Below are 56,881 nucleotides of genomic sequence, written 5' to 3'. Positions count from 1 at the left end.
GGGTTCTGGATAAAGACGGCAACACTGTGCTGGGCGCAATTGCGCTAGGACCGGAAGAGGAGCTTTGGGAATTTACCCCGCGTGCAGCATGGACGGCTGCCCGATATACGCTTGCTATCGACGAACGGTTGGAGGATTTAGCGGGCAATCGGCCCGGGCGGCTTTTTGACAGGCCTTCAAACCAAGCGCCGTCGCCTTGGATGCAAAGCTTGGGCTTTACTCCGAAGGCTCAGGTGAAACCATGAAAATGTTCAATGCTTGATCGCTTCTTTCAAAATTGGGCCTACGCCGCCCCACCATTCGCCCTGCTCGTTTTAGGACTGTATCCCTTTATCGGCGCAACTATAGAACTGTCCGTTTTTCTGTCATTGCCGATCTATATGGTCCACCAGTTTGAAGAGCACGACAACAACCGGTTTGCCGTTTACCTGAATGAGATGATGGGCAAAGACAGGCGCGGGCTGGCGCCACGTGACATCTGGATCATCAACGTCGTATTCGTCTGGTTCTTTATCTTGACTGTGTTTTATCTGTCTGCTTCGAACCCGTCTTGGGGTGTCTTGGCTGCCTATTTGCTAGCCATAAACGGGTTTGTACACATTGTTTGGGCGATCAAGTTTCGCACCTGCAATCCGGGACTTTGGACGGCTGTTTTTCTTTTCGTTCCCTGTGCGATCTGGATTTTTCGAGAGGTGCCCGCACATGTTGCGATCCACGCCACTGCGGCCCTGGTTGTGATTGTGTTGCACGCCGCAATCATGGTCTTGGCCAGACGCGCTGCCTAGAGACAAGGCCAGAGGGGTGTCACGTCGCGAACACAAGCGCCTTGAGACAATTCAACATTGATTGAACCTTGTCAGTGCGGTGGACGTCAACGTGGGTTACGAGCCAGCTTTCAACTTGCCAGTCCGGTAAGGCAGGCACAATTTGTTCGAGATCCGGAAGAGTTCTTGCGTAAGACACCGGCATAAAGCCAATACCTTCTCCACTGCGCAACGCGTCTTCGAGAACTTTTGGATTTGCGGACACAAGCACCAACTGTTCAGGGTCTACATTCCTTGCAAGCCAGACCTCGAAAGGGGCTGCGCTGTGCGCGTCCGGATTGCCGACAAAGGCGTGACCGGTCCAGTCTTGCCCCTGCGGCCTGCCATGGCGGTCAATGTAAGTGCGGTGGGCAAACAGTGCGAAATCGAGCGTGCAGAATGGCTGAACGACGTAGTCTGCGTTGGTTGCTTTGGATCCGACGCGCAACGCGACATGCGCTTCGGCCAATTCCAAACGGGCAAGCTCATCTCCGGTTGTCACGCGCACCCGCGTCTTTGGATGATGGCGTCGAAACTCGAGGATAGCGGGCAAGATCAAGTCCGTCAGGGGAAAGAGCGTGGCAACGATAACCTCTCCCTCAACATCGGCGCTTTGCACGCGTATCCGTCCAAAGAAATCTTCGAGCATGTCAAAAGAGCGCTCGGCAATCTCCATGAACTCCCGTCCGGCATCGGTCAGTTCGTAGCCACGCCGGTGACGCAAAAACAGGCGTGTCCCGATTTCCTCTTCGAGCGCATCAATGTGTCGGTTCACAGTTGCGCGGTGCACACCAAGCTCTTGTGCCGCCTTGCTGACAGTGCCTGAGCGCGCCACACCATAAGCGGTGCGAATTTCGGTCCAGTGGTCCATCTTGGCCTCCTGAAGCGCATTTATGTGGCCTTATGTACATTGAAAGCCCTTTGGTGTCGCACCAGCGCGCATCTAGTGCGCTTTTGTTGGTGTTGAGGCAGTAATAGCAGACGATTACATCCACTGAAGCCGACACTGGAGCTACGATATGAAAACCCTCGCGTTTGCAGCGTCAAACCATAGCCAGTCTATTAATGGGGCGCTGGTGGGGTATGCCGCTGCACGGTTAATGAAGTTCTCGCCCAGCGTCGAAATCGAATTCATCGACATCAACGACTACGAAATGCCCATTTACTCGATGGATCGGGAAAAGTCTGATGGTGTGCATCCGCTTGCCCAAGCTTTCTTTAACAAGATTGGCGCAGCAGACGCGCTGATCGTCTCATTCGCGGAGTATAATGGCTACGTCACCGCAGCTTGGAAAAACATATATGACTGGATGAGCCGGATCGACCAGAAGGTGTGGCAGGACAAGCCTATCGTCTTGCTTGCAGCGACACCTGGACCGCGCGCGGGCGCCAATGTGCTTCAGACGCAAGAGTTTACCGCCCCTTTTTTTGGCATGAACATCAAAGGCAAGCACGGCGTTGGCCTGTGGCGTGACACCTGGGACGGGACCACATTGATCAAGAGTAACGACATCGCAGGCATTGATGCTGCGATCAAAGGGCTTCTCACCTGAAAGGCGCTTCGCCCGGCCACCGCTCACGGAACAAGGGAACGCAGTATGTCGAATAGAAAAGTAGCAGTGATCACTGGCTCTACCGGAGGTATCGGCGGCGCAATCGCAGAGCAGCTCGCAGCAGGCGGTTGGGATCTTGTGCTTGTCAACCGAAGCGGCGACAAATCATCAAAGCAAAAGACAGACCTGAATACCGCACATCCCCCGGCCAAAGTGGATCTGGTCCAGGCTGACCTCATGGACACGGATCAGATCAAGCGGGCGGCACGCGAGATATTGGCGATCCATTCCAGCATCGACGCCCTTTACAACAATTCCGGCGTTTTGACATCGCAGCGTGTTATGAGTGCCCAAGGCCACGAATCCAACTACGCAGTAAACACGCTGGCCCCATATGTAATGCTTGAGTGCCTGCGTCCTGCCCTGAAACGGACAGCAGGGAACCCCAAAACCATGGTCGTCAACACAACATCGGCGGCGCACACTGCCGCTAAGTCACTTAACGTTGACATGTTGTCGGACCCTGCGGACATCGGCGGGCTGACGGGCGTTTATGCAACCACGAAGCTGGCACTGACCACCATGGGTACGGCGATCGCGCCGGAGCTGGAACAGGACGGCATCATGTTGCGTTCGGTTTGTCCGGGCGCTGTGATCACGCCGATGACCAAAACCAGCGATGCAATGCCAGGCATCCTAAAGTTCTTTGTGCCGCTTCTGTTCAACAAACCTGAAAAGCAGGCGGGAAAGATGATCAATGCGGCGAAACCGGACAGCTTTGGTGGACGCACCGGCATCTATATCACCAATGGCAAGGAAAAAGCGGCGCCGAAACTCGCAGTTGATGCGAGCGTTCAGGCAAGTCTTATGAAGAAACTGTCTGTCGATGCAGCGCTCTAACCGTCCGCCCAAAGCGTGGTCATAGTTAATCAGTTTTGTGCAATCTCGTAGAACCAAGACGGAGATGTAAGCATGACACATGAAGCACTCAAAATCGTTCTTTAAACCGGTGTCAGTGCGCTTACCATTTTTTATGGTTTCGTGCCTGCGTTTGCAGACTTGAACGAGACTCACTTGTTCAATCCTTTATGGAGCGCACATGCCCGATTTCACGGTGCCTGGTTCCTTGCTTTTGCCGCAGGCGTAGCACTCGTCTCGCTTTATTTGATGTGGTGGCGCGATGAAGTGTTTGCTCCTGTTTTTCTTGGGTTGGTGTTTGCTATGGGATTCTGGATCGCCACAGTCTTTGGTCCGGCTTAGGGCGGTGCGCTCGTAGATCCTAACGGACATACACATACAATTGCCGGTATTGAGGCCAACATGTTCCTGTTTTCGGTTGTTACGGTGCTGTTGATTTCCGCTCTCGGTCTTGCCGCCCGGATTTGGCGCACCAAGAACTAAATCGAACGCATGATCAGATACCTAGGCGCGACATGAACAATCAGCGCGCACGGGATGCGCGGCAGCTGCGCTTTATCGAACGAACGGGAATATGTCAGGCTCGCCTTACACTCCAACCTGGCAAGAGGTTTCTCATGACCCGTTCGATCCTTCTCGCGGCGATCGTTTCTGTAAGTGCGCTTGGCACGGCTTTCGGGCAAGAAAACGCAGAAACCGATCCTTACACACCTTACCCGTTTGCACAAATCACCGATGATATCCGGTATCCGGCCGCACAACCGCCAGAGGGAACGGTCAGTCGGCACGGTGAAATTGAATACCTGGCCAACAATGTGTTTGGGACGCATTGGTACGTCGAAGCCAACGCCGCCGTCTGGCACTTCGTTACCGCCGGAGACCCCAAAGATGAAGTTATCCTGTTTGTGCACGGGCACCCCGACACGTGGTGGTCGTGGCACGAAGTGATGTCATATTTGGCCGACGACTTTTATGTCATAGCAGTTGACACACTAGGGTATGGTCAATCCGACAAACGCCTGGATCTTGATCTAACTTATGGCGGCGTGGCCACAGGGGTCGCGGCCTTTATGACCGAAATTGGTGTTGAGAACTTCAATCTCGTTTCTCACGATAGGGGGGCCGTAATCGGGGATCACATGGTCGCCCAAGAGGACGTTAATCCGCGCATCCTCGCTTACCTGCGGATGCAGCAATCAGCTGATAAGCCACACGGATTGCCGCGACCGAACCACGAGGCGATGACAGACATCGCATTTCACACTCAACCCAATTTCATGCGGGACCTCTTCGAGAGTGATTATTTTTCAGTTGAGATGGGCGAGGAACACTTGGCGCGTGCCGCTTGGGAGTATGGATTTGCGGGCACTGCTGCAGCTGCCGCGGTCCGTTATTCCGATGCAAGTTTTGACAAAGAACTGGAGTTCAGACTGGCCGAAGTGTTCCCACGCATGACAATGCCAGTTGTCTTTATGCAAGGGCAGCACGACCCCGGGCAGCGGCCAGAAGAATACTGGGAAACGGTTGATCTGGTGCCTGATGGCGAAGTTCTGATCGTCGACGCGAACCACTTCATCCAGGCCGAAAAGCCGGAACTCGTCGCGGACGCGGCACGAGACTTGTTCGACTGACTACAGACACGCACAGCTCGGAAAGCTTCCGGTCAATGTCGCCTAAGCGGCGCGCAGGCTTCCAGCCGTCCGACCTCAATCCGGCGAAATTCATAAACGAGGACATCATGACCCCCAAAGTACTCTCCATGTTTGCGATAATGTTTGCGTCCACGCTCAGCGCGACGGCACAGGACAATGACCCATTTGCCCCGCCCACACGATCACAGGATCAGGGTTTCATTTACCGCAACGCCATTCCTTTGGGCTTTGAAACACATATCATCGTCAACAATGATGCGGACCGTGCGCGCGCCGAGCGCATCATCGAGTTCTACGAGGTGCTCGCGACCCGACCCACCATCGAGAGTGTCGGTGAATACGTGTCTGACCGATACATTCAGCACAGCACCATGCTGCCCAACGGGCGACAGCCTTTGGCGATGTTGTTCAAAGGGTCTGTCGATGAATACCCGGTCGCAATTGATGTGCACAAAGTGATTGTCGTTGGCGATTCAGCAATGGCGCATGTCAATTTTCGGAACCTCGACAACGACAGTCCCGATGACATGGGGATGGCGGCAGTCGACATGTACCTCTTTGATGCTGAGGGAAAAATCACCGAACACTGGGACGTTCTCCAACTTGTGCCAAGCCATGCACCAAACCCGAATGGCATGTTCGTAACTCTGTTTGAGGGGGAGTAAACCGATGCAGCTTAAATCTATTTTGCAGACAACAACTTTTGCCGCCACGCTGATGATATCTTCGGTCGCAGTCGCGGAAGCACCCGCCGTACCTGAGGCAGATGCAGCGATGCCGTTCTACGACCGGCACAAGATCGACATCAGCAACCTAAGAGACTTTTACAATGCCCTACTCATTGCAGATGCCATGATCCACGCCGACGCGATGTTTGACGCTGAAACCAAATGGCGCCTCACATTGCGCCAGATGATCCTGTCGGGCAGCGGGCACCACACGGCGCGCAGTGCCTATCAACTCGCGCAGATGGGTGTTGCCGTAGACGAAATCCAGGCCATTTTTGCGCTCGACTATGTTGATACGCTCGATGACCCCCGCCTCAAAGCGGCGTTTACCTATATAGACGTTATGGGCAAGTACCCGATTGTGTCGTCGCCAGACATTCATGCCCTTTTGCGTACCAACTATACGGATCGCCAGATCGCTGAACTGATGCAACTGGCGTCGATCAACAACGCTTCGGCGACGCATGACGCAGTTGTGCCGATAGCCACCGATCAAGAAACGCTTGATTGGGCGACAGAAAACCTGACCAGTGTTGGGTGGGACGCTAGTCGAAATGTCAGCACAACCATGGAGGAACAGCGCGCCAACCCGTTTGTAGGAGACGCGCTAAACGAAGCGGTCGCCGAAATTGACGCGACATGGCAGCGCGATGATCTGGGTGCGGTCGAGCCGACCCTGACCTCGGACTGGGTGAACTTTATCACCGGCTACGATGTGCCCACGTTGACGTTTGACGGCGATCGCGACGGGATCGAAGAACCCTTTGATGCGCATCCCACCGCTGTCCTCGAGTGGGAAGGCGAGGGTGTCCGTGACCTGAACGTACCCGCATCCGATGTGCCGCCGTTTGACGTCGCCGCCTACGACTTTGCCTATTTCGAACCTGCAAAACCGGTAACTTCGAGCGTGCCTTATAGTGATCGCCAACGGCTCGACACCAACTGGCCACGGCAAGCGGCCATCGGCACGCTGGCGATGGACGCCTACATCCTGCAAACCGAGCGTACGATGGATTTTGACGAGATCTGGTCGATGTTCTTCGTGTACCAACTCGCGAGTGGATGCGTGCATTGCCAGGCTCACGGGGCATTCGGGATGTACGACTATTCCGAAGATGAGTATTTCAGAGATGAAATTCCAGCAGAAGAATTGTCAGACCTTATCGCCTACATTCAGTCTTTGCTGGATTTTGAGCGTTCCGAAGACGTGACACCTGCCATGAAAGCGGCGATGCGTGTGGCGCGCGACGCGGCGCGTCTTCCTTCGCGCGTGACCGCCGCACACATCGAAGAGCTTCGGCGACACTACACGGACCGGGAAATCCAAGAGATCTTTGCCGTGATCGTCGTGAATGCGTGGCTGTCGGGCAGTATGCAATCAGTCGCTGTGGTCACCGATCAGATCAGCATGTCCTTTGCGCAACGCACATTGGGGCCGAAAGGGTGGAAGCCGGGTGTGCATACCGGTCTTCCGATTGAGCAGCGCCCCTTTCACATGAGCCAGTTCTTTGATCGTCTCTTTGCCGACATGAACACCGGCAAAGTGCCTGATGGGGCCTCGCTTTGGACGGGTATCGACATCCCACTGGCGATCGACAGTGATGGTGACGGGGTCGAGGATGCATTCGACGGATTTCCCGCTGACGCAGACCGTTGGGCGGATACCGACCGTGACGGGATTGAGGATGATCTGGACAGCGACATTGATGGCGATGGGCTCGACAATATGGCTGAACTGGCTGCTGGCACGTTTCCGTATAAAGCGGATTCAGATGGCGATGGCACCACCGACATGACCGAAATCCGTGCGGGCACCGATCCTCTGAACCCAAACACCTACTAAAGAATTGCCCCAAGCCGATCGAAGGTTTGGGGCGTCTTGACTGTCAGACCACACCGCTTGCCCAGAGACCACTCGGTCGCGTCGTCATAAGCAAACGCGAAGCGGACGGTTCGGCGCAACCTCAAGAAAATCAGAAATCGAGGGATATTCGATGTCGCGAACTTGCTCTGCCGCAGTGCTTTCCTGCGCGTGTTTGATGGCTCATGCCGCCGCATCGGAAGAGTCCATAAGCCAGACCTATCCCAACGTGACCGGCAACATCATTACCAGACTTGGATACAACGGAGACTACCAAGCCGAGGCACCGCGCGTCGAAGCGGATGATGTCTTTTTGCAGGTGATCGCCAGTCCCATTTTTCACTTCTCAGATGGGTTTCGTTTCAATACTGAGCTGCGTGTGGAAACTGTCGCTCCGCCAAATGTCAGTCGCGCATTTGATGATGAGGGCCTCTTTGCGCGCATTCTTCAGCTGGAATACGATCTGTCGGATCAGTTTTCCGTCCATGTAGGCAAAATGACGCCCTCATTCGCATTGGCGTCATTTGTCACACCCGGCATGTTCGGAAACAGCTATAGCAAAGAGATCGAACTGATCGACCGGGTGGGATTTGGCGGATCCTACAGGTTTGGGGATGACACGCGCGGCCACCACACGCTGACCTTCAATACGTTTTTCAAGGACACAAGCGTACTTTCGGAGTCCTTTGGCAGCAACCGGGGGCGCACCTCGATTGAGGATGGAGGCGCCAGCAATACGGAAGGCTTCGACTCGTTCACGCTTTCGCTCGAGGGACAAGAAATGGACCGTTTTCCGGGGCTGACCTACAAGTTGGGGTTGATACATCAAGGCCGTGGTGTGGACGGGGTCGCGGACGAAACCGGCTTCTCGGCCTCATTGCTTCAGACATTTCAAACGGCCAAAGGCAACAGCTGGAGCTTAATCGGAGAATTCGCAGCGTTCGACAACTTCGAGGGCACCGCAGACAACATCGTGTATGCCAGTGCGGGTCTCGTCTATCATACAGGTCCATGGACTGCGATCTTGTCCGGCACCTGGCGACCGAGAAATCTGGCGGATGGCTCAGAATTTGATGACTATTCGGTGCAGACATCAATAGAGTATGACCTTGGCAAAGGATACTCGGTGGCTCTGGCGCATGAGTTCAACCGGGATGAAAACCTCGACAACAGGCGCTTGGGCTTTCGTTTTTCAAAGGTCATTGAACTGGGCGGCTAACACACCCCAAGTTGCGCGGACTGCGCACGCGACTCCATCTGCTTCGTTCGGGCATAGCTATGACATGTTGACTTGGTAGTGGCCTTGTGAACGCCATGTGGCGAACCAAGATTACCGCAAGTGTCCTCTCGCGCTGACCACCGTTTGAAACAAAATTGACGCTCCTGTGACGTTCAGAGAGCATTCTGGCCGGTGCAATCGGTCGCTGATGAAGCATATTACTTGGCAACTGCTGCAACACGCTATCCAGGGATCGCTGAGACTGATTGACACGTTGGGCTCTGTTGTTCAGCAAAACCGCATGCTGCTAATGATTGAGTAACAGCCAATGGACAAATGGTCAGAGCTGCGCACGGTGTACCATGTTGCGAAATTGGGTACGGTCAGCAAAGCAGCCGAAGCACTGGATATGCATCGCGCAACCGTCAATCGTCATATTGATATGATTGAAAGCGACATTGGTGGGCGGGTTTTTATTCGCCACGCCCGTGGATACACACTGACGGAGCTTGGGCAGGAGGTTCTTCAGGTCGCGGAAAGAACGACCGAAATGCTCGACAACCTCACTGGCCGAGTCAACGGTGCCAATGCGCTTATCGACGGGGAAGTCCTGCTGACGCTTGTTCCGCAAATGTCGGTGTTGGTCGTCGATGGGGTGGCACAGTTCCGTGCGCAAAATCCGAAGTGCCGCGTCACGATTCACGGGACATACGACCTTGTAAAGCTGGAATACGGCGAGGCACATGTTGCCTTGCGCGCAGGCCCAAAGCCGGACTACCCGGACTATGTTGTGCGGCATTTCAAGGATTTGCGGTTCAGTCTTTATGGTCATGACAGCTACCTTAGGAGACATGGAGCTGCTGCGGGCCCGGAGGATCTAGATCGTCACATGTTCATTCTTCCGCCCCGTGATCTGACGTATATCCCTTTCCAGGGATGGATCGACGACAATGTGAGGCAAGATCAGATCGCGGTCATTGCCAACAGCCCACCGTTCCATTTTCAAGCCGTTCAGAAAGGTATTGGCCTCGGATTTCTCCCCGATTTCGAAGTTGAAAATGACCCTGCGTTTAACGCGGTTCTGACAAACAAAGATGATTGGTTTATCCCGCTGTGGCTCGTCACTCACGTCGATGTGCACCGAACAGATAAAATTCAGTCCTTCTTGCAAGCTCTGACAGATCAAGACAACCATTGACACTGCCATTAGGATTGCAAAATTTGCCTCAAATTTCACAACAGGTCTGCTTGGCCGATTGTTTTTGCCAAACGAGCCGGCTCGTCGACGCACGCTTCTGTATCCGAACCCGTAGCTTGCGACTGACAGAGTTAAGTTTTGTATGTCACGAGCACGGTCAAAACACCCAGATTGCCAGCGCAGGCTGCAGCGCCGCGATGAAAGCGCTGCACTTGCGAAGTGATGCTGTTTGAGTGACGGTAAGCGTCCAATGATGACCTTGTCCCGCAACCTGTAACTTCGACACTTGATTCAGGCTGCGAGCCGCACCAAGGGCCATTTTTCTCGCTGCGCGACGGCATGATTGTTTTCGCTCATGCTGCATCTTTTGTGCTGCGCGCGGGCGCAGCGAGAAAAGGCAATGACCGCCTTGGGCTCTCTGCCGCCATCGGAGGCGTCGCAGCATTCCCAACCAATACACCAATTTGCCGATCATGGACGGCCCATTGCGGTCACTCGACTATGGGCCTTGATGCTGCGGTCGCAGCCCGCATTGCGGTCATTCGCTGCAAGGGCAAATTCGGGACCGGACCTAACTCACGGTCTGCGGACTCGAGCGACATATTCTTAGCTCTTGTCAATGCGCCATGTCGGCCTGCACAGCGTTCCTGGGATTTCATATTCTAGAACTTCATCTGAGCTGGAAGCCTTCAACACCTTGTGCCAAAACGATTATTGGAAGTTTTTTCGAGTAGGAACCGCTCCAATATGCGCGCTATTTTTTCATCATACGGCTCTTTGGGTGACATCCACCCCTTTCTAGCGATTGCCAAGAGCCTGCGCACGCACGGTGTGGAATGTGTGTTCATTACAAACATTAGCAACGCTGAGGCAGTCAAAAGGGCTGGATTTGAAGCGCATGGTATCGCTACGGATGTCTCTGTTTTATTTGAAAGGGCTGGGTTGCCTGGTGAAGCAGCCATCGAAGCCACACATGAAGATGTGAGAGTGTTCTGGCGATTGTGCATGCCTGAATTTTCAGGGTATCTGCAAGACGTCGACGACATTGTCGGCGACGCTTCGGTAATCATCAGTCCACCTTGGGCTTTCAACGTCCAATCTATTGCCGAAAAGAGAGGCATCCCGTTTGTCGGAACACATTTGTGGCCATTGGGGTTTCTGAGCGCATATGACCCTCCAGTGCTGCGCGATTTGCCGGGCCTCATAAAGCAACCGTCCTCAAAGGTAGCAGTTGCTTGGAACTCATTTGTCGTATTTTGTGCGAAGAAAGCAATGAAGCCTTTGTTTTCAAAGTACTTGAACCCACCGAGGCTGGCCTATGGGCTGGGCAAGGTGTCGCGACCACCAGTTCTCGATTTCCTCGTGGAGCCTGAGTTAGTTTTGGGCCTTTTTTCAGAGCATTTCGCGCCGCGGACACCAGATATGCCAGAGAAGTCAGACCTGACCGGTTTTCCGACGATGCAAAATTCTGCACCTAAATATGATGCGGAGTTGGACGCCTTTATGGACAAAGAACCGATTGTTTTCACGCTCGGCAGTATTCTGTCAAAAAATCCAGGGACTTTTTACACGACTTCCGTTGCAGCGGCGCAAAGCCTTGGTATCAACGCTTTGATATTGACAGATAACCCAAGCCTCATACCTCAAACGCCAGGTGTCTTGGTGCGCGGCTATGTCCCGCATTCTGAAGTCTTTCCCCGAGCACGTGTTATTGTTCATCACGGAGGTATTGGAACGACCGCCCAAGCGCTTCGGTCAGGTAAACCGCAGCTCGTGGTGCCTCATTTTGGAGACCAACCTGACAATGGAGCCCGGGTTGAAAAGCTTGGACTTGGGCGCGTCTTGCCGTCAACGGATTATTCCACAACGCGCGCAGTAGCTATTTTGTCCGAAATTGTGTCCTCTCAAAGCCAAAAGGACCGCGCGTTGTACTTTAAGTCAAAAATCGACAGCGAAAACGGTGCAGACCATGCGGCAGATATCATTTTCAAAATGATAACAACTGGTTGAGTAGTTCACGACCGTAGTCATGAATTCGACCAAAGAGCTTTTTGCTTTCAGTTTTGCAAAGTCCACGTTGCACCGTTGGTCAGAACTCTGCTGATACAACGAATGTTAGCAACATGGGCTGCAAACCAAGTGTTCTTTGAAACTAAGCAAGGACCGGCCCAGGCCATCTTCTATGGAGCAAAGGTCGGCTTTCTGACCTTCCTTGCCGTACGGGCGAAGTGCAGCATTTAGGAGGTGTGGGCTCTCTGCCGCCATCGGAGGCGTCGCAGCATTCCCAACCAATACACCAATTTGCCGATCATGGACGGCCCAATCCTGCCATTCAACCAATGGAGCGGTTTCTGCGGCTGCAGTCTGCAATGCCGACATTCAAAATTGAGGCGTCAGGTATCTTAACCCCGAAAAACTGTGCCATTGCTTGGCTGGCAAAGGAGGAATGATGGATGGTGCGGAAGCGGTATTCGGATGAAGGTGCTATACGCTGCCGTGTGCGGTATCCCATCAACATTCGGACTGCGCCTGCGGATGGTTCTTTCTATCGCAAGATTGGTCCTTTACAAGAAAACCGCACGGATATTGCGGAGAGCAATGAACTTACGAGATTTGGAATACGTCGCTGCAGTTGCGCAGTGCGGCAGCTTCAGCGTAGCTGCGGAGTATTGCAACGTCTCACAGCCCGCCCTGTCAAACCAGATCAAGAAGCTCGAAAAAGAGCTGGGCACCGATCTATTCCTTCGCCTCAGCGGCGAGGTAAGGCCAACGGCCTGCGGTCAACGTATCGTCAAGATTGCCGAAGAGATGCTGATCAGTGCGCAACGGATCAGAGACACGGCAACCGAGTTTCGGGACCCCGAAGCGGTGCCCTTTAACATCGGCCTAACGCCGACGCTGGCCCCATATCTGACGGACTACTTCTCAAACCTGTTTAGTGTCCTCTTTCCACGAATGCGGGTTACCATGATCGAAGACCTGCCGCAGAACATGTTGAAGATGGTCGAGGATCACAGCCTGGACGTCGCTTTGGTGGCGAAACTCAATCACAATCCAACGCTCGAGTTCACGTCGATCTGGGAAGAACCTTTGTATTTGGCGGTTAATGAGCACCACCCCCTTGCGCCCCTGCGATCCATCCGGCCTGAAGACGTGCCGGTACATGACTTTATTCGTGTCCCGCACTCGTTCGGATACGAACTTGAAGACCGGTTGCCAACGCCTAATCAGGCATCACGCGGTTCCAAAAGGTTTGACCTGACTGCGCTGCGTTTTGAAACCATCTGCCGGCATATCTGTCATTCAGATGATTGCACGATTGTCTCTGCCCTCGCCGCCGAGCAGTTCCGCGAGGACAATTGGCCTTTGTCTTTTATTCCATTCGAGGCCCCCGGGAACCTTCGCAATCTCGGCGTTGCGTCGCGATTGAACTGTCCCAGGAAGCCGCTATTGGCAAAGATCGGGACCTATATCCAAGAGAACCCTCCCAAAGGCGTCACACCAACATTTGTAGCGTGACGCGTCTTTTTCCTACTCGATAAAGGTGCGCGCCAACCGGTCGCTCAGCGGTTGGGTCAGGTAGCTGAGCGCCGTTCGTTCGCCCGTGTTCACGAACAGGTCGGCGGGCATACCCGGCACCAGATCCAGTGTGGCCACCTCTTGGGATTGGACGTCATCCAGTTTGACACGCGCGGTGTAGTAGTAGTCTCCGGTGCGCTCGTCTTCGAGGCTGTCGGCAGAGATGTCGACGATGCGGCCCTCTGCCTCGGGCACATCGGCCTGATCAAAGGCAGACAGACGCACGCGCGTGGACTGACCGACATAGAGCTTTTCGATGTCGGCGGTATTCACCCGCGCCTCGACAACCAGCGGTTGGTCAATCGGCACGATGTCCAGAATGGGTGCGCCCGGACGGACAACGCCGCCTGTGGTAAACACCGTCATCTCGACCACCCGACCGCTGACGGGCGCAGTGATCGCCACACGCTTCAGCCGTTCCGAGGCCCCGATAAACTGCGGCTTGAGCGTTGCAAGTGACGCGTCGATCTGCGCCAGTTCGGTCGAGGCTGCCTCGTCCCGCAAGGTGCGTGCGCCGATGCTGGCCAGTTGCAGTTCGCTGATCTGGTTGCGGGCCTGTGCCTCTTGGGTCAAGAGGGCCGCTTCCACACCGATCAGGCGCTCCACCTCGACCCGGCGCGCATTCACCCGGACCGCTGCAACAAGGCCCTTGTCCAGCAAGGTTTGCAGGTTGCCCAGCTCCTGGCGTGTGATGTCCAGCTGCCGGGTGTTGGAGGCGCGTTGCGATTGCAGGCCGCTCACTTGGTCCTCAAGATTGGCGATGCGTTGTGCTGTCAGCGCCTCTTCGGCATCGCGTGACCGGCGTTCTGCATCGAATAGCAGCTTCTGGGTGGTGAATGCCGTGGCCCATGTTGCGGGGTCCAGTTCGACACGCATCATCTGCGCAACGGACACTTGATCAAATGTATCGGCTTCCTGCAGCTGAGCCATCAGCCGCGCACGGCGCACTGATAGATCGCTGAGCTGGCTTTCGATCACGTCCAGATCGACGCCCAGATCTGTGCTGTCCAGCTCCAGTAGGGTCTGGCCCGCTTCGACCAGATCGCCGTTGCTGACAAGAATGTTGCTGACGATGCCGCCATCCAGATGCTCGACCGTCTTGCGGTTGCCTTCGACCACAAAACTCGCTTGGGCCACAACCGCGCCATCCAGCTTTGACGCCGTTGCCCAATAGGCGGCACCGCCAAGGAAACTGATGACGGCCAACAGCCCAAAGATCACAAACCCGGTGATGCCAGCGCCAGAGGCTTTGGGTTGAACGCGGTTGTAGTCTTCAAGGCGCAGAACGCCGGTTTTGTGGGCGGGTGTGAGTGCGGTTGTCATTGTGTTGCTCCTTTCACGGCAGGCTCTTGTGGGCGGCGGGCGGCCAGTTGTGCGGCAGCCGTCTGGGCGACGGGTGTTCCTTGCTGACGCGGACGCAGGATGTCTTCCTTATCGCCAAAGCCCGTTTGCGTTCCTTTGTTGAGTGTCAGAACCTTGTTGACGGCTTCCAACGTGCTGGGGCGATGAGTCATCACGAAGGTGATGGCCCCGCGTGCGCTGGCGCCACGAATGGCGTTGCGCAGTGCCGCCTCGCCCTGGGCGTCCAAATCGGAGTTCGGCTCATCCAGAACCAGAATGAACGGATCATGGTAGAGCGCACGCGCGAGTGCGATCCGTTGGCGCTGCCCACCTGACAGATGGAAGCCGTCGCCGATCTCTGTCGCATAGCCATCGGGCAGGCTGCTGATCAGACCATGCACATCGGCAGCGACGGCTGCGGCCAGCACCTTGCTGTCGTCGATCGACGTTGAAAACCGCGCAATGTTTTCGCGAATGGTCCCATCGAACAGATGCACATCCTGCGGCAAATAGCCCACCAACTGTCCCAGCTCTTCGGGATCCCATTTGGCCATGGGCGTGCCATCAAGGCGAATGGCGCCGCGTTGCGGGGTCCAGATCCCGGCCAGCATCTTTGCCAACGTCGACTTGCCGGACCCGCTGTGACCGATCACGGCCAAAACATCGCCAGCCGACAGGGCAAACTCGATCCCGCCGATGGTGGCGTTTTGCGCCAAGGGCGGGCCCGCCTGCGCGATGGCTGCGTTCAGCGAGATTTGCGGACGCGGCAGTGCTAGCCGCTTGGGCGGCTCGGGGTAGGTTTCGGACAGGGCGCGCAGCGTCTTGTACGAACCACGTGCAGCCAGGAAGGTGCGCCACTGACCGATCAGCTGATCGATAGGCGCAAGCGCACGGGCCAGCACGATGGTGGCGGCAATCATCACACCGGCAGTAGCCTGACCGCTGACGGCAAGGGCGGCGCCCAAACCTAACATGCCCGATTGCAGGGCCATGCGGGTCGTCTTGGACATCACCGAAAAACTGGCCAGCCGGTCAGACACGCGCGACTTCAGGTGATGCGCATTGTGTTGCAGAGCTGTCCAACGCCGGGCGAGATCACCAGTCATACCCATTGCGTGGACAAGCTCTGCGTTCTGTTCACTGGAGGTGAACAAACTGTCGGACCTGGCGCGCGCTTGGGCAGCGTCTTGCATCACATCGGCGGAGCGCGCGTTGTTGATCAGGGCCATGAGTGTCAGGAACAGCGCACCAGCAAGACCAAGCGCGCCAAGATAGGGGTGCAGGACATAGAGCACACCAAGATAAAGTGGGATCCACGGTGCATCGAAAAATGCGACCAGCGTCGGGCCCGAAATGAAGTCGCGCATACCGTTCACATCGGCTGCGGGGGTGTCGCCACTGGCCTTGCCTTGAACCCGGCGGCGGATCGAAGCCTGGAGGATCGGTGCGCCAATCTCCAGCTCAAACCGCGCGCCAAGGCGGTTGAGGATACGCATACGGATCAGGTCCAGAAGACCGGTGACCAGGAAAACACCGCCCAGCAGGATGCTGAGCGCAATGAGAGTGTCCATGTTCTGGCTGGTCAGCACGCGATCATAGACTTGCAACATGTAGAGGGGGCCGGCCAACATCAGCAGGTTCAGGATCATGCTGAAGAAGCTGATGGCGACAAAGCCACTGCGCAGCTTGCCCCAGGCGGATTTGACGGTGGATTTTTTCTGAAACATTTGGGTGATCTCTTTTCAGCGTGAAAAGGTGGCGACATGTGCCGCCACCTCGGTGTGTTTTGATCAGGCGATGAAGTCGTCGTCGGAGAAGTCGCCGCTGTTGACCCCTTCGAGGCGCACGGAGGCGTCCGAAGAGAAGGTCAGCAGGGCGTCGTCGCCGTCTTGCGACACAACGAGGCTCTCGGCGAAGTCCGGGCCGAAGTCGGAGAAGTCCAACCGGTCCACGCCAACTTCAAAGTCGCCGACCGTGTCGTTGCCGAACAACCCTTCGAAGGTGAAGGTGTCGGAGCCTTCGCCGCCGAGCAGCAGGTCGTCGCCTTGACCACCGTTCAGCAGGTCATCACCGTCTTCACCAGACAGGGTGTTGTCGGCATTGGACCCGATGATGACGTCGCCATCGTCCGACCCGATTACGTTCTCGATCGAGCTGAGGATGTCGATTTCGACCACTTCGTCGATGACATCCAGACCGGACACACCCGTGGCCGCATCTGCGTCAATGGTTGCACCAGCGTCCACCAGCGTGTCCTGCGCAATGGGACCGTTGATCCCGGCAGGCGCATTGTGCAGGTGGATGGCCGACACGACGCCCGGCACCGGGGTTTGCAGGTCTGCTTCGTTCAGGCCCGTCACGGTCAGTTCCGACGAATAGACAACCTGGCCGGTGGCTTCATCGACCGAGATGGTCAGTGTCGCCGTGCCTGTCGCTTCGCTGTCGGAGGTCGGTCCGGGTTCTTGGCTTGCGTCGAGTGTCGCCGCAAGTTCGATGACACGCGTATGCCCGTCACCTTCATCGCTGAGGACTTCGAACTGGCCACGGATTTCACCGCCGGGGAAGTCCGAAGTGTGGATGTTGTAGTACAGGTTCCCGGCAAGGGCTTCTGCTACAAATCCGGCCGCGTCGTTAATGTTTTGGGTGGGCTGCAAGGATGCAGCGACCGCAACATTTTCGACAGACACCGTGAACCCGGTTTCGCGGGTGGCGGTTCCGTTTCCGTTGGCCCCAAGGTTCACGGTCACAGCGACGTCCTGATCAGAGAAGTCCGCCGTGTCGATGCCTTCGCCGCCTTCGATGAAGTCGTTGCCAAGACCGCCGACAATCACGTTGTCGCCTTGTCCGGCAATCAGAACGTCATCGCCTGCGCCACCGTCGAGAACACCGTTGATTTGACCAAGGTCGACAACAATGTCTTCTCCGGCACCCAAGAGCACGTTGCCGTTCACCACACCGTCATCGTCGTTGACGAAGGTCACATCGCCCGCTTCGGTTGCGTCGATGGCGTTGACCGTACCGGTGATTTCACCTTCGTTCAGGATCGCACCCAGCAGGTTCAGGCCACCGTCGATGCGGATACCCGCTGCGGCGTCGCTGTCTTCGGACCCGGCGATGAGGCCTTCGTTCTGCACCAGACCGGCAAAGTTCGCGTCTTCCTGGTTGCTGAAAAGGCGCAGGCCGTCACCGACAATGTTGCCTTCGACCGCGTCGCCGCGACCTTGCAGGATACCTTCGTTAAAGATGGCGGCTGACACAACATCACCGTCCACGTCGCCGGTTTGCAGCGATACGGCGGAACCGTTGTTGTCCAGTCCGGCATCTACAACACCGGTGTTGGTGAAGGTGTAGTTGTCAGCCGTACCGTCGGCATAGACTGTGCCATTACGCTGATCGCCGGTGCCGAGGATCGTGCCAGAGTTCACAACTTCCAGACCTTCACCATCGATGTTGACCGCGCGGCTGTCAGACGACACCACACCAGAGTTCACAAAGGACCCGCCCGTGTGATCACCCGTGCCGAAGTAGACACCGTTTTGCACACCGGAGATCGTCCCCGAGTTGCTCAACTCACCTTTGAAGTCGATGCCATTCACGACACGCACACCAGCAACGGTACCGTTGGCACCTTCAGAGCTGACGACACCGGAGTTGTTGATGATGGCATCGGTTACGCCGACATTGCCAACGTTGCCGATCCGGATGCCGTCGCCCGCCAGCGGTGTGCCCGCAGCTGCGTTTCCACGGCCTTGGATCGTGCCGGAGTTGTCGAGCGTGAAGCTGTTCACTCCGTCTGCAGCACCACCAATCTCGGCACCGAACCCGGAGCCTTGGTTGCCAGCACCTGCATCGATGGAGCCGCTGTTGACGACAGAAAAGTCATCTGCAGTACCATCGGCATAGGCAGTACCGTTGCGCTGGTCACCTGTACCCAGGATCGAACCCGCGTTTTCAACGCTCAGGCCCGTGCCATCGATGTTCAGTGCACGGCTGTCCGAGGACACAACGCCGCCTGCTTCGTTCACGAATGAACCGCCAGTGTGGTCACCTGTCCCGAAGTAGACACCGTTTTGAACACCAGCGATCAAGCCTGAGTTGGACAGCTCACCCTGGAAGTTCACACCATTGACGACACGAACACCTGCGACCGTTCCGTTGGCACTTTCAGACAAGATCTCGCCCGAGTTGGTGATGGTGGCGTCGGTCGTGCCGGTGTTGCCAACATTGCCAATCCGCACGCCGTCGCCTGCCGGGTTGTTGCCCGCCGGCGCATTGCCACGGCCCTGAATGATCCCGTCATTGTCCAGTGTGAAGGTGTTGGCGCCATCCGCAGCACCACCAATCTCGGCTCCAAAGCCAGAGCCCTGGTTGCCGTCACCGGCATCGATTGTTCCGCTTGCGAGGTTGCGCACGCTGAAATCATCCGCCGTACCATCGGCGTAGACAGTGCCGTTGCGTTGGTCACCCGTCCCCAGAATGTCGCCCGCGTTAATCAGATCAACGCCGGTCCCATCGATGTTCACCGCACGGCTGCCCGATTGGATCGTCCCGAAGTTCAGAACGTCAAGGTCATGCTCGGCGTCGCCGATATACAGCCCATTACGCACCCCTTCGATCACACCTGTGGATGTGTTCAGGATACGTCCTTCGGCTGCGGCGCCATCAGCGATACGGATACCCGCCGCCGTGCCGTTGTTGCTTTCGGATGAGACCAGGCCCGAGTTCACGATGTCCGTTTCAGACACTGTGCCCTCTGCACCGTTGTTGATGCGGATGCCGTCGCCCGCGCCGCCGGTGTTCGAGGCCGCTTGGCCGCGTCCTTGAATGGTGGCACCAAAGCCGTTGAAGACGGAGTTCGACACCACGTCGCCTGCTTCGTCGCCGACCTGGAACGAAATGCCGGCGCCGTCATTGCCCTCACCTGCGTCGATGGTGCCGCCCGTGAAGTTCGAGATGCTGACATCTTCTGCTGTCGCGTTGGTGTAGATGGTACCGTTGCGCTGGTTGTCGGTGCCGACAATGTCGCCAAAGTTGCGAACGCTGATACCTTCGCCTTCGACCTCGACCGCGCGGCTGTCGGACGAAATAACACCGCCGCGGAAGTTGTCGAGCGTGCCCGAGCTGTTTGGACCGCTGAATTCAACCCCATTCAACTCGCCCGCAATACTGCCAAAATTGCGAATGTCGGCGCTGGAGCCGTCGGTCACTTCGATGCCTGTCGCGTCTGGGCCATTAGCCTCGATGCTGCCTGTGCGGAAGTTAAAGACCTGCACATCCTCGGCCTCGACCGAAACGGCGGACGGTGCGCCATTGGTTTCGACCTCGCCAAAGTTCAGAAACCGGGAAAGGTCGTTGTTCAGGACGAAAGCAGGGGTGTTATCGACAACGGTACTTTGGAAGAAGCCGTTGGTCAGTGTCTGTCCGTCGCGAACAGTTTCCTGGGCCAGAGACGAGGTCGTCAGCAATCTGGCGCGCAGGCTTGCAAGTATTTCGGAAAGCATGGGTGATCTCCGCTTGAGATTTGGTTGCTGCGGAGATCAGACCGAGACTGTGGCCTCTCCGCTGTTCAACCAAGTGCGGATGCGTGGGTGTATTGGAAATTCTTGGTCCGAATACGGTGTATAAGCTCGGGAAATAGTCACGAACTCTGTGAGGCCTGTGAAACTTTTTCCATTTGTACGCAACGCTTTACAACCATTTTCGGTCGAGCTTGCGTTATTCTCTGACGACTTTTCACGAAACTGTTCGCGGAGTTTATCGGAAAAGCCGGAGCCGGGCCTGTCAGAAAATGCAATTCGTGGCGGGCGGCTCGGAACCGACCGTTCATTCCGATTCTGTCAGGAACGCCTCAGAATTCCACTCGCCACCGTTCTCAGATTTTCCTCTACAAGCCGTTCGATTTCCAGTGAACAGTTGCCTTCGAAGAGACTGTTCCAGACGACGGCACAGACATGCGAACCAACCAGTGCCAATGAATCCATGTCGGCCACTTCCCGGCTCAAACTCCCCATTTTCCGCCCTCTTTCGGAGAATGGACTTACCTGTTCCAGTCCCTCCTGACCGACACAAGCGCGGAAAATCTCAATTGTTTGGCGGTGTGGGGTTGGTGCGAAAATTATCAGCTTGATCAGTTTTTCGCTTTTGGTGATGCCTGACACACCGCGATAACGCGAACATCCTGTTAGACAGTCTGCGCCTTGCGCGCAATTTGATGGAGGCTTGGCGCAACGACTTCAACCACAACCGCACACTTTAAGCCTCGCTGGCATGACGCCAACAGCAAATGCTAACCGCTCAAAGCAAGACCAATATCCGAACAGAGCCAACGTAAATTAGTGGACTCTCTGGGAAACAGGTCACGTCCAATGACCGCTTTACCCAATACCAAGTGGATTGTTTGCAATCGCAGCGAACTTCCGCTTTACGCCCGACGTGCGGAAATCCAATGTCTCCTTTGGGCTGCGCGCTGACACAAGAGCCGCGCGCGGCGGATGTCAGCAGCTGAGCCCTTACCTACCAAGATGCTGCGATGTGGCGAAAGGCAGCTAAGTCGAACTCAGGTGTCGGCCCGTTCTCTTGCCAACGCAATCAAAATCACGACTGTTGCAGCAAGCGCAAGATTAGTTCGAACCCAATTCCAAGACGCCCATCTTTCAATCTCCTCGGCAACCTGAGGCAATTCAATGGTCTTTTCAAAGAACCGTGTGTTGGCTTCGCCAAAATAGATAGGCAACAACGCCATAGTCCCAACGGTACAAGCTAGTGCCAAGAGCCACGCTATCTTCTGGGCTCGGTCTTTGCCTCGAATGAGGATCGATACAAATGCTACCAACGAAAAAAGAACAGCGAGACCTCCCAACGGGGCCATGACGAAGCCGAGTGTCAGTCCATAAACTGCGAACCAGTCAACTGCGGCCGCAGGGTTCATCTGCCCCCAACTATCCACGATGACGATGGACGTGACCAACAACCCTGCACTAAAGCCACTAGAAAACAAGAGTGCGAGAAGCTTAGAAATGCGGGTAATCATGGCGACTTCTCCGAATGAGATATGTGCATTGCAATCCGCAATTTATTGGCCAGCGAACATGGGCGTATGATCGGAGAACGGGGCACGCTGCTCCGCGGCATCCACCACTAAACGCGCAACTTCTCCCTTAGTGATTTTGGACCTTAAGCCGTAAGTGACCCCGGCCTTAGCTGTGCCGGTTGGGCCTCCTTCCTTCAGTGTCACCGGTCGGACAGCGAGCCAGTCGAGTCCGCTGTTAGCGTAGAGCTTTTCCATCTTTGCCAGGTCTCCGTGGGAAATGGCAATGTTGCTGCGATTGAAGAAAAGTCGGATCAACCAATTGGTTTGGGCGGCGCTGTCACCGACACCTCCTGAGCTGATGGAAATCACACGTTGAACACCACTCTCTGGCATTGCGCTGCACAATCGTCTGGCGGTCGAAGACATCAAATCAGGCGGAGAGCGGAGCGGCAGAAACGGGTTGCCAGATTTGCTGAGGGTCATTCCAAGGCAAGATATGACTGCCTGATGGCCGGGTAGAATGCGTTCGAGAAAGCCGTTTGCCATGACGTCTTCGCGGAACAATGAGACACCATCAGGTGCAACGTAGGACGAGCTAGGCCTAACGATTGCGGTGACTTGATGGCCTCGTTCCTTTGCGAGCCTGACGACCCATTGGCCGCACCCTCCCGACGCCCCAAGCACTAAGATTTTCAACGTCAGGCCTCCTGCGTGCTACGGTATCATTGTGGGCTTCACCATCTCGCACAGATTTACATAGCGGACTATTGTTGTAAATAGCAGGCTATGTAATAAGGGATCATAGCCTGCTATCAAAACGAAGTTAGAAAGAGAAATGGAGCGTTCCACAATGAAGAGTCTCATGCTGACAGCCGCAACCCTTTGCCTAATGACCACACCAGTCTTTGCTCTTGACCGGGAGTTGGAAGAGCTGAACCGCGTGGTGTTTCAATCCGTAGACCGGAACGGCGACGGCATGCTTTCGCGGCGCGAGGTCGATCTGTATCGCCAGGACGTCATGTTGTCGCAAGACTACGATGGAGATGGAAACATCACTCTCGAAGAGCATCTGCCGTGGGATCAGGGGTGGCAGGCACTCGCGGAGGAGCGCGGCCTCGCAGATGAATACTGGGAAGCTCGCAGGCGCGTCTTCGACGCCTGGGACGTCAATGGCGATGGTGTCTTGAACGAAGCAGAGCAGTCGCTCTCTCAATCCAAGGACTTCTACATCGCGTCGGACCGCAGCAGCATGGCGATAAACTTCGACACGTTCAAATCCGGATTGCGGATCATTGCAGAGATGAACGATGCTGTGAATTCAGAGACAGATGTAACGCTCATCAACGTTTTTGAAGTGCCCCAGGACGCTCTTGATGAAGCCATTGCCATGTGGGCGCGGGGTCGCGATTTTCTGCAAACGCAGCCCGGCTATGTCAGCACAGCGCTTCACAAGTCGATCGCACCTGATGCGAAATTTGCTCTGATCAATGTCGCTATTTGGGAAAGTGTCGAAGACTTTCAAGCGGCAAGTGCGGCCATGCGCTCGAACGACACGCTTCCGCAGATCGAAGGGGTCACATTTACCCCAAGCCTTTACACAATCGTCGCAACAGACTGAGGAGACGTGCCATGAAAAGCACCGCAACACGATACGGCACTGTCGCCGTTACAATACACTGGCTCAGCGCAATCTTCATTCTTGCGTTGATTGGATCGGGGTTTCGTGCCGGATCGCTGGTGGATAGCGCGGCCAAGGCATCTATCCTGACCTTACATGTCCCGCTCGGCATCATCATTTTGTTGCTCACATTGATACGCCTGGCCTGGTGGGTTTTTGCTGATAAGAAACCACCCCATGTCGAAGGTGATCCGGCGTGGCAAACGTTGAGCGCAAAGGCCGTGCATGTCCTCTTTTACATCGTGATCCTAGGCATGGCAGCGAGCGGGATTGGCATGATGGTCCTGTCTGGCGCTGGAAGTGTTTTGTTCGGCGGCGCAGATGTCCCACTCCCCGACTTTGGGGACTTCCTCCCGCGCGTACCGCACGGCATCGGGGCGCGTTTGATGATTGTGCTGCTTGTCCTTCATGTGGTTGCCGCTCTCTATCATCATTTCATCAAGAAAGATGGGTTGCTCTGGCGCATGTGGTACAGCAACAATCGAAATCCGGGATGACTAAAGGCAGGCCAGCGTTCGACCTGACCGTACGTCGAATACTGGCCTGCCCTCTGTTCATAAATACCGTGCTATGCAATTGTGCGCGGCACTATGAGTTTTGATCGAATGTCTTCGCACGGGTACTTGGTGCATCACATCGCGCGGATGTGTTTCGAGCGCCTACGGGTACGCATTGAGCCACTTGGGATCGTACCAGGACAGTTTCCAGCACTCCTCGCTTTGTGGCAACAAGACGGACAGACTCAGCGCGAACTCGTCGAAAAACTCGACGTCGAACAAGCGACGATGGCCAACACTCTCAATCGCATGGAGCGGGATGGGCTTGTTGAACGTCGCGAGCACCCGTCCGACGGCCGTGCTCGGGTCGTCTATCTGACGGAAAAAGCACGAGCGATCCGCGACGATGCCTATGCGGCTGCGATGGAGGTCAATGCGGACACACTTGAGGACTTCACCGAAGAAGAGCGGCTGCAGTATATCGAGTTCATGCAGCGCACGATCCGGACCCTGCGCAAGCCAAGTAATTGAGGATTATCTCAAGACCAGTCATTGGTGCTAGTGCAGCGAATGTCACAAAAGTCCCGCAGACCGTGAGTTAGGTCCGGTCCCGAATTTGCCCTTGCAGCGAATGACCGCAATGCGGGCTGCGACCGCAGCATCAAGGCCCATAGTCGAGTGACCGCAATGGGCCGAGGATTACTTCATGATCCTAAAAAATGTATCTCGAACGAATGTAGTGGCCGGACCTGTGCACACAGACTCGGCGTCAGGTTGAATGCCCAAGAAGGCCTGCCTCATAGCGCAATCGCAACCCTAAGGCACTTGTCATTCCTTCTTTTGCGACAGGATCATCGGGGTTAATCCGTAACGTTTCTGCATAAATCTTCTCCGCAAGATCTAGCTTATCAGTCAGGTCTGCCCCATCTTGCCCGGTTTCCGCCCTCAGCCTCACGTAGCTGAGCGTTATGCTTGCCAGGTTCACGGCAGCTTCGCGGCTGTAGGGCATCAGGTGCGCCGCCCATTCTGTCCAGTCCATCGCTCTTTCCAGCGTTTCGACAGAGGAAACCTGCCGATGGAGAAACAGGGCGCTGTTCAAGACCGTATTGGCGAAGAAAAGCCTCGCTTCGAGGGCCTGACTGGGCGTCAAATCGGTGCGGCCCACGTCCCCGACGCTGGCCCATGCCATGTTGTAAATTCTTTGCAACGGCTTCCACAATTCCTCGGATGCTTCGCGCGTGTGGCCTTGCATTTCCTTTCCAGCTATCTCGTTTTCGTCTTCGATAACCTCTTCCAGTCGCTTGCCGACGGCTGCCACGTCGTTCGGGCGCAGCAGATCCCGGACGGGACGCGGCTCAGCCCGCAGCGCCAACGCACCCACAAAAAGTGGCGCTGCAAAGCTTGATCCAATTGCGCCGGCCGGTTGCAACACAGAAAAGTCGAGGAAGGGACTTTGCGCGAAATTCGGTCCCGCCCAATACGCTTCTTCGTGCCCATCCTGGAAACGGCGATCTTCTGTTTGAAACCCAATGGACAACACGCTCGGCGTTCGCGCCGGACAGGAACCGATGTTTTTCGCGTTGCCACAGGCCGCAACGACAACGGTTTTCTTGCCTTGGCACATCGCCTCAACCTTGTCGCAAAAGCATGGCTCCAGCGGGCATGAACCGGCATGAGGTGGAGCAAGCTCTTCGGACATCATGTGTCCCGCCGCGTCGACGAAATCGAACGCGTTCAGGGCATCTTTTATCGTCGGGTTCAGAGCGCGGCTCATTTCGGTCTCGGAACCAAGGCTCATGCAGATGTAGTCAAAATCCATGTCGAGCGCCATTTTGAGGGCTCTTCGCACGTAGATCGCGTTGACCTCACCATTTTCCATGATTGAAAAATGGTGAAGCTCGCAGGCAGGAGCGACAGTTTTCAACAGCAGTGATACCAAGCTGCCGTGAACATCGGGAGTGTCGGACCCAATGACATGGGTTGTGATGTCCGAAAGCACCGGAATGGTCGTGTCGGGATGCGAGTCGATGACGGCAATCCGCGAACCTTGCCCGTTCAAGCCGTCCTTGTGCGCCCAAGCCACCGCTTTCCAGAACGGGCCCTCCAGCGGCACTTTCCATTTTTGGGAAGCCCGATCGTATTTCCTGAGGAAGGCCTCGTCGTCCTCGGACCCGAACAGCGACAGTCCCATGGCTATGGTTCCTCGCTTTCCAATTCTTCGAACAAATCTACGCGACCGAATCTCGGCTCACCGTCGGTTTCACGGTCATCGACACCGAGCCGTTCGATCCGGCCCAATTTGAACCAGCGGGTGCCATAGACCTCAAAGGCGACAGCTGCCATCCTCCCGTCCTCGCTGGGCTCGGGAACATGTGTGATACTGCCAGAGCCATTTGTCTGGGTCAGCGACACGCCCGCATGAGCAAGTCGCCCAAGGCTCAGCACCGTATCCGAGCCGCTCGCTTCAAGTTTCCATTCAGTGCTGTCAGAGACCAGAAGAACCCCGGATGTCGCGCGTTTAACCGTGAATATGACATCAAACTCTTTAGCACCTTTGAACCGTTTCAGTTCTTCAATCACCTTTTGCTTATGCTTGAAGACTTCGTTTTGAGTTCCATCCAATTGCAGCAGGCATCCGCCTTGTCGGTCGAACCCGAAACTGATTTTGCCCTCGGCAATTGGTCCAATATCGCCGTTCGCGCTAACACTGATACCGCTTTTGTAGAAGGATGCGAAGCCCGAGGCGGCTTCTGTCAATCCAAACTCAGTTTTGAAAATCTCGGGCCGTTCGCTCCACTCGCTCACATGCCCCCGCTTTTCAAACTTATTGTTCTTGAATATCCCATAGTCCCCCACCCTCAGCAGCGATGTGAAACGGGTCAGGGGGTAAGACCCGTCATAGTCGAAGTGCTTACGGTAACTGCGCAGAAATTCTCTCATCAAATCGCCCTAATTGACAACGTCGCGCGTGTAGGTTGAATGTATTAATGCTATATATCAAGCCTCTCTTCTCCCACAGTGACAGGCCAGTTTCCTAAAGGTCCGCTATCCAGACTGCTGGTGCAGAAATCAGATCATAAGGCCAATGACCGCTTTGGGTCGGAGATACCTTAAGGTTCTAGGTAATAGATTGAGCATTCTGGGTGCAGCGCCGCTTCAACCCTTGGTTCGCCACCGCAGCAGTCTAACCCGTCTTTTCCCACGAATGTTCCGGGTCGACACGCTGCTGGCAGTAGTTGATGCCACCGGAGACCGTTGCGATTAGGACCTCCGGTCTTTAACTTCGAGTAGGCGCAGCCGTAAATTCTTCTGGTTGACGCATCTGGTTGCGCAGCGTTGTAGTTGTCCTCGCCGACGCGTTGGCATTCTTGGTAGGCCGTCAAGTCTGCATTGTATTCTTCTTGCGCCTTGGAGATGGTAGCAGTGCATTGGGTATTATTTCGATCCGCAACGCAGTTGATTCGCTTGTCGTAACCCTGGCGAGACACCGCCCGATCAAGCGCGGAGCATTGCTCCGTCAGTCGTTGGGATATCCCGTCTTTCCCGCAGTACTGTTTGTAAAAGGCTGGTGTGAAATCTAGCTTTCCGGCTGGAGGGCCACCCCCTCGATACAAAACAGTCATGCAGGAATCCGGTTTGTGCCCAAAGCAAATTCTGCATTCTCTGCCACTAGTGCACTTTTGGGGATCACCTTTAGTTCCCGGCTTGTAAGCGTGTCTTGTTCCGTTGTCCCTTGGATTAAGTACCACATGAGCATCACAGTCCCCAGGACACGAGCGGCCATCATCGTAGATTGTTGGCGTCAGCTCATGCGCATGCGAGGCTTGGGCTGAAAAGAAAACAGCCATCGAAAGTGATAAGAAAAAACGTAGCAATTGTTTCAGCCTCCAGGGAGGTTTGCGCCAGAAGGATTCGATTTCCTAGCTTACTCTAATTACTTTTGGCAGAAGCGCTAAAAAAAATCCTCCGCGTTTGCCATCGAGGGTTGAGGACTTTGCCAGAAGTCAAATGGCAGCTTACACGGTCGGTCCCACAGTACTACTATGCTATGCCGAACGTTCACGTAGCATGAGTTGCCCGCAACTTCAGAACAGGGGGCAAGATCAGCTAGCTTGCCTATTTTTTGGGAAACGAAAGTCTGCTTTGCTGAATCCGGATCGCAGAGAATACTCATCAATGAAGGTCCGGAATGGGCCGTCATCATCGGAGCCAGCCAGACGGGCGATAAGTTTCAGCTTCCGGTCCGAGGTCGGCATTGAGCCCCAATTCTGCAAGTGCTGCAGCTTTCTCGAATGTTCGCAATCCGCCAATCAGCGGACATCCGTTTCAAGACAAAGCCTTGTTGCTTATAGAGTAGGCGGCGATTGAAACTGGTTTGCGAACTGTCTGGGTGGGCTGCCCACGACCCGTTTGAACGCAGCGTTGAAAGCATTCTCAGACTGATACCCGACGCGCTCGGCAACCTTTGAAATCGTATCGCGTGAAGTCATAAGCTGATCGCTCGCTTTCGCCATGCGCAAGTTTGTCAGATAGTCCATTGGGGTCTCTCCCAACACGTCATGAAAGCGCCGTGCAAATACGGACCGGGACATCCCGGCGTGTTCCGCTAGAGCTGTGAGCGTCCACTTGCGTCCGATGTCTGCGTGGATCGCGTCCAACGCTAGACAGAGCTGTGCATCCGCCAGTGCGGCCAGCCAGCCTAAGCAACCATCCTTTGCGATGTGTCGGTGCCGCAGCATCTGCACCAAAAGGGCATGGGACAGATGCTGCGCAATAAGCAACCCTCCGGCACGAGCCGCCGCCACTTCATCCAGAATGCGTTCGACCAAATATTGCAACTGCGCTGCGGCAGCCTCTTCGGCGGGGATCACGATGATCGGGGGCAGCATAAAGACAAAATGCGCCGGTTGGACCTGTGACACAGTAAAACGACAGCTTGCGATCGTTGCATGACCTCCACCATTCACGACAGCAGGTTGCTTGGAAAAAGGCACCGAAAGGAGGTGCTCTAGCGGTTCGGGCACACATGAAGGGTCTGTTGCAATCGAAAACCGTCGACCACTTGGAAGAACAAAGAAGTCGCCTTGCTCGACCAGAACCGGCGTGTCGCTTCCCTCAACGGCCACCCAACACTGCCCCGCTAGCATCGCATTGCACTTCAGCGCCCCGGCCTGATCCGGAAAGGCGACTGCGGATTGGTGGCCCAGGTCGATCAGGCCCGCGAGGTGGCTCTGCGGCTTCAGCATCGAAAGAATGTCAGACAGGGGGTCCATTTGATTTGCTCAGTGGTTCAGCTTTGATTGAGAATACCGAACCGATTATCGCAAAGCAACAAATTGGGACGATTGCGAAGATTTTAGCGATCATCACACATTCAGCGTATCACCAATGCTCGTATATCTGGTCTCACGAGTTTTGGGTTTGACGCCCAACCTAAGTGTAACAAAGGAGATAGCTATGCGTGTATTCGTAACCGGAGCAACAGGTTATGTCGGCTGTGCCGCCGTTCGCGAGTTGCTGGACAACAACCATTCGGCCATTGGGCTTGCACGGTCCGAAGCCTCTGCTGAAGCCCTTAAAAAGGCGGGGGCTGAACCACATCGGGGAAGCCTCGAAGATCTGGCCAGTCTGCGCGAAGGGGCCGCCAAGGCCGACGCCGTGATCCATCTTGGCTTCAATCACGATTTCTCGAAGTTCGCCGAAAACTGCGCCCATGACGCCGAGGTTGTGCGCGCGATTGGTGCGGAACTGGCTGGATCAGACCGGCTTTTTCTCGTGACATCGGGCACTGCAATCCTGTCACCTGGGGCATTCTCGACCGAGACTGACCTCGCTCCCACAGGTGAGATGGCAAACCCCCGCGTGGCGACAGAACATGCGGGCGCAGAAATGGCACGGAAAGGCGTCAAGATTGCCGCCGTACGACTCGCACCCTCTGTTCACGGCGCCGGAGACCACGGTTTTGTGCGCATGCTGGCAGACATCGCGGTACAGAATGGCGAGGCTGCCTATATCGATGAAGGGCAAAACCGCTGGTGTGCCGTGCACCAGCAGGATGCTGCGCGACTATACCGACTGGCACTGGAACGGGGCGAGGGCGGCGTCCACTACCATGCCGTGGCCGAAGAAGCCGTGCCGTTCAAGGACATCGCCGAGGCGCTCGGCCAAAGCCTCAATCTGCCGGTATCACGCAAGTCCGGCGAAGAGGCCCAGACCTACTTCGATTGGTTCCACTTCATGGCCGCCTCCGACACCCCGGCCTCTAGCGCATGGACACGGAAAATCTTGAACTGGAGCCCACCCGAACCGTCTCTGATCGCAGACATCGAAGCGGGTCTATACCGCCCAACTATGGTCTGAGAGGGAATGGCGTGAAACAGGAATACCTCGATTGACCAAATCGCGGACGTTTCGCCAGATGATAGAGCACCGTTGGTATAGGAAGACGCCCTACATGAATCTGTCATCCTGAAACGACCTCACCGCCCAGTCGATAAACACGCGCACACGCGCTGAAAGCTGGCGACTTCGCGGATAGAGAAGCGAGACTGGCACAGACGGAACGTCATGTTTTGCCAGAACCTGACTGAGCCGTCCAAGCCGGAGATCGTCGTCAATATGGAATAGCGGCATCTGCGCCAAGCCAAGACCGAACAAGGTGCACAATCGATAACTCTCTGGGCCGTTGACCGACACTTGGCTGGACGGTCTCAAACTCTTGATTTGGTCTTTCACAAGGAACTCGAGCGGAAGAACCGCGCCCGTAGACATAGGCCAGATACCGACCATTTTGTGGGTCTCCAGATCGCTTAGCTCGGTCGGTTCACCGAATTTCTCCAGATAGTCAGGTGAAGCACAAGTGATCCGTTTTGCCATACCCACTGTTCGCACGATCAGATCGCTGTCGGGCAGCTCGCCCCACCGCACAGCACAATCGACACCTTCCTCGACCAGATCGACCCACCGATCCCTTTCGCTGATGGAGACCTCAATTTCGGGGTATCGGGCCAGGAAATCTGGCAAGCCCGGCATCAGAAAGTGTCTGGCCAGCGTACCCTGGACCTCAATCCGCAGGGGGCCTTTCGGTGGGGCGCCGACGAAGGCACTGTCGGCTTCTTCAACGTCATTCAGTATCGAAAGGCATCGCTGATAGTAGGCTTGCCCGTCGAGGGTCGGGCGCACGACACGCGTCGTACGGTGGAGCAATTGCACCCCAAGTCTTTGCTCCATCTGCTGGATCACTTCGGTGACGGTGGATCGCGGTGTCCCGGTATCGTGGGCGGCGTCGGTGAAGCTGCGGCGTTCGACGATCCGCACAAAAAGCTGCATTGCGTCAAGCCGGTCCATTGCGTCCTCATTATTCGTTTAGAGCGAATAGTCATGTCAGAATACACCCCATTATCCCGCTCTATCAACGGCATATCTGTCGGTCATCGCCAGCATGGTGCTGGCAAATAGAAAGGAAGTCTCATGACCGATACAAAACCTAGAACTGCAATTGTGACGGGCGCTTCACGCGGAATTGGTGCGGCCGTTGCCGAATGTTTGGCATCGGATGGCTTCAACGTCATCGTGAATTATTCCGGCAGCGAAAACGCGGCGGCGGCCGTCGTCGACAAGATTGAGGCTGCGGGTGGGAAAGCCATTACTGCCAAAGCGGATGTGTCCGATGCGGGTGCCGTGCGACGCATGTTCGATGCAGCTGAAACCGCCTTTGGGGGTGTTGATGTGCTCGTGAACAACGCGGGCATCATGAAGCTGGCGAAGATCTCTGACAGCGACGATGCCCTGTTTGACGCGCATATCGCTGTCAACCTCAAAGGCACATTCAACACGCTTCGAGAGGCGGCGAATAGACTGCAAAGTGGTGGGACGATCGTCAACTTCTCCACCAGCGTCGTCGGCACCAAACTGGAAAACTACGGCGTCTACACAGCGACCAAGGCGGCCGTTGAGACGCTAACGGCAATCCTCTCCAAGGAGCTGCGTGGCCGCAACATCACCGTCAATGCCGTGGCACCCGGGCCAACTGCGACCGATCTATTCCTTGATGGCAAGTCGCCAGAGTTGATCGAGCGTTTCGCCAAAATGGTGCCGCTCGAAAGACTCGGGGAACCCCGCGACATTGCCAATGTCGTGTCGTTTCTGGCCGGGCAGGACGGCGCTTGGGTCAACGGACAGACATTGCGCGCAAACGGCGGGTTGGTCTGAACGGGCTAACCCTCCATTCGAAACAAAGGAGCAATCAAATGACAAAGGAAGCAGAAAAACAAATCATCGTCGTCACAGGCGCATCTAGCGGTTTTGGCGAGATGACCGCTTACGCTCTCGCTGATGCGGGCCATACCGTCTATGCATCCATGCGCGCACTGGTACATGACCGCCGCGCAACCTCGCAACAGGTTTGGAAAGCATCATATGGGCTGGTTCCATCTAAGGCACCAGAGTAGGATTCACCAAAAAGGAGCGGTTGCACATCCAAGCGCGTCTGTTAGGTCACCAAGTGACGCCTTGGCATTCCCTAGGTGGCTTATTCGAACACCAACCCACCATCCACGATGACGGTCTGCCCGGTCATGAACTCTGACCCGGACGAGGATAGGAATGTCGCCACACCGGCCATATCGTCCGGTTCAGAAGCGCGACCGAGGACGGCGATCCCGGCGAACTCATCGAAGGCCTGGTTTTCCTTTTCTGTCAAACCGCTATCCTTGAAACCTTCGTCAATCAATTTCCACATATCAGTTGCGACGACCCCTGGGCAGATGGCATTCACTCGTATTTTTTGGTCTCCAAAGGCGCGGGCCGCAGCTTGCGTTAGGGCAACAACGGCAAACTTGCTGGCCGAGTAGTGAGCGAGTGGCTCATACCCCTGTTTGCCCGCAATAGAGGCCGTGTTGACGATGCTGCCGCCGATGCCTTGTTCAATCATCTTCTGGGCGGCCTCTTGCATGCAGATCAGAACACCTTTTGCGTTGACGTCCATGACGTCCTGCCAGTCTTTTTCGGTTATGCTCAGGAACGGGCGCACCTGTGCAATGCCTGCATTGCTGAACATAGTGTCGAGTTTGCCAAAATGCGCACATGCGGTTTCAATCATGTCTTTGACATTTGCGCGGTCGCGCACGTCCACGGTGTAGGCCGTAGCCGTTCCTCCGCCCGATTTGATCTCGTCCGCCGCTTCTTTTGCCAGATCGCTATTTATGTCCGCGATCATCACTTGGGCGCCGTTCTTGGCCAGACCCTTTGCCATTGCCGCACCAATGCCGCGGCCTGCTCCGGTTACGATTACGCCTTGTCCTTCGAGAGTAGCTTCCATGGGGATTACCCTTCCATCTAGGTACTTGATGCGCCTGATTCTTGCGAAAGTTTGCCTTAGAGAGCGCATGTCAGCGTTTGAAGATTGAGTGCGTCGGGCAGAACGGCCCGACGTCAAGAATATTGTGATCAGCTGAGGTGATGCACGCCTTGCAGCCCATAGACCGGCGTCGGAATACCCTCCATCCGTGCCTTGATCTGCAGGGACAGGAATTGCGAGTAGTGCCGCGACTGGTGCAGGTTACCGCCGTGCATCCACAGGTTCGGCACGTTGGTCGGCTTCCACATGTTGCGCTGTTCGCCTTCCCACGGCCCCGGGTCTTTCGTCGTGTCAGAGCCAAGCCCCCAGCATTTGCCGAGCTGGTCGGCCATTTCTTGGCCCATCAGGTCAGCCACCCACCCGTTCATGGAGTTGTAACCCGTGGCGTAGACCACCAGATCGGCATCGAGATGGGTGCCGTCATCAAGGATCACCCCGGTCTCATCCAGCTCCACCACCTGGCCGCGCTTCAATTTGATCTCACCATCGATGATCAGCTGGCTGGCGCCCACATCAATGTAATATCCCGAACCGCGACGCAGGTACTTCATGAAAAGCCCGCTCTCATCATCGCCCCAGTCCAGCCAGAAGCCGGCCTTTTCCAACCCGTCATAGAACGCCTTGTCGCGTTCCTTCATCGCTTGATAGGCGGGGATCTGGAATTCATGCAGGATCTTGTAGGGCAGGGAGGCGAAGATCAGGTCGGCTTTCTCGGTGGTCATTCCCGCCTGCACCGCCTTCTCCGAATAGAGATCGCCAAGCGCGATATCCATCAACGTATCAGAGCGCACAATGTGGGTGGAGGAGCGCTGCACCATGGTCACATCGGCATCGCCTTCCCAAAGGGCTGCACAGATGTCATGGGCGGAGTTGTTGGACCCCACAACCACCACCTTCTTGCCCTTCCAAGCGTCGGGGCCCTCATGCTCAGACGAGTGCTGCTGCACGCCCTTGAACTTGTCCATGCCGGGGAAGTCTGGCATCCGCTTCTTCCCGGACATGCCGGTGGCCATGATTAGCTGGGTGGGTTCCAGCGTGACCGTCTGCCCATCGCGATCGACGACAATGGTCCATTTGCCGCTCGACTCGTCGAAACTGGCGGATTTGGCGATGGTTTTGGACCAGTAATTCAGCTCCATCACCTTGGTATACATCTCTAGCCAGTCGCCGATCTTGTCCTTCGGCGTAAAGACAGGCCAGTTGTCGGGAAACTTGATGTAGGGTAGATGGTCGTACCACACCGGGTCATGCAGGCAGAGCGACTTGTAGCGGTTGCGCCAGCTGTCGCCGGGGCGGTCGTTCTTCTCGATGATGATGGTGGGCACGCCCAACTGGCGCAACCGCGCGCCCATGGCGATACCGCCTTGCCCACCACCAATGATCACGCAGTAGGGCTGGGTCTTGTAGCCAAGTTCGGCCTCCTCCTGGGCGCGTTCCTCTGACCAGGTGGCCCGGTGTTTGCCGGCGCCATGTTTGGCGCCAAGGGCCCGATTAAAGCCTGCATGCTCTTCATGGCCTTTCAGCTCGACCATCGTTGTCAGCAGGGTCCAGATCTTGTCACCCTTCAGCCGCACCAGCCCGTAGCCGCGCGCGACTGCAGTCTCGAAAGTGATCCAGGCTGTCGTAACGCCGCCATCTTCCGTGGGCACTTCACCCTCAGCAACCTTCCAGTTGCCGGGCTTGGTCGTGTTCAGCTGGTGGGCGAGCATGTCGGCCACCTGGTCCTTGCCCTCGACGGTCTTGATGTTCCAGGTGAAGGTGACCAGGTCGCGCCAGTAGCAATCATCGTCAAACATCTCGGTCGCCGCGGCGACATCCCTGCTTTCAAGCGCCGCACCAAAGCGATCCAGAAACGCCTGGGTCTGGTCCGTTACTGTTGTGTCGAGCATAGTTCCTCCCTTTCGTTAATCGTCCTCCGCCAATGAACTAGGCAGTTCTCGCATCGTCAGGGCAAAGACAAATGCGGCGAATCCGAAACCAAGGCAGAAATGCGGCTGTTCTTGTTGCGCGCGCAACAGCGACGCAACAAACGAGTCTTGCTGTTTAAAGAGAGGCTACCAGCCCAGCTTTGCGCGCTCGGCGCAAGATCGTGGAGCGGTTGAGCCCAAGTCGTCTTGCCGCTTCGGACATGTTCCAATTACAGGCCGTCAGCAAAGCCTCAAGATCTGCTGTGTCCGCTGCATGCAACACCGATGGTTGCAGTGGTGGGGGCGGAAGGTCCGCGATATCGAGTGTCACGCCCTCGCAGAGGGTCACAGCGCATTCCAGCACATGCTCCAGTTCTCTGATGTTTCCCGCCCAGGCTCTCGATTTCAATTCCGCGCGCGCCAGAGGTGACAGGAGGATATCCTCGCTTGAACACCGTCGCAGAATTCGGTTGATCAGCCAATCAATATCCGCGCGGTTGCGTAGCGGAGGCAAGTCCAGCGTTGCTCCGACCAGCCGATGCACAAGGTCATCGCGCAAGACGTCGGCAAGAGCGGAAGGCGCGCATCGGCATGAGGCGATGATACGCAATTCAGGGCGGCTTTCTAGAAAGGAAAGCAGGCCAGCTTGCGCTTGAAAAGACAGGTCCTCGACACCACGCAAGTACAGCGTTCCAACATTCGTTTCAAAGACGTTGTCGATTGCACTTAGTCCGGTACAGCGTACTGACTGAAATCCGCCTGCCCGCGGGTCCGACAGATAGATCGCGCGGGCGAGCTTTTCCTTGCCGGTTCCCGTCTCACCAGAGATGAGCAAGGGCAAGTTGGTCGGGGCCAGCCGCGACGCCTTGAAAAGCAAAGACTGCAAGGCGGCATCAGGCCCAGCAAAACTGCCAAGCGGGCCAGGCAACTCTGGCTGGCGACGCCGGAACATGGATGTCGATTGAGGAGTTTGGGGGGCGATCGCGTGGCCAAAAAGCGCGCGACCGTCGGTCATGCGCAAGACCCGTTGTTCGGAGGGGCGCCCCCGCATGAAATCGGGTAGGTCATCGACGGACATTTCCAGCCAGTCTTCAAGCCGTGAGCCAATCACTTTACTTTTGCCCGTGGGATCGAGGGTCCGGTGTGCGCCGGATGTCATGCCGACAATGCGCCCTGATCCGTCCAGCGCGACGGCAGCCTCCGGGTCCACTTCGAGGAATTCCGGACTTCCCGAGAACCGCAAAACCCAGTCACGACGGGTCTCGGCCATAAGATTGGCCATCTCGACCCGGCGAGTTGAATTGGTCACAAGAGTCATGGCCAGGTTCTGTGAGGATTTCGGCGACGGCCCGCGCAGCAGCGACACATCAAGAACCGCAGCCAGCGACCCTTGCGTGTTAAAAATCGGCGCAGCGGTGCAGGACAAAGGCGTATGTGTCAGCGAAAAATGGTCACCCTGATGAATGGTGACCGGCTCGCCCGTCACCAAACAGGAGCCGACCCCGTTGGTGCCTGCCAGATCCTCGGTCCACTTGTAGCCCATGTACAAACCGGCCGCGCGCAGATCGTCCTCAAAATTCCGATCACCAAAAAAATCGACGCAGACGCCCTTGTCGTCAGCCAACAACACCACGTAATTCTGGCCGGCCACTTGGTGAAAAAGAGATTGAAGGCCCGACCGCGCTGTGGCGATCAGCCTTTCGGACTGTTCTCGATGTTCACGATACTCGGTCTGCGGAAGTATGTGCGCGGGCTCTCGTCGGGATGGGTCCATGCCATAGGACTCAATACAGCGCTGCCAGCTATCGGCGACAAGGCGGTCGCGCCCCGTGTCCACGCCATTCAAAACAAGATCAATTTCCTCAAGGTGGTCGCTATCTTGCATATCCCCTCCCCAAACGGCTTGAGCTTCAGGATACCACAATTGCCACATCGGCGTCGTTCGACTGCTTATGAGCTCGAATTGCCAGATGTTACATCTTGCGCCAATGCCCGCATCGAGGAAGCTGCGTCGCGGCGACAGGACACTGGCGGAAGGTCCGGAATGGGCAGTAAGAGACGGCATGGCCGCGTAGGCTGGATGACCGGCACGCGGGACAATCCCGCCAAACAGTTTTCGCGCTTCGCCGACGCAGCATCCGTTCGCGCGTGCGGCACGTCTTTTATTACAACCCGGCGCATGTCGTCATTGCGGTCGTTCGCGGGGGCGATTTCGACCGAACCGACACCCAGCTTTCGCCGCAACCTGATCTGACAACTCAGAGGCGGCCGGAGTGTGAATTCGGTGCGAAAGCGTCCGTGTTTGGGGCAAGTTTTGAACCGCGAGGCTTTCGACAGCGTGAGTGAGCTTTGAATCCTGATCTGAGATGCCTATAGTCTCCTAGACGCCTGCCTTTTTCAACGAAAGCTGCTTTTTCACAACGCTTGCAAGTTGCACGAGATCAATTGGTTTGCTCAGAAAGGCATCCGTCTGAGCCAAAGCCTGCTTACTGTATTCATCAGCAGAAGCGGCATATCCTGAAATCATTATGGTCGGTACGTTCGGGGCGTGCTCCTTGACATGTTGGACAATATTCCAGCCTTGAACTGGGCCAGGCATAACTGCGTCAGTCAAAACGAGATCGGGGAAGCCCCCTTTACACGCAATGGCTTCCAGCGCGTCCGACCCGTTTTCGTAAGTTGTTACGGTGTATCCTTCCCGTTCGAGCATAATGGCCATCGCGCGCAGCAACTGTCTATTGTCGTCAACCAGTGCAATGGAGTACCGCTGCGGGTCGCGAATAGAGTTAAGGTTTCCAGCCGTTTGCCGATCATCTTCTTGGGGGATCTGGCTCGTCGGCGGCAACAGAATACTAATAGCTGTCCCAACGCCGCTTTGACTGTCGACTTCGACGCTTCCTTGCGACTGTTCCGCAAACCCTTTGACCATTGAGAGACCAAGCCCTGATCCCTCACCATCGCGGCTCGTAGAGAAGAAAGGGTCAAAGATTTGATTTTTGTTGGAATCAGAAATACCCACGCCATCATCTGCTACGGTAAGTCGGACATGCTTTCTACCAGCTATTACATCCTGGGTTGCGGAAATTGAAATCTTTCCTCTACCAGTAATTGCTTGTGCCGAGTTGAGCGCGAGATTCAGCAGCGCGCTTTGCAGCGCTGAAGGATCGACGAATACGTTGTCCGTCTTTGGCTCAACGTCAAACTGAAGAGCTATGCGGGCTGGGAACAGTCGTCTCACGTATCTTTCGAGTTCCTCAAATGCCTTGGTCGGAGAAACCGCAATCGGTTGAAGTGGTGCTTTTTGACCAAAAGACAGAAGCTTCGATGTGAGGTCGGAACAACGCTCGGCGGCGTTCAATGCTTCGGCAGTTAAACTTTCGGCCTCCTGCCTGCTTGCCGCACCAGGCACTAATTGCAGGTTGCCCGAAATGACACTCAGAAGATTGTTGAAGTCGTGCGCAATCCCGCCAGTCAGTTTGCCCATAACGTCCAGTTTCTGTGACTGTTGCAGTTGCTCGAGCATCTCCAGCGATTGAGCTTCTTTTCTATAAGATTGCGACAGCATCACGACGAAGAATGCAGAGATAGCCAAACCGCAGATAGCGAACAGGGTTGCCTCAGCGGTCACCCCCTCCCTGAAGATGGAATGCATTGAGATGACAACAAAGACAGCTGCATCGGGCACCAAAAAGCACATCAGGATGCTGGGGAAAGCCGCCCGATTGAGCATCGAGTGCATGCTTGAAGCGGTGACAAGTGCCAGCGCGGCAAACTTTGCAACATCTGAACCCAGGAACCAAAGATACACTGGCATTGCGCAATACACAGAGGCCTCAACGAACAGTACACAAAGGACTAAAGAGTATTGAAGTTTTGTTGGAGAGCTTGGGACGAGGCGCACCACCGCCTTTTCAGAGAGTTGCATTGCAACGTAGGCGAAACCCCAAATCGCACAAACCCACCATCCGGCCAAAAAATAGCTACTTGCGCATACGCCCAAAATCAAACCAACTTGGAGAAGGAATTCCGTGTCCGTAGGCGGTTCCAACTTCCGAAGCAGACGAATCTGTTGCGAGAAGTCCGCCTCGTCTGCGCCCGCTTTGCATGGCACTCTATTAGTTTGAAACACTTCCGAACTACCCGGTGTGGCGGGTCAATATGAACTTCACCCTCTGATACGCGACCTCAATCTCGTTGGCCACGTCGTCAAATCCTTGCCTTTCGGCAGCCAGCTTCAAGTCGTAAAGCACGTCCAGCGACCAGGACATTTGTTGGTGCGGTTGTGGCGTACAATTGCGATGATGTCCCGTTCCATCAATCACTGTCAGGAACGACTTTCCTGAAGTGCTTCTAGTACCGGTAGTATTCATGCCTACACCTTCCTGAAATCACGCATCTGTGAGAAAACAATAGGGAATGGCGATGGATCAATGCAGGGGAGACAAAAAAAGCATGAAGAAAGTTGATGTGTTGGCGCTTGATGGACGTCTGCTGAAAACGTTCCTTGCGGTTTATGAAACCGGGTCCGTAACACGAGCGTCTGAGTTGCTTGGCGTGAGTCAATCCTCAGTCAGTCATAGCCTGAACAGGTTGCGGGACTGCTTGGATGACCCATTGTTTAGGAAAGTGGGACGCGGCATCGCGCCAACAAATGCCGCAGACCTTATTGCTCCAAAAGCAGCACAGATCGTCAGCGACATGGAGAGTTTGGAACTGCACAGCGAGTACGACCCGTCGGCGGACGAAGGCTTTTTCACAGTTGCGACAAATGTAACAGAACTTCTGCCCGCACTGTCTGCCCTGAAGCAAATGGTTGAGCAAAGTCCCAGCAATGCCAAATTGAAGTTTATCGAACTCGGAGACCGAAGGCGAGTGCTCGAAATCTTGGATAAGAACCGGGCTGACCTTGCAGTGACTGCATCCGTTGGATCCTATCCGTTGGAACTTTCGGTAAAGCGTCTGTATCAAGACCCTATAGTTTGCTTCTATGATAATTGTTGCCGACGAGCGCCAACCAGTTGCATCGAATACTGTGACGCGAGGCATGCCGTGTTGGACTTTGGCGGAGAGAACAAAAGCATTGTCGATAGAGCGTTAGAGACATCAGGCCTATCGAGAAAGATCCACTTGGCAGCGTCCAACTCTTATGCACTGGCCCGGCTTGCGATGGGAACCGACCTTATAGCAACTCTTCCCAGGGCGTTGGCCAATGATGCTTTTCGAGGATTCGAGTATTGTTCCGCGCCATTCTCGCTGCCGCCCGTGACCTACGACTTTGTCTGGCATCGGCGCTATGAAACCTCTGCCAGACACATGTGGCTCCGCAGCATCTTTTCTGAAGCAGTCGCGATGTCGCCGCATTTGGGCAAATAGCCAAGGGATCAAGTTCTTCGGATGCCAGAAATGTACTTTGCCCGCAGAGGCGACTATCGAACCGCAGCACTAGATCGTTGCAGCCATTCACAAATATGCTGTCAAACCGGACCAGTTCAGTCCCGTCATTCGATTTCCAGCCTTCGCTAACGCAGCATCCGCTCGCAAGTGCAGCACCGTTTCCACCGCACTATAGCAAACGTGGCCATAGCTGCCGTTCAGACGGTGCTCGATAGCCACTGGAAAAACACTCCAAATGTCTTCTGTGCCTAATGGTCGAGGACATTAAATGGGCAGAAGCTTTGGAAGCCTAGCCAGATCGCGTGGAAAGTTTGAGACCAAGTTTGAAACAATCTGCTAGGCGACCTTTCGCTTCATTCGTGACTTTGCATCCTTTGTCGCAAGATCCCGTAACACGTACCCCTGTCCCCAGACAGTTTCGATCGGGTTCACCCCGCCTGTCGCTTTTTGGAGTTTCTTGCGCAACTTGCAGATGAATACGTCAATGATTTTGATCTCCGGCTCGTCCATGCCGCCGTACAGGTGGTTCAAAAACATCTCTTTGGTCAATGTGGTACCTTTTCGCAGCGAAAGAAGTTCTAACATCTGATATTCTTTAGCTGTGAGTGGTACTGTCATCCCGTCAACACTCACAGTTTTTGCATCGAGGTTCACTGCAATTGAACCGATTTCAATTATAGACTGTGAGTATCCTCTTGACCTGCGAACGATGGCGTGGATGCGTGCAGTCAATTCTTCGCTCTCGAATGGCTTGGTCAAATAGTCGTCTGCGCCGACCCCAAAACTCTTCAACAGGTCTACGCTGTTGTCGGAACCTGTGAGAATGATGACTGGAGTATTTATGCTGCCAGCCCTGAGCTTCCTTAAGACATCATGACCATTCATATCCGGGAGGTTCAAATCAAGAAGTATGAGATCAAAATCGTAGAGTTTCGCAAGGTCGATGCCGTCCTCGCCTAGGTCGGTCGTGTAAACACTGATGCCGACGGTTGTCAGTATCAATTCGATGCTACGAGAAACGGTAGGATCATCTTCAATCAGCAGTACTCGCATCCGGAATTTTCCATATCACTGCGGCTGACGTAAAGTGGTCAGCTTTTCGAAGGTTATTGGTGAGCAATCATGTGGCCTAAGCGACAGCCCGTTGCAGTTGCTATACAAGAGCGCCAGTTTTGGCGTTGCCGCCTAGAGCGCACTGGAGATACTCATCCAAGGCCCCCAATAGGGCGTCCAACTCAAATTCTCCTCTCAAATGGACTCTAACGCCTAGGCTGGCGACCAAATTGTCGATCCAGCCGGGATTGAAAGTTGAGTAAGAAACAAGGAGCGGCCTTTGGTCCAGCTGGGCCTTTGACAAGGCGAGGAAATGTTCGGGTGATGTTTCATCCATCACATCAAATGGCAGTGCCACAACATCAAGGGAACCCAGGCGGATCAACTCAACAAGTTGCTCAAAGCTCGAATAAGGCACAACATCCCATCTGCAGCCCTCACGCTCTATCAAGGCACGTTTTCCGACTTCACTTGCGCATACCGCCACTGTCATGCGGTGCTTGTTAGAAAAAGACGACATGTCGCCCTCCAAGAGTCTTCATTGTTCGAGGCGCGGCTTCAAATAGCTGCGCGCCAGATGATTGGTATTCATCAACAGTCTCACTTTTGGTGCCCAGTCGAGGAGTTGATCCCAGGGTGGGCGAAGATAGGCCTTTAACGACCTACCCAAATCTATGTCTAGATGAGACAGCTTGTATCAATTTCTGAGGTTCATATACGCAGTTCGCGTATGGATTGCATTGAGCGGACGTGCCAGAAATTTGACGAGTCGTGCCAACGCATCGCGTGTGGTGTCACGCTCCGGACTGCTAACGTAGCAGGCGTTGCCTCAGTTTCTTCGGCGTTTCGCCGAAGTACTTTGTGACGGCGCGTGTAAAAGCGGACTGTTCAGAATAGCCCACATCACCTGCGATAACGGAAAGTGGGATACCTTTGGTGCGCAGTTTGGCTTCCACTAGCGCAAACCGGGTTTCCTCCACCAAGTTCTCATATGTTAGACCTACATCGGACAAGCGGCGCTGCAGAGTTCTCTTACTCATTCCTACAGCGGAAGCTGCTCGCTCAATGGTCAAGCCTCCTCTTGGCAACGCTTGGATGACATTCTCTCTCAGAACGTCGGAGAGCGACTTTTGATCAATTTTTCGGTCTAGTTCCGTCTGACACTCTCTGTTCATCAACTCAAAAAGAACAGGGTTCGAAGCCGAGTTATGCTCGTCTAGAAAAGTAGCGGACATGGTCATTCGGTTGACAGGAGCGTTGAAGTCAATCGGAGCCGCAAACGCATGCTGATGCAGTGACCTGTTCGGTGGTGCCTCACGCATAAGTTCAAAGCGCAGAAATCTTTGTCGCCCGCTCGTCAAAAAAGAAATAACCTTCAATACTTGGTTAACGGAAAAATCTGTGAACTGCTCGGGTGACCGCACGGCGGGTGAGTACTCCCACTCAATCGCACCGCATTGGCGATCTAAGGTCAGGTTGAACTGGCGGTGATCGACAACCGTGTCGATGTACTTGGCGAAGAACAACAGCATATGCCTTAGTGTTGGTGCTGCCAAAAGACCTTGAGCAAAAGCGCCTGTACCACCGGTTGAATAGTAGTTTGAATATCGCACTCCAAAATCATCATACCCCGTGATTCCTGCACCTGCCTCCATCAGTCGGCAGAAGACATCCAAATCAATCCGTGCATCCAAATCAGTGAACGTATCGACATTGAAGCCAAAAGGTTCAACGAGCGGATCAATGTCAACGGAGTGTTGTGCCAAAAAATCGGGTAAATCCCGCCCGACGGTTGCCAACACACTCGCTGATGGCAGTCCCAAGGTTTCACGCATGGATGGAACTGTCAAAAGAATGGCACTAAATGTCAAATACAAACCGATCGAGCCCGCTATTACATAATGTTTCAAACTCTTGCAGGCAAAGAACCAAGATGAGCGAAAATGCTGACCTTCTTCCAAAAGATGCACCCGAAGTGCACGTCCAACTTGTGGCCACCTGGTTGAGCCTCGACAGGGAGCGAAGTCCAGGCCGCGCCGAGTTTAGTGTTGGCAAATGGGCATCCGACCAGCACGAGTGCTTTTTGGTACATCAGCTCTCAACAGACGATGAACCTCTTAAGCTCCAGTTCGGTGACGCGACTGAGCTATCGTTCATCCCCAACGGGGCAGACGTATCTGGGAAATGCCTGTCGGATGTCTTGGACAGATTCCTGCTAGAGAAAGCCGAGAATGCATTTCGAAACTGCTTCCGCCGCAAGGAGCCGTACTACTCGGAGTACATCAGCTCCCAGTTCGGGAGAGGACACGCACACTTCAAACGCCTGTCTCTTCCTTTGGTCGATGAGAACGGAACGCTTCGTTCCGCATTTGGCAGTGTCGTGCGCATTCCAAACTGAACTAGTCGTAGCTGCATTCCGCTCAAAAGAAAGTCAGTATCCGGACACAGGGGACTAGATAACCATTCGCCAGGACGGTTCAGATTTCGACGCGCTCTACGGTGCCAAGGGCGTTTTCAAGTTCAAAATGAAACATTGGAAGGCTCAGTATACCACTCAAAGGTTAGCCAACTTTGCACGATTGGCTGATGCAGACAAAAACTGTCAGTTCTCATAGCCAATCAGCGGTAAGTACATCTCCACAGTTGTCCCGTTCGAGGAGGTTTCGATCCTCAGCGCGCCCTCAAAGCTCTCTGCAATTGATAGGACCATGGAGAGACCGAGCCCTGTGCCCTGACCAACTGCTTTGGTTGTAAAGAATGGCTCGGCGACGCGCTCTAGAACTTTGCTCGGGATTCCATGGCCGTTATCTTTGACCTCGTACACAACGAACGGACCTTTTGGCGGCGCCTTGTCACCAACAAAACCTGTTTCAGCAGCTACTTCTTTGATCTTTGCAAGAACGCTTACCTTGCCCTTGGCGCTGCAAGCATCAATTGCATTGGAAACCAAGTTCATCAGGGCGGTAGCAACGTGGTCTGTGTCCGCACTGATACTGGCCGGCTCTTCTAACATCAGCCAGTTCAACTGAACACTTGCAGGAACAGCGTTTTTGGTGAGCGATCTGGCGGACATCATCGGAACATTTGCGTCTGCTATCGTGTTGCTTAGCGGCGCTTTCCGCGCAAACAGCAGCATCTGGCGAACGGTGGAGGCAGCCTTCACGCTTGCCTGCTCGGCTTCGAGGATAACTTCTTGTTTTTCGTCCTCGTTTTCCAAGTGCCTATAAATCTCCAGATTGCCTTGGATCGCAGTCAAGATGTTGTTGAAATCATGCGCAACGCCGCCCGCCAACTGGCCCAGTGCGGCCATCTTTTGGGCCTGGAAAGCGGTCTGCTTTGCCGCTTCTTCCTCTAGAATTCTTCGGCGCGTCGATAATAGGGACTGCCAGAGATAGAACACAAGCGCCGTCCAACTCAGACCTATGCCGATGATTGCAGTAGTATCTCGTAGCCCAAGCAAATGGGGTAGAAGGAACGCCGTGGTTGTGCCGAAGAAAGCAAGAGTCAAAGCAGCGATGAGCTTCTTGTTGGTGTCACCGCGATGCACCAAGTGCACCAGTTGAGCACCGATCAAAGCGGCGCCAGCCAAGTTCAAATTCTGATCAGAACTCAATAGCATTTTACTTGGTAGCCAAAGGAAAACGACTGTAAGCAGAGCAATACCGAGATAGATGACATCAGTTTGAAATGCCGAGACATCTCCTTTCAAGGACCGCAAGTAAATCCGGTGAACCCAATACATGCAGACGTAAGCGATGGCCCAAACAAGTGAGATTGGGTCTCCCGTGTAACCAAGAAAGACTAGGGCACCGATCGGTATCCCAATCATCCGAACAGCAACATCGGCTTTATTGCGCTCTTCCAGCAAAATGAGACGCTTTATCTCTATGTCGTCACTCGATTTTTCGGGCATCTGGCTTCTTTTGTGCGGGCTACAAGCTGCAAGAAAGGCAACGTTTCTTTGAATTGCAACTGGACTCTACCAGCGCGGGAAGCATCAAAATGCCGTGCTCAAATTAGGTACACGGACTGTCAGCATCATTGCGGAACGTGTTGGACTCACATCCTTAAGAAACTGTCGACGGAAATAATTGACTAAGACAGTATCGTCAAAGGTTGGAGGGTCGGTATCGGTGACACTCGGTGCGGGGCAGCAGTAAGCCTGGTGCAACCGCAAAAGAATGCTGCATCAGCGAAGCCTCAAAAATTAAAGTTCAGTTTGTACGTGACTCGTGAATTGCCATTGAAGATTTCGCTACGCGATGAACGAATGGCAGCTATCTCCGCCCCTGCGCATCGTACTGGACCGAGCATCCGCAGCAATTTTCGTACTACGTGCACACGCAGCGAAGAAAGTCGATGGCCGGGTTGGGCTCGCTGCTGACCTTCGTTGCATCCAGCTCGAAGGTTCCCCCGCATCCCCAAGCGGACATGGATAAACTAGTCCCAGATGTCTGCTGTTGCGGGGAACCGGACTTTCGCTGCGGGTGAACAAACGTCGGCTCTAGGCATTTAGGCGTCAAAAGTAACCTCACCGCGACTTAGAGACAGCAGCTTAGGATACTCCAATCAAAATCTGTTTTTCTTGCTCGGCGCTTAGTCCGCAAATCAGAGCCTTGTCACGCCTTGTGCGATCCCAGCTCAAGAGTTTTTTGAGCGTTTCCCTCATGGGATGGACTTCAAGACCAGCATTTTTGGCACGGCTGGCATCCACTTCAAGAAAATGACGGAAAGCTGGCGCGTCGGGAGCCATAAGAGGCACATCTGTCCAAGGTTCAGCGCCTGCGTCCATGAAAACACTGGCAGGAACCCAGTGAATTTCACCTGCTGATGCAGTGGTTTCCTGGATCTCGTTGAGTAGATCCTGCATCGTCATGACATCGCCGTTCACATTCCAAATGCCGCCAAGGTTGTCTTCGGCACAGAACACTGCGAACCTTGCGGCGTCACGCACATCAAGGATTTGAACCGGGCGGTCGGTTGGCAGCGGTGCAACCACTGTTGGGCTCTTTGAGCGCCCGGCTTCATCAATTCTCCGAACCCACCAAGTAAGTCGGTCGGTATAGTCTCCTGCGCCGACGATTAAACCTATTCGCAGCGCAGTTGCTCTGTCTCCCAGTTTCTGTTCGGAAATGATTTCGCATGCGCGTTTCAGTGGGCCATACGAGCGTCCGTAAGCAACAGCAGAGCCACGGTCTTCAAGAGGCACGGCGTCCGCCCGTTCAAAATCATCTTGGGTAGCCTCTGGTACGTCAGCAGCTTCAGTCAGACCGGGCTTATCGTACCGACCATACGTCGAAAGTGATGAAGCCAGAACGTATCGCTCAGGCTCATTGTCCAGTGCACCCAACAAAGTTGATACCGCATCCGGCGTGAATGCACAGGTATCAAAGACCCATTCGAAATGTCGCCCCTTTAGCGCGCTCAAGCTTCTATGGCGATCAGCTTCAATGACTTCGACAGCTTCCGAAAGTGTTCGCGAGGTAACACCCCTCGAAAGCACAGCGACCCGATGTCCACGTTCAACGAGTGCGTCAACAATCGCACCGCCAAGGAATCCCGTTCCGCCAACCACAAGTTTTTGAGAGTCGCTTTGCACCACCAATCTCCCGAGAGTCTATTGATCGATCAATCGCAGCATATGAGACATTCGCTGCGCCGCCATCGCTGGGTGAGTATGGGCTCACTTGAGACCTTCGCCGCGTCTGGCGGCAAGATCGTCCTGCAGCCCAAGCCAGTCATTTATCCTGACAACCAGTCTGGCGCCGCCGCTTCTCCAAAGAAAACATTCTTCTTGTTGAAAGCCTGTCCAATCAATCATTGCTCTGTCGAATATGTCGGCAACACTCACTTCGTCCAGAGTCAAGAATAAACACGCACTTACACGTCGACGCAAACTCGGACGTCGATTGTCATTGGCAACGAACGGTGTCGTATCTCTCGGTGTCATGGATGTCTGTACCTTGATGATTGCAAACGCCAATGCTTGCGCCGAGCACAGCACAGTCTCTTGTTGCGTGATGCACAGCATTCACCCGGGCCAATACAACATCATGTTTAGCTGCAGTTAGGGCAGTGTCCAACTGACCGTCAAGGTGGGCCAGATTGTGCTTCTTGGCGTATCTTTTCAGATCCTCACACACCTCAATAATCCAGTCGTGTTTTTGCATTTCCGAATCCTTGGTTTGTCTACACCTCAACCAAAGGATGATTTGGTTAACTGTTGGTAAAGCCGAGAAAGGATGGTCCATCGTTTGGGTCCAACTGTGAGCGTACAGTTACAGTTGGATGTGACGTAGACAGGCTGCCGATCATCCGCTCGTCGCTGCATCTCGACGCGCGCAGCAAATCCAAAAGGGCCAAATAAGTTTGGCTAAATCCGGCACGACGCGCTTCTTCAGCGGCGATCATGACACGTGTTTCGAACCATTCATTTGTAGGCATTCGGTTTACCTCCATAAATGATGGGTAAATTTTTCCCAAGTTCGTTAACGACCTCTTAACGTGGTGGTAAAGTCGAGTAACACAGGCGAGAGTTCGCCTACCTGGCCTTGGACTCACATTGTGCCAAAGTTCCTGCCCAGCCCGAAGGCGCCGTTGGCCGGAAGGCCTTAATGCTGCACAGCGGGCCGCCATGACTGCCACTCGCCGCTAGTGGACGTTCCGAAGCCATGTGAAACCTCGCATTTTGTGAGATGGCAGGTGCGATTGATCTATGTCGCAAGCTCCTCCACGTCTGCTGAGTTACTCTTGGCATCAATGTAGGACGTAGTCCTCGGAATGGGATTGAACCTAGTGCTGTTGAGATCTTTGTAGCTTCCGACACTGTCGGAAGTACGCTCAATCCATTTCGGAGCTCGGTTGACATCGTCTGTGAATGCCAAAGCACTGTCTGCTACCAAGCTTAACCGCGACGTATCGTGTTTCGCGGTAACACTGAGGAAATCACCGGGCATGGCGGACATCGAATGGTGCGTCAGGAAAGCTGTTCTTCCCCAATGCCCTCCAGAATTGAAACCGTTAGACACACTTATGCCGTGCGAAAGATCCATTTCAAAGAATACGAGGACAGCGTGGACCGTGCCCTTTACGGAACAGTTAAGGGGCTTTGTCGTTTGCTGTGCAATCAAGTCTGGTTGCGTGAAATCAAATCGAAATAGGTTTTTTGCCGGACCCAGCGGTCTTAGAGGGCAAGCCAACAAGTCGTTTGGTGTGATCTGTGCCACATTGGCAAAGGGGTGAAACGCATCAAGTTTGAAGCCTTCTGCCTTTTGCGGTCGCCAAAGCTTCAAAAGCTTGCTGCTTTCGACCAATTGAGCCTTCAATGTGCCTTGTTCTGGAATTGCACGGGCAGTGGGTTTGGCGAGCTTGTTCATCGCGTGGGCGAGTGTTGCGAGAGCGCCTTCGCCCAGCAAAACGGTATCGACGATCTCGGAAATTACGACATCCGCGCGTTCGGGAAGATCCAAACCAACAACAAGGTTGTGCGACATCTTAGGAAGAACAGTGATGCGATCTGCGAGCCCATTCTGTTCGATGACCTGTACCGCAGCTTGAGCAATTAGAGGTTGTTGTTCGCAGGTATAAACATGTTTGGCACCTGCGCGCGCGGCAAGCATTGCAGTTAACCCAGCGCCGCAGCCGATGTCGAGAACAACGTCACCAGGTCTGACTTTCGCTGCGATTGCTTTTGCGTAGGCGCGGTTCCGAATTTCGTCTGCAAGCATTGGAAAGTGCCACCGCGGAACAAACGTCTGGTAAAGGCGCTCAAGTAGCACATGCGCTTCGTGATGATGAGGGTCTATAGCCAAAGCCTCCGATAGAAGCTCTGACGTTCGGAGGCCGCCGTCAGCTAGGGGTTCAGTTTTGGCAAGATTTACAAGGTGTTCGGCTTGTCGTGCTCTCTGACACTCAGCTTCTGGCAAGACTTGATACTCGCTTCGAAGGGTCATCGCCTGGGCTTTTACCATCAATTGTCCTCATTCTAAGGAATTGCGTTGAACTGGTTTACCCCTCGTTCACATAAGAAAGAGTGAATGAGCCGTTGTGTTGAGCAATGTGGGGCAGATCCACGACGGTCTTAGCAAAGAACGAACAGGGCATCGGAGGAGGCGGCTAGGCCCCTGCGACTGGGCCAGTCGGAGTTAAGGAAGTGTCGGTCGCAGCCCGAAGGAGACATTGGTTCGGGCTGATTAGATGACCAAAGCGCGGGACAAAGTGCGCCTTTGCTGCGGTTGCACCAATGTCGGCTATGCCCAAATTTTCGAACTGTTCTCTTGTCTGGTGCTCAATCTGAAGTAGCCGGAACTGATGCGTCTCAATTCAGTATCACCATCTGTTTTGCAGCGGCTGACATCCTCCAACGCTCCTTTTCGCTCCATTCGAGAATGTCGGTCATAACCCCGACTGTACCGTCGTCTCGGACATCAGCGAGAACCTGAATTGCATTACGGAGAGCATCGATGAAGTTCAAAAAATCGGTGCAATGGTTCGCAAGCATTTCATCTGCAGTCTTGGCGGCTGACAGTTGGGTTCCAGTGCACGAAACAAGTAGCTCATCCAACGAGGCAGGCGCTTTGACGTCCAGCACGCGCAACCGCTCTGCGACCGTATCCATGAACCCGTTCAGCGTCTGATATTGGGTCTCAAACATGGCGTGCAAACTGTGGAAATTCGGACCTTCCACGTTCCAATGATAACAGTGGGTTTGCACATAGCGGCGAAAGACCTTGCCGAGGACCGCCCGTATCGTGTCCTCCTTAACTGAGTTTGAAGCCATCTTTTGTCCTTTGTTTTCTGTCCAGTTGCGGGGACAGGGCCGTGACCATGCCCGCCACCGGAGAGGTCGGTGGCGGGCATGGCGTAACACTGTCTTGGGGCAGAGCGCCCTCAGGATGGGTTGATTTAGGTCGCCGCTGCGTTGATTTGTGCCACGGCCTCTTCCGTGCTCCAGACTGCGTTGGCGATGAAGCGGAAGTTAATAAGGGCGGCGAGGTATCCATCACCTTCGGGCAGTTGGGCGGCGGCAGTTGCATCCCGCACCACGGCCACTTCGAAACCGTTCTCGATCAATTCGCGCATGTGCGATTCCGTGCACAGGTTGGCGGACATACCTGCCAGAATGACTTGATCCACGCCTTGCTTGCGCAGTTGCAGCGTCAGGTCGTTGGTGTCGTTGCCGTACATCTTGTGGGGCGAGGTGACGATGGTCTTGCCGTCGTTGATGTAGGGTTTGTACCGCTCCAGCCAGTCCGCGCCCGAGCCTTCGAAACCGTCAACGTTCAGCTGGCCTTTGCGGTCAAACATGCCGATCTTGTGCATCAGCTTTTCCAACGCACCTTCGAACTTCCAACCGTGGTCCGTTGGAAAGTAGTAATGCGGCGATACGGCAGTCGTGATGTCGTGTTCTTTGGCCGTGCGGAACAGGGTCTCGATGTTTTCCACGGTGTTCAGTTCGGTGACGGAGGCACCAATCACGCCCCAGGTCACGCCATCGGGGCTGAGGAAATCGTTCTGAGGGTCGGTCACCACGAGGGCTGCGCGGCTCAGGTCGAGCTTCATGTCAGAGGGCGGCAATGCCGGCTCAGCCGGTTCAGCATAGGGATTGGAGGTATCCTGTGCCTGAGCGGTCCCGGCCAGAGCAGTGGCTGCGACCGCCGCAGTCCCTGCCAGCCCGGTGGTTAACGCCGCGCGACGTGACAGTTTTTTGCCGCCGTGATCATGATCATCGCAATTGCACATAAGGTCGTTCCTTCTTTGGATATAACGAGAAGCCTTAAGTGCGACAGTCGACGTGCCTTTTCGTCTTGATTTGGACCAACCGCAAAAAACTTTCGTGACCGCAAAGGTGTTTAGGGCCAAGGTCACAAGATGAGCTACGACCACATTTTCGATCAACTCGACATCCGTACGGAACCGTTTGCGATCTGTGAAATCCACGGGACCTGCCATGTTGCACTCAAGCCAGATGCGGCGGTGACCCTGCACTACATTCTGGGCGGTCAGGGCCAGATCACAACGCGCGGGCATGCCCCGATCAGGATATCCAAGGGCAGTTTGGTTTTGATCCCATCGCTGAACAGCCACGAAGTATTGAACGATGGCGCGATGATCGTGCCGGGACCATCGTGCAAACCTGCGGCGCTGAACTTGGCGCAGGTCCTAAAATCGGCGCCGGATGAAAGTGCGGGCAGCGCCCGCCGCCTGATAGCACTGTGCGCCCACGTCAAAATCGGGCTGATGGGGGCCACGGATGTGGTCAACCTGATCCGCGAACCGTTGGTGACACGCGCCGAACCCGGCAGCGACCTCATGGCATTGGTCGACACGTTGATGCACGAAGTGTGCGAGCCCAGCATGGGCAGCCGCGCCCTGATCCGGGTTCTGTTGATGCAAGCGTTGATCGTCATGATGCGCAAGCGAATGACAGAGCAGGGTGGGCCATTGGACTGGATGGCTGCGTTGCGCGACCCGATGCTCTGGAAAGCGTTGAACGCGATGTTGGACAACCCGGGCAAGCCGTTTTCTGTTGAGTCCCTCGCGGACATTGCAGGCATGAGCCGGGCCGCGTTTGCGAAGCGATTTGCCGAAGCCTATGGCGCAGGGCCGATGGAGTTGTTGCGCAATCTGCGGGTGCGCAAAGCGGGCGACCTGCTGCGCAACACAGATTTGCCTATGAAAAGAGTGGCTGAATCCGTTGGGTTTTCCAGCCGGAGTGCCTTTAGTCGCACTTTCGAAGCAACTTCCGGCCAAAGTCCCGGTGCGTTCCGCAAAGCAATTAGACAGTCGTGACCGTGGTTCCGGCTTTTTACCACTCTTGACGCCTCAGATGTGCGCCGCGCAGCACTGGGTACTTCGGGCTCGCTGCTGACATCCGCCGCGCGCGGCTCTTGTGTCAGCGCCCAGCCGAATGCGGACATTCATTTTGGGCGCTCCGGCGACCGCTGCGTGCGGACAAAAGTGTTGTTTCGCTGCGGGCGCGCAAAGGTCCGCTTTGAAGGATTCGGCTGTGCCAAAAACGATCATTTTCCTCAGTGTCACAGACGTATGAACTTTGACACATCACGCAAGTCTGACTGCCACGTTTTGATAAGGTGTCGCGTCCGACCAACATCCAACCCCGGCACTTGAATTGGTGCGGAAGGTCTCCTTAGGATTTAATACGTCTTCTGGACTGATCCAAGCCCATATGCGGTTTGAGAGCACTTGCGAAGTGATTGTTATTGGCGAAGAACACCGCGCCCGGCAATGTACATCTGATTGTAGGATGCCGTGAGCTTGTTTTGAGCCCGAGATTTTTGTCAGACTGTAGGTCGGAAGCTTTAGGAGCGAAAATGGACGACGTCGATAGACTCTTCGCGAAGTATAGGGAAGCGGCCAGACGCCGTCAGGAGGCCGCCGATGTGTTTCTTCGGCAGGCTCATACGTACCGGGCGGACGTACAGAGCGACGGTCGAGAGATCACCACTGAACTTCTCGAAGGATTCTTCGAAGAAAAATACGCGAAGAACTCGAAGGTGAGAAAGGCAGCCCGGGAAACCGAAGAGCTCCTGGCCAACTTCGATCATGCCGCCGTGCTCGTCACGTCGTCGGTGATGACTATGTCAATGCAGCTCAAGTTAGCGCTCGATACACTGGCTTTCGAGACGATCGCAGCACCAATCCGAGAGCTGGGAAAGCCTCTGGATCCAAACAACAAGACGCCTCTCGAGATCGCCCAAGAAGGAATGGAAAGCCTCTCGACAGCACGCCGAAAGCTTCATGTAAGCGCTGTTCAAGCTGTGACAGATGCACATCTCCTAGAGACCCAGGTCGAAGAAACGCTCCGGCAGGCAACCCTCCTTCTGGAGGTTCGCCGCAAGCGTTTGTGGGACTTCCGACGCGAAAACCTCTCCGTGACATGGGGAGAGTTGAGGCAGCGAGCGGCAAAAGAGGGGCAGGACGCGTTATCCGAGAAGATCCGAGAAAGACTTGAGGAGATTATTACTGAGGCATTGGAAGAGGAGGCCGAAGAGATTTCTCAACTTAAAAGAGCTTCCAGATACATTCGCCTGCTCTATCGGCTTTTCGGAACGAGGTCGGTGGACCGCCGGAACAACGATACCGACCAGATGATGGGCCTCTTGGAACAGCTTGAGCTCGAAAACAAGCTGCTAAAGGAATTCGACGATGTCTTCGAGAGAGCAGGGGCTTCCATCGGTTCAATCCGTGCGGGGGCGGAGAACAGCTTTGAGGGACGGGTCGTAAGCTAGTGGTGGCACCCGAGGCCATAGCTATAGACCCCCTGTCAAAACCCTTGCGGCAAAAACGGTCCTTTCTGCTAGTGCCATAAACGTATGAGTTTTGGCCTAATCTTTGGCAATTTGTTTTGGCTCGTCGTTGGCCGCGCGCTCTTTGTCAGTTGCGCTCGAACTACTGGAATTGATCAACACCTTTTGCCCTGCGATATCAAATGACATCTCCTCCACATTCTCGGAGTCGATGCGACCCAAAGTGCCTATCATCTGCGACAGAAGTCGTTCTCGTGCTCGCCCGCTGATGTTGTTGCGTTCGATTTGGCTTTCCACAGCCATCAAGGTCCGCATCTGAAGTTCGAAATCGCGTTCTCTGTTCCTGTCTTTGGCGTACAGCTTAGTAAGATAGACCGCTATGAACGAGGCAACAGGTATCCCAATTTCTAAGATCAGTGACCCTTCGCGCATGCCGTCAACCGAAACCGTCACATCGTGCATTCCAGGTGGAAACCGTCGGGATTTTCTCTCTTTGAAGTTCTCCTCTTCAGACCCGAAATCTCGGTACATATCGTAGCTTCGACGGTATGCCTCCAGCCGGCCCATGTGCTCCATCTCAAGAGTTGACACTGCGGGTTCCCCTGCGGGATGGTCACTATGATTGGGTGGTCGGCTAAGTTTAGGGTTTTTGCGATACTCCATGCAGAACCCTTCGCTAAGCCAAGCAATCCTCTGCGCCATAATTATGTACTCAGGAATCCGCTGGGCGTGTTGCTCGGACTCATCATGGATGCGAAGCAATAGTTTTGTGTTCATATTCAAATCCTAATCCTAATGATGTCCCGAAGTGCATCACAGCTCTCTTGTAGATAGCATGAGAGCGCCACGCCATTTTGAATAGGATATTGAGTTCGCGATCAGACGCAATCTGTGCCAAAAACCTATGGCCAGAACCAATGCGCCAAAAACGGTCGCTTTTGTCACGGCTGCTGCTGACGCCGTAATCGTTTAAGAATTCTGTGCCACAAACCCTTTGCAGAACCTCGTTTGGTTTTTGGCACGTTTTTTTTGCCGTCGAACCAAGACCGGACCTTCGCCATCACGCGGCAACTTGGGAGGTATGGGCTCGTTCTCGCCATTTGCCGCACTGAGCACGAACGACTGCAGTTTGGATGGTTGCGCGGGCGCCGTGCTCAAGGTGGTGCGATTTAGCGTACTGTTGCGCGGTCAACCGTTGCCAATGTATCAGCCGCGGTAATGGCAGAGCTCAACGAGTTGTCCGACACTTTGGTATAGATTTCTGTTGTCGCGATGCTTGCATGTCCTAACAACCTTTGAACCAAACGTATGTCGACACCTTCTTCGATCAGAAGTGTCGCTGCAGAGTGTCGAAACCGGTGGGGGTCAGATGCGGTTCGATACGAAGCGACCGTGACAGCGTCTTCAATCGTTTTCGATAGGCCTGTGCCTTTAGACGCTCTCCATTGGTATTTGCAAACAGCCACGCCTGCGACCCCTGTGTATCAAACTTACATTGCCAATAATGCCTGAAATCCTTCTGCACCCGGTAGTTGGCAACATAAACGGTGCGTTCCCTATCACCTTTGCCGCGAACCCGTATCCGAGAGGCAGCGCCAGTCACGTCTTGCACCCGCAATTCTGTCAGTTCGCTAATTCTAAGGCCAGTCACCACTAGAAGCCGTGCGATGAGCCCTGTCACTTTGGTGGCGGACACCTCATTCAGGTTCTGGGTTCCCGCAACTAGATCGAGATCAATTATGTGCTCAGCCGACTGAAATAAGGCGCTTAGGGTAGGGCGATCTACAGGCCGCGGGAGACGCTTCGGGATTTTTAGATCTAGTCGCAGTCCTTCAAATGGTGAACGCTCTTCGGGGCAAACATCTTCGCGCCACTTATAGTATGAACGGAGTGTCACCAGACGCCTTCGGATCGTAGATGGGCTGGCATTCTGCTCCTCTCGGAGGTCCTTCTGAAATGCAATCACATCGCCTCCGGAAGGTTGCTCTACTAGACCGACCTTAGATCTAAATTTTGCGAATGCGGTTAAATCCTGCCGGTAAGCTCTTAAGCTATGCTTGCTCAGCCCGAGCTGTTCTTGGCAATACTCTTCGAATTCTTTGATCTTGATTGTGGTCATGTGCCCTCGCCGTTGACTTGGGGCCGCTGTCGTCTGCCGTCAGCTTCCAACCCCATCCAGAGCGCACAGGAATCTACAAAAATTGCTTTGGCAACAGTCAGATATGGCCAATTTGGTATCGAAAGTATGGTGACTTACAATCTCTACAACTGTAGGCTGACCAGAGATTTTAACCTAAGCGGCTAACTATTTCGGCTGCTGTAACGATAACCGAGAATTATCCATGCAAGCTGTCGCTCAGTTCTCAAATTTTGTGCCGTTAAGAGAGCAGATCGATGTGCTTGTGTCCGCAAGAGACGCTTATGACGTTTCTCGTACAATCGCTAAAACTGAACCGAAGAAACGCGTCTTCGAGTTGCATGATCATACTCAAGTTGCTTCCTTCGTTTCGGAGGCCGTGGATAAGGTTACCAAAGGCCGGTTTCTGAATTCATTTAGGAAAGTCTTCGACGGGATCGTCTCCGTCAGTTGGACCCCTCCCAATGTCGATAGTGGTAGTTTCGAAATTTCCTTGCTTAACGGAATCTCCGCAGAAGGCTTGGACCTTCCTGAGTACATGCTGATCAAACGTGACGGTCTCGAGCCAAACCATCTGACCGGCTTGTTCGCGTTGTTCGAAAAGATTCCACCTAAGCAGCGACCAAAAATCATTCTCGACGCTGAACTCGATCTGACAAGTGCGTACGAATTATTGTCTTGCAACGTCGAAAGGGTGCGCGTTTTT

51 protein-coding genes and 1 pseudogene (2 of these 52 only partly in view) are annotated in these 56,881 nt (G+C 54.7%); 25 read left to right on the top strand and 27 right to left on the bottom strand.

Annotated features, from left to right (window positions below; all coding sequences use genetic code 11):
* Both ACMHLQ_RS01290 and ACMHLQ_RS01285 read left to right on the top strand, forming a co-directional pair.
* Positions 1-245, top strand: partial view of a hypothetical protein gene (locus ACMHLQ_RS01290; RefSeq protein WP_415400996.1) — the final stretch only. It extends 568 nt beyond the left edge of the window; the window shows 245 of its 813 coding nt (coding positions 569-813); its start codon lies off the left edge, out of view; its stop codon occupies positions 243-245.
* Positions 246-254: 9 nt separating this feature from the next.
* Positions 255-785, top strand: coding sequence for an HXXEE domain-containing protein (locus ACMHLQ_RS01285; protein WP_415400995.1), 531 nt, complete (start codon positions 255-257; stop codon positions 783-785).
* Between the two features lie 19 nt (positions 786-804).
* On the opposite strand, the gene ACMHLQ_RS01280 is transcribed toward ACMHLQ_RS01285, so the two are convergent.
* The gene (locus tag ACMHLQ_RS01280) at positions 805-1,674 is read right to left on the bottom strand and encodes a LysR family transcriptional regulator (RefSeq protein ID WP_415400994.1); all 870 of its coding nucleotides are present in this window, start codon (positions 1,672-1,674) and stop codon (positions 805-807) included.
* Positions 1,675-1,822: 148 nt separating this feature from the next.
* On the opposite strand from ACMHLQ_RS01280, the gene ACMHLQ_RS01275 reads away from it, so the two are divergent.
* From ACMHLQ_RS01275 to ACMHLQ_RS01240, 8 genes are all read left to right on the top strand, one after another.
* Positions 1,823-2,356, top strand: a complete 534-nt coding sequence (locus tag ACMHLQ_RS01275; RefSeq protein ID WP_415400993.1) for an NADPH-dependent FMN reductase — start codon at positions 1,823-1,825, stop codon at positions 2,354-2,356.
* Positions 2,357-2,401: 45 nt separating this feature from the next.
* Positions 2,402-3,256, top strand: a complete 855-nt coding sequence (locus ACMHLQ_RS01270; RefSeq protein ID WP_415400992.1) for an SDR family NAD(P)-dependent oxidoreductase — start codon at positions 2,402-2,404, stop codon at positions 3,254-3,256.
* A 159-nt stretch (positions 3,257-3,415) separates the two neighbouring features.
* Positions 3,416-3,616, top strand: coding sequence for a hypothetical protein (locus tag ACMHLQ_RS01265; protein ID WP_415400991.1), 201 nt, complete (start codon positions 3,416-3,418; stop codon positions 3,614-3,616).
* Positions 3,617-3,891: 275 nt separating this feature from the next.
* Positions 3,892-4,905 (top strand): alpha/beta fold hydrolase, encoded by a 1,014-nt coding sequence (locus tag ACMHLQ_RS01260; RefSeq protein ID WP_415400990.1) that lies wholly within the window; start codon positions 3,892-3,894, stop codon positions 4,903-4,905.
* Positions 4,906-5,033: 128 nt separating this feature from the next.
* Complete coding sequence (locus ACMHLQ_RS01255) at positions 5,034-5,591, top strand: ester cyclase (protein ID WP_415400989.1); 558 nt, start codon at positions 5,034-5,036, stop codon at positions 5,589-5,591.
* 4 nt (positions 5,592-5,595) lie between these two features.
* Positions 5,596-7,497 carry a hypothetical protein gene (locus tag ACMHLQ_RS01250; protein WP_415400988.1) on the top strand — a complete coding sequence of 634 codons (1,902 nt, stop codon included), beginning with the start codon at positions 5,596-5,598 and terminating at the stop codon, positions 7,495-7,497.
* Positions 7,498-7,693: 196 nt separating this feature from the next.
* Positions 7,694-8,734, top strand: a complete 1,041-nt coding sequence (locus ACMHLQ_RS01245; RefSeq protein WP_415400987.1) for a hypothetical protein — start codon at positions 7,694-7,696, stop codon at positions 8,732-8,734.
* 328 nt (positions 8,735-9,062) lie between these two features.
* Positions 9,063-9,932: a LysR family transcriptional regulator gene (locus tag ACMHLQ_RS01240; protein ID WP_415400986.1), complete on the top strand. Its 870-nt coding sequence runs from the start codon at positions 9,063-9,065 to the stop codon at positions 9,930-9,932.
* A gap of 157 nt (positions 9,933-10,089) precedes the next feature.
* Here the strand turns inward: ACMHLQ_RS01240 and ACMHLQ_RS01235 are convergent, their stop codons facing one another.
* Entirely contained in the window at positions 10,090-10,407 is a 318-nt protein-coding gene (locus ACMHLQ_RS01235) for a hypothetical protein (RefSeq protein ID WP_415400984.1), read from the bottom strand.
* Positions 10,408-10,679: 272 nt separating this feature from the next.
* On the opposite strand from ACMHLQ_RS01235, the gene ACMHLQ_RS01230 reads away from it, so the two are divergent.
* The gene (locus tag ACMHLQ_RS01230) at positions 10,680-11,942 is read left to right on the top strand and encodes a glycosyltransferase (RefSeq protein ID WP_415400983.1); all 1,263 of its coding nucleotides are present in this window, start codon (positions 10,680-10,682) and stop codon (positions 11,940-11,942) included.
* A 588-nt stretch (positions 11,943-12,530) separates the two neighbouring features.
* Positions 12,531-13,451 carry a LysR family transcriptional regulator gene (locus ACMHLQ_RS01225; protein ID WP_415400982.1) on the top strand — a complete coding sequence of 307 codons (921 nt, stop codon included), beginning with the start codon at positions 12,531-12,533 and terminating at the stop codon, positions 13,449-13,451.
* A gap of 12 nt (positions 13,452-13,463) precedes the next feature.
* Here the strand turns inward: ACMHLQ_RS01225 and ACMHLQ_RS01220 are convergent, their stop codons facing one another.
* From ACMHLQ_RS01220 to ACMHLQ_RS01200, 5 genes are all read right to left on the bottom strand, one after another.
* The gene (locus ACMHLQ_RS01220) at positions 13,464-14,834 is read right to left on the bottom strand and encodes an HlyD family type I secretion periplasmic adaptor subunit (protein WP_415400981.1); all 1,371 of its coding nucleotides are present in this window, start codon (positions 14,832-14,834) and stop codon (positions 13,464-13,466) included.
* Positions 14,831-16,579 carry a type I secretion system permease/ATPase gene (locus ACMHLQ_RS01215; protein WP_415400980.1) on the bottom strand — a complete coding sequence of 583 codons (1,749 nt, stop codon included), beginning with the start codon at positions 16,577-16,579 and terminating at the stop codon, positions 14,831-14,833. Before ACMHLQ_RS01215 ends, ACMHLQ_RS01220 begins: the two co-directional genes overlap by 4 nt.
* Before the next feature lie 63 nt (positions 16,580-16,642).
* Positions 16,643-20,353, bottom strand: a complete 3,711-nt coding sequence (locus ACMHLQ_RS01210) for a beta strand repeat-containing protein (RefSeq protein ID WP_415400979.1) — start codon at positions 20,351-20,353, stop codon at positions 16,643-16,645.
* Between the two features lie 1,055 nt (positions 20,354-21,408).
* Positions 21,409-21,882 carry an anthrone oxygenase family protein gene (locus ACMHLQ_RS01205; protein ID WP_415400978.1) on the bottom strand — a complete coding sequence of 158 codons (474 nt, stop codon included), beginning with the start codon at positions 21,880-21,882 and terminating at the stop codon, positions 21,409-21,411.
* A 42-nt stretch (positions 21,883-21,924) separates the two neighbouring features.
* A complete protein-coding gene (locus ACMHLQ_RS01200) occupies positions 21,925-22,566 on the bottom strand; it encodes an NAD(P)-dependent oxidoreductase (RefSeq protein WP_415401008.1) in 642 nt (213 codons plus the stop codon).
* 178 nt (positions 22,567-22,744) lie between these two features.
* On the opposite strand from ACMHLQ_RS01200, the gene ACMHLQ_RS01195 reads away from it, so the two are divergent.
* The 3 genes from ACMHLQ_RS01195 (at position 22,745) to ACMHLQ_RS01185 (ending at position 24,588) form a co-directional block, all read left to right on the top strand.
* Complete coding sequence (locus tag ACMHLQ_RS01195) at positions 22,745-23,500, top strand: antibiotic biosynthesis monooxygenase (protein ID WP_415400977.1); 756 nt, start codon at positions 22,745-22,747, stop codon at positions 23,498-23,500.
* A gap of 11 nt (positions 23,501-23,511) precedes the next feature.
* Entirely contained in the window at positions 23,512-24,057 is a 546-nt protein-coding gene (locus ACMHLQ_RS01190; RefSeq protein WP_415400976.1) for a cytochrome b, read from the top strand.
* Positions 24,058-24,150: 93 nt separating this feature from the next.
* Entirely contained in the window at positions 24,151-24,588 is a 438-nt protein-coding gene (locus ACMHLQ_RS01185; protein WP_415400975.1) for a MarR family winged helix-turn-helix transcriptional regulator, read from the top strand.
* A gap of 238 nt (positions 24,589-24,826) precedes the next feature.
* On the opposite strand, the gene ACMHLQ_RS01180 is transcribed toward ACMHLQ_RS01185, so the two are convergent.
* The 3 genes from ACMHLQ_RS01180 to ACMHLQ_RS01170 form a co-directional block, all read right to left on the bottom strand.
* Positions 24,827-26,248, bottom strand: a complete 1,422-nt coding sequence (locus ACMHLQ_RS01180; protein ID WP_415400974.1) for a S8 family serine peptidase — start codon at positions 26,246-26,248, stop codon at positions 24,827-24,829.
* 2 nt (positions 26,249-26,250) lie between these two features.
* Positions 26,251-26,997, bottom strand: coding sequence for a hypothetical protein (locus tag ACMHLQ_RS01175; RefSeq protein ID WP_415400972.1), 747 nt, complete (start codon positions 26,995-26,997; stop codon positions 26,251-26,253).
* 1,406 nt (positions 26,998-28,403) lie between these two features.
* On the bottom strand, positions 28,404-29,330 hold the full coding sequence (locus tag ACMHLQ_RS01170) for an AraC family transcriptional regulator (RefSeq protein ID WP_415400970.1): 927 nt from the start codon (positions 29,328-29,330) through the stop codon (positions 28,404-28,406).
* A gap of 184 nt (positions 29,331-29,514) precedes the next feature.
* Here ACMHLQ_RS01170 and ACMHLQ_RS01165 point away from each other — a divergent pair, with 184 nt between their 5' ends.
* A complete protein-coding gene (locus ACMHLQ_RS01165; protein WP_415400968.1) occupies positions 29,515-30,417 on the top strand; it encodes an SDR family oxidoreductase in 903 nt (300 codons plus the stop codon).
* A 90-nt stretch (positions 30,418-30,507) separates the two neighbouring features.
* Here the strand turns inward: ACMHLQ_RS01165 and ACMHLQ_RS01160 are convergent, their stop codons facing one another.
* A complete protein-coding gene (locus tag ACMHLQ_RS01160) occupies positions 30,508-31,404 on the bottom strand; it encodes a LysR substrate-binding domain-containing protein (RefSeq protein ID WP_415400966.1) in 897 nt (298 codons plus the stop codon).
* A 123-nt stretch (positions 31,405-31,527) separates the two neighbouring features.
* Between ACMHLQ_RS01160 and ACMHLQ_RS01155 the strand changes: the two genes are divergently transcribed.
* Positions 31,528-32,268 (top strand): SDR family oxidoreductase, encoded by a 741-nt coding sequence (locus tag ACMHLQ_RS01155; RefSeq protein ID WP_415400964.1) that lies wholly within the window; start codon positions 31,528-31,530, stop codon positions 32,266-32,268.
* Positions 32,269-32,306: 38 nt separating this feature from the next.
* On the top strand, positions 32,307-32,507 hold the full coding sequence (locus ACMHLQ_RS01150; RefSeq protein ID WP_415401015.1) for a hypothetical protein: 201 nt from the start codon (positions 32,307-32,309) through the stop codon (positions 32,505-32,507).
* 80 nt (positions 32,508-32,587) lie between these two features.
* Here the strand turns inward: ACMHLQ_RS01150 and ACMHLQ_RS01145 are convergent, their stop codons facing one another.
* From ACMHLQ_RS01145 to ACMHLQ_RS01135, 3 genes are all read right to left on the bottom strand, one after another.
* Positions 32,588-33,376: an SDR family NAD(P)-dependent oxidoreductase gene (locus ACMHLQ_RS01145; RefSeq protein WP_415400962.1), complete on the bottom strand. Its 789-nt coding sequence runs from the start codon at positions 33,374-33,376 to the stop codon at positions 32,588-32,590.
* Between the two features lie 128 nt (positions 33,377-33,504).
* Positions 33,505-35,304 carry an NAD(P)-binding domain-containing protein gene (locus tag ACMHLQ_RS01140; RefSeq protein WP_415400960.1) on the bottom strand — a complete coding sequence of 600 codons (1,800 nt, stop codon included), beginning with the start codon at positions 35,302-35,304 and terminating at the stop codon, positions 33,505-33,507.
* A gap of 154 nt (positions 35,305-35,458) precedes the next feature.
* Positions 35,459-37,207 (bottom strand): sigma-54-dependent Fis family transcriptional regulator, encoded by a 1,749-nt coding sequence (locus ACMHLQ_RS01135; protein ID WP_415400959.1) that lies wholly within the window; start codon positions 37,205-37,207, stop codon positions 35,459-35,461.
* A 195-nt stretch (positions 37,208-37,402) separates the two neighbouring features.
* Here ACMHLQ_RS01135 and ACMHLQ_RS01130 point away from each other — a divergent pair, with 195 nt between their 5' ends.
* Positions 37,403-37,576: a hypothetical protein gene (locus ACMHLQ_RS01130; protein ID WP_415400957.1), complete on the top strand. Its 174-nt coding sequence runs from the start codon at positions 37,403-37,405 to the stop codon at positions 37,574-37,576.
* Between the two features lie 126 nt (positions 37,577-37,702).
* Here ACMHLQ_RS01130 and ACMHLQ_RS01125 read toward each other — a convergent pair whose 3' ends face one another.
* Both ACMHLQ_RS01125 and ACMHLQ_RS01120 read right to left on the bottom strand, forming a co-directional pair.
* Complete coding sequence (locus tag ACMHLQ_RS01125) at positions 37,703-39,247, bottom strand: ATP-binding protein (RefSeq protein WP_415400955.1); 1,545 nt, start codon at positions 39,245-39,247, stop codon at positions 37,703-37,705.
* A 211-nt stretch (positions 39,248-39,458) separates the two neighbouring features.
* Positions 39,459-39,692, bottom strand: coding sequence for a hypothetical protein (locus ACMHLQ_RS01120; RefSeq protein WP_415400954.1), 234 nt, complete (start codon positions 39,690-39,692; stop codon positions 39,459-39,461).
* A gap of 82 nt (positions 39,693-39,774) precedes the next feature.
* On the opposite strand from ACMHLQ_RS01120, the gene ACMHLQ_RS01115 reads away from it, so the two are divergent.
* Complete coding sequence (locus ACMHLQ_RS01115; RefSeq protein ID WP_415400953.1) at positions 39,775-40,695, top strand: LysR family transcriptional regulator; 921 nt, start codon at positions 39,775-39,777, stop codon at positions 40,693-40,695.
* Positions 40,696-41,052: 357 nt separating this feature from the next.
* On the opposite strand, the gene ctrA is transcribed toward ACMHLQ_RS01115, so the two are convergent.
* The 3 genes from ctrA to ACMHLQ_RS01100 form a co-directional block, all read right to left on the bottom strand.
* Positions 41,053-41,769, bottom strand: coding sequence for a response regulator transcription factor CtrA (ctrA, locus tag ACMHLQ_RS01110; RefSeq protein ID WP_415400952.1), 717 nt, complete (start codon positions 41,767-41,769; stop codon positions 41,053-41,055).
* A gap of 100 nt (positions 41,770-41,869) precedes the next feature.
* Positions 41,870-42,289, bottom strand: coding sequence for a hypothetical protein (locus ACMHLQ_RS01105; protein ID WP_415400950.1), 420 nt, complete (start codon positions 42,287-42,289; stop codon positions 41,870-41,872).
* Positions 42,290-42,578: 289 nt separating this feature from the next.
* Positions 42,579-43,604 (bottom strand): helix-turn-helix domain-containing protein, encoded by a 1,026-nt coding sequence (locus tag ACMHLQ_RS01100; RefSeq protein ID WP_415400948.1) that lies wholly within the window; start codon positions 43,602-43,604, stop codon positions 42,579-42,581.
* A gap of 98 nt (positions 43,605-43,702) precedes the next feature.
* Between ACMHLQ_RS01100 and ACMHLQ_RS01095 the strand changes: the two genes are divergently transcribed.
* Positions 43,703-44,167 carry a hypothetical protein gene (locus tag ACMHLQ_RS01095; protein ID WP_415400946.1) on the top strand — a complete coding sequence of 155 codons (465 nt, stop codon included), beginning with the start codon at positions 43,703-43,705 and terminating at the stop codon, positions 44,165-44,167.
* Positions 44,168-44,371: 204 nt separating this feature from the next.
* Here the strand turns inward: ACMHLQ_RS01095 and ACMHLQ_RS01090 are convergent, their stop codons facing one another.
* Together ACMHLQ_RS01090 and ACMHLQ_RS01085 are read right to left on the bottom strand one after the other, a co-directional pair.
* Positions 44,372-45,682: a sensor histidine kinase gene (locus tag ACMHLQ_RS01090; protein ID WP_415400944.1), complete on the bottom strand. Its 1,311-nt coding sequence runs from the start codon at positions 45,680-45,682 to the stop codon at positions 44,372-44,374.
* Positions 45,683-46,324: 642 nt separating this feature from the next.
* Positions 46,325-47,311: an epimerase gene (locus ACMHLQ_RS01085; protein WP_415401007.1), complete on the bottom strand. Its 987-nt coding sequence runs from the start codon at positions 47,309-47,311 to the stop codon at positions 46,325-46,327.
* Between ACMHLQ_RS01085 and ACMHLQ_RS01080 the strand changes: the two genes are divergently transcribed.
* Positions 47,204-47,641, top strand: a complete 438-nt coding sequence (locus tag ACMHLQ_RS01080; RefSeq protein WP_415401014.1) for a hypothetical protein — start codon at positions 47,204-47,206, stop codon at positions 47,639-47,641. The genes ACMHLQ_RS01085 and ACMHLQ_RS01080 overlap by 108 nt on opposite strands.
* A gap of 40 nt (positions 47,642-47,681) precedes the next feature.
* Here the strand turns inward: ACMHLQ_RS01080 and ACMHLQ_RS01075 are convergent, their stop codons facing one another.
* The 4 genes from ACMHLQ_RS01075 to ACMHLQ_RS01060 all read right to left on the bottom strand — a co-directional run bounded on the left by ACMHLQ_RS01075 (position 47,682) and on the right by ACMHLQ_RS01060 (position 51,510).
* Complete coding sequence (locus ACMHLQ_RS01075) at positions 47,682-47,939, bottom strand: hypothetical protein (protein ID WP_415400943.1); 258 nt, start codon at positions 47,937-47,939, stop codon at positions 47,682-47,684.
* A gap of 543 nt (positions 47,940-48,482) precedes the next feature.
* Positions 48,483-49,721 carry a 50S ribosomal protein L11 methyltransferase gene (locus ACMHLQ_RS01070; RefSeq protein ID WP_415401006.1) on the bottom strand — a complete coding sequence of 413 codons (1,239 nt, stop codon included), beginning with the start codon at positions 49,719-49,721 and terminating at the stop codon, positions 48,483-48,485.
* Positions 49,722-50,086: 365 nt separating this feature from the next.
* Positions 50,087-50,548, bottom strand: a complete 462-nt coding sequence (locus ACMHLQ_RS01065; RefSeq protein ID WP_415400942.1) for a Dps family protein — start codon at positions 50,546-50,548, stop codon at positions 50,087-50,089.
* 125 nt (positions 50,549-50,673) lie between these two features.
* Positions 50,674-51,510 carry a cysteine hydrolase gene (locus ACMHLQ_RS01060; RefSeq protein WP_415400941.1) on the bottom strand — a complete coding sequence of 279 codons (837 nt, stop codon included), beginning with the start codon at positions 51,508-51,510 and terminating at the stop codon, positions 50,674-50,676.
* Positions 51,511-51,639: 129 nt separating this feature from the next.
* On the opposite strand from ACMHLQ_RS01060, the gene ACMHLQ_RS01055 reads away from it, so the two are divergent.
* Together ACMHLQ_RS01055 and ACMHLQ_RS01050 are read left to right on the top strand one after the other, a co-directional pair.
* Positions 51,640-52,560, top strand: coding sequence for a helix-turn-helix domain-containing protein (locus tag ACMHLQ_RS01055; RefSeq protein ID WP_415400939.1), 921 nt, complete (start codon positions 51,640-51,642; stop codon positions 52,558-52,560).
* A gap of 542 nt (positions 52,561-53,102) precedes the next feature.
* Positions 53,103-54,020, top strand: a complete 918-nt coding sequence (locus ACMHLQ_RS01050; protein ID WP_415400937.1) for a hypothetical protein — start codon at positions 53,103-53,105, stop codon at positions 54,018-54,020.
* A 96-nt stretch (positions 54,021-54,116) separates the two neighbouring features.
* On the opposite strand, the gene ACMHLQ_RS01045 is transcribed toward ACMHLQ_RS01050, so the two are convergent.
* Positions 54,117-54,815, bottom strand: a complete 699-nt coding sequence (locus tag ACMHLQ_RS01045; protein ID WP_415400935.1) for a hypothetical protein — start codon at positions 54,813-54,815, stop codon at positions 54,117-54,119.
* Positions 54,816-55,207: 392 nt separating this feature from the next.
* A pseudogene (locus ACMHLQ_RS01040) lies at positions 55,208-56,157 on the bottom strand (tyrosine-type recombinase/integrase).
* Positions 56,158-56,380: 223 nt separating this feature from the next.
* Here ACMHLQ_RS01040 and ACMHLQ_RS01035 point away from each other — a divergent pair.
* Positions 56,381-56,881 carry the 5' portion of a hypothetical protein gene (locus ACMHLQ_RS01035; protein ID WP_415400934.1) on the top strand. 1,122 nt of this gene lie beyond the right edge of the window, so only the first 501 of its 1,623 coding nucleotides appear in the window; it begins with the start codon at positions 56,381-56,383; its stop codon lies beyond the right edge, outside the window.

This window comes from Tateyamaria algicola, assembly GCF_047715485.1.
GTDB lineage: Bacteria > Pseudomonadota > Alphaproteobacteria > Rhodobacterales > Rhodobacteraceae > Tateyamaria.
Note: the sequence above shows the minus strand (reverse complement) of the source record. Positions and strands in the feature narration are given on the sequence as shown.

Bases quoted from the DNA above. Each gene is read 5' to 3' on its own strand.
- ACMHLQ_RS01285 (WP_415400995.1), top strand. From the start codon at position 255: ATGCTTGATCGCTTCTTTCAAAATTGGGCCTACGCCGCCCCACCATTC.
- ACMHLQ_RS01280 (WP_415400994.1), bottom strand. From the start codon at position 1,674: ATGGACCACTGGACCGAAATTCGCACCGCTTATGGTGTGGCGCGCTCA.
- ACMHLQ_RS01275 (WP_415400993.1), top strand. From the start codon at position 1,823: ATGAAAACCCTCGCGTTTGCAGCGTCAAACCATAGCCAGTCTATTAAT.
- ACMHLQ_RS01270 (WP_415400992.1), top strand. From the start codon at position 2,402: ATGTCGAATAGAAAAGTAGCAGTGATCACTGGCTCTACCGGAGGTATC.
- ACMHLQ_RS01260 (WP_415400990.1), top strand. From the start codon at position 3,892: ATGACCCGTTCGATCCTTCTCGCGGCGATCGTTTCTGTAAGTGCGCTT.
- ACMHLQ_RS01255 (WP_415400989.1), top strand. From the start codon at position 5,034: ATGTTTGCGATAATGTTTGCGTCCACGCTCAGCGCGACGGCACAGGAC.
- ACMHLQ_RS01250 (WP_415400988.1), top strand. From the start codon at position 5,596: ATGCAGCTTAAATCTATTTTGCAGACAACAACTTTTGCCGCCACGCTG.
- ACMHLQ_RS01245 (WP_415400987.1), top strand. From the start codon at position 7,694: ATGGCTCATGCCGCCGCATCGGAAGAGTCCATAAGCCAGACCTATCCC.
- ACMHLQ_RS01240 (WP_415400986.1), top strand. From the start codon at position 9,063: ATGGACAAATGGTCAGAGCTGCGCACGGTGTACCATGTTGCGAAATTG.
- ACMHLQ_RS01235 (WP_415400984.1), bottom strand. From the start codon at position 10,407: ATGATCGGCAAATTGGTGTATTGGTTGGGAATGCTGCGACGCCTCCGA.
- ACMHLQ_RS01230 (WP_415400983.1), top strand. From the start codon at position 10,680: ATGCGCGCTATTTTTTCATCATACGGCTCTTTGGGTGACATCCACCCC.
- ACMHLQ_RS01225 (WP_415400982.1), top strand. From the start codon at position 12,531: ATGAACTTACGAGATTTGGAATACGTCGCTGCAGTTGCGCAGTGCGGC.
- ACMHLQ_RS01220 (WP_415400981.1), bottom strand. From the start codon at position 14,834: ATGACAACCGCACTCACACCCGCCCACAAAACCGGCGTTCTGCGCCTT.
- ACMHLQ_RS01215 (WP_415400980.1), bottom strand. From the start codon at position 16,579: ATGTTTCAGAAAAAATCCACCGTCAAATCCGCCTGGGGCAAGCTGCGC.
- ACMHLQ_RS01210 (WP_415400979.1), bottom strand. From the start codon at position 20,353: ATGCTTTCCGAAATACTTGCAAGCCTGCGCGCCAGATTGCTGACGACC.
- ACMHLQ_RS01205 (WP_415400978.1), bottom strand. From the start codon at position 21,882: ATGATTACCCGCATTTCTAAGCTTCTCGCACTCTTGTTTTCTAGTGGC.
- ACMHLQ_RS01195 (WP_415400977.1), top strand. From the start codon at position 22,745: ATGCTGACAGCCGCAACCCTTTGCCTAATGACCACACCAGTCTTTGCT.
- ACMHLQ_RS01190 (WP_415400976.1), top strand. From the start codon at position 23,512: ATGAAAAGCACCGCAACACGATACGGCACTGTCGCCGTTACAATACAC.
- ACMHLQ_RS01185 (WP_415400975.1), top strand. From the start codon at position 24,151: ATGAGTTTTGATCGAATGTCTTCGCACGGGTACTTGGTGCATCACATC.
- ACMHLQ_RS01180 (WP_415400974.1), bottom strand. From the start codon at position 26,248: ATGGGACTGTCGCTGTTCGGGTCCGAGGACGACGAGGCCTTCCTCAGG.
- ACMHLQ_RS01175 (WP_415400972.1), bottom strand. From the start codon at position 26,997: ATGAGAGAATTTCTGCGCAGTTACCGTAAGCACTTCGACTATGACGGG.
- ACMHLQ_RS01170 (WP_415400970.1), bottom strand. From the start codon at position 29,330: ATGGACCCCCTGTCTGACATTCTTTCGATGCTGAAGCCGCAGAGCCAC.
- ACMHLQ_RS01165 (WP_415400968.1), top strand. From the start codon at position 29,515: ATGCGTGTATTCGTAACCGGAGCAACAGGTTATGTCGGCTGTGCCGCC.
- ACMHLQ_RS01160 (WP_415400966.1), bottom strand. From the start codon at position 31,404: ATGGACCGGCTTGACGCAATGCAGCTTTTTGTGCGGATCGTCGAACGC.
- ACMHLQ_RS01155 (WP_415400964.1), top strand. From the start codon at position 31,528: ATGACCGATACAAAACCTAGAACTGCAATTGTGACGGGCGCTTCACGC.
- ACMHLQ_RS01150 (WP_415401015.1), top strand. From the start codon at position 32,307: ATGACAAAGGAAGCAGAAAAACAAATCATCGTCGTCACAGGCGCATCT.
- ACMHLQ_RS01145 (WP_415400962.1), bottom strand. From the start codon at position 33,376: ATGGAAGCTACTCTCGAAGGACAAGGCGTAATCGTAACCGGAGCAGGC.
- ACMHLQ_RS01140 (WP_415400960.1), bottom strand. From the start codon at position 35,304: ATGCTCGACACAACAGTAACGGACCAGACCCAGGCGTTTCTGGATCGC.
- ACMHLQ_RS01135 (WP_415400959.1), bottom strand. From the start codon at position 37,207: ATGCAAGATAGCGACCACCTTGAGGAAATTGATCTTGTTTTGAATGGC.
- ACMHLQ_RS01130 (WP_415400957.1), top strand. From the start codon at position 37,403: ATGACCGGCACGCGGGACAATCCCGCCAAACAGTTTTCGCGCTTCGCC.
- ACMHLQ_RS01125 (WP_415400955.1), bottom strand. From the start codon at position 39,247: ATGCAACTCTCTGAAAAGGCGGTGGTGCGCCTCGTCCCAAGCTCTCCA.
- ACMHLQ_RS01120 (WP_415400954.1), bottom strand. From the start codon at position 39,692: ATGAATACTACCGGTACTAGAAGCACTTCAGGAAAGTCGTTCCTGACA.
- ACMHLQ_RS01115 (WP_415400953.1), top strand. From the start codon at position 39,775: ATGAAGAAAGTTGATGTGTTGGCGCTTGATGGACGTCTGCTGAAAACG.
- ctrA (WP_415400952.1), bottom strand. From the start codon at position 41,769: ATGCGAGTACTGCTGATTGAAGATGATCCTACCGTTTCTCGTAGCATC.
- ACMHLQ_RS01105 (WP_415400950.1), bottom strand. From the start codon at position 42,289: ATGTCGTCTTTTTCTAACAAGCACCGCATGACAGTGGCGGTATGCGCA.
- ACMHLQ_RS01100 (WP_415400948.1), bottom strand. From the start codon at position 43,604: ATGCGTGAAACCTTGGGACTGCCATCAGCGAGTGTGTTGGCAACCGTC.
- ACMHLQ_RS01095 (WP_415400946.1), top strand. From the start codon at position 43,703: ATGAGCGAAAATGCTGACCTTCTTCCAAAAGATGCACCCGAAGTGCAC.
- ACMHLQ_RS01090 (WP_415400944.1), bottom strand. From the start codon at position 45,682: ATGCCCGAAAAATCGAGTGACGACATAGAGATAAAGCGTCTCATTTTG.
- ACMHLQ_RS01080 (WP_415401014.1), top strand. From the start codon at position 47,204: ATGGCGATCAGCTTCAATGACTTCGACAGCTTCCGAAAGTGTTCGCGA.
- ACMHLQ_RS01075 (WP_415400943.1), bottom strand. From the start codon at position 47,939: ATGCAAAAACACGACTGGATTATTGAGGTGTGTGAGGATCTGAAAAGA.
- ACMHLQ_RS01070 (WP_415401006.1), bottom strand. From the start codon at position 49,721: ATGACCCTTCGAAGCGAGTATCAAGTCTTGCCAGAAGCTGAGTGTCAG.
- ACMHLQ_RS01065 (WP_415400942.1), bottom strand. From the start codon at position 50,548: ATGGCTTCAAACTCAGTTAAGGAGGACACGATACGGGCGGTCCTCGGC.
- ACMHLQ_RS01060 (WP_415400941.1), bottom strand. From the start codon at position 51,510: ATGTGCAATTGCGATGATCATGATCACGGCGGCAAAAAACTGTCACGT.
- ACMHLQ_RS01055 (WP_415400939.1), top strand. From the start codon at position 51,640: ATGAGCTACGACCACATTTTCGATCAACTCGACATCCGTACGGAACCG.
- ACMHLQ_RS01050 (WP_415400937.1), top strand. From the start codon at position 53,103: ATGGACGACGTCGATAGACTCTTCGCGAAGTATAGGGAAGCGGCCAGA.
- ACMHLQ_RS01045 (WP_415400935.1), bottom strand. From the start codon at position 54,815: ATGAACACAAAACTATTGCTTCGCATCCATGATGAGTCCGAGCAACAC.